We start from the raw sequence: 51,132 nt of genomic DNA, 5'->3' as shown, positions 1-51,132 counted from the left end.
GATTTGTACACCTTGGATAGCAAAAAGGCATGAATTTCAATAAATATACATTATATAATAATAAATTTAACAACAATGGTAAGTTATAAAGACCTAGGATTAGTAAACACTAAAGAGATGTTTGCAAAAGCTGTAAAAGGAGGATATGCTATCCCTGCTTTCAATGTAAACAACATGGAACAATTGCAGGCTATCGTTCAGGCTGCTGCTGAAACAAAATCTCCGGTAATTGTTCAAGCATCAAAAGGTGCTCGTCAATATGCTAACCCTATTTTATTACGTTATATGCTACAGGGTGCTGTAGAATATGCTAAAAGTCTAGGTTGGGAAAAACCACAAATCGTGCTTCACTTAGACCACGGTGATACTTTCGATACATGTAAAGACTGTATCGATTCAGGATTCTCTTCTGTAATGATCGACGGTTCTCACCTTCCATACGAAGAAAACATTGCTCTAACCAAGAAAGTTGTAGAATACGCACATCAGTTTGGTGTAACAGTTGAAGGCGAACTTGGAGTATTAGCAGGTGTAGAAGACGAAGTTGTTGCAGAACACCATACTTATACAAGACCTGAAGAAGTAGTAGACTTTGCTACAAGAACAGGTTGCGACTCTTTGGCTATCTCTATCGGTACTTCTCACGGAGCAAACAAATTTACTCCTGAACAATGTACAAGAGATGAGAACGGTCATTTAGTTCCACCTCCATTGCGTTTCGATATACTTGAAGCTATCGAAAAAGAACTTCCTGGATTCCCTATCGTTCTTCACGGAGCGTCTTCAGTTCCTCAAGAAGAAGTAGCAACTATCAACAAATATGGTGGTGCACTTAAAGATGCAATCGGTATCCCAGAAGAACAACTTCGTAGAGCTGCAAAATCAGCTGTTTGCAAAATCAATATCGACTCTGACAGCCGTCTAGCTTTGACTGCTGCTGTTCGTGAAGTATTTGCTACTAAACCTGCTGAGTTTGACCCACGTAAATATCTTGGACCAGCTCGCGACAATATGAAAAAACTATACAAACACAAAATTGAAGCTGTGTTAGGTAGTGCAGGAAAAGCTGAATAAAAAGACTTTTATATAATATGAAAAGGGGGTTACTGATTGGTAGCTCCTTTTTTATTTTATGTTTTTTTAATCACAAACATCAAATAGTCTAAATAAATAGACGTATATTTATAGCCTATATAATTTTTTATATCATGCAACTAACGAAAGCCGAAGAACAAATAATGCAGATCCTTTGGACAATGGAAGAAGGTACTGTTCAGGATATATTAAAAAAGTTTGACGAAAACAAACCTGCACGTACTACCATCGCTACAATACTCAGCATTCTCGAAAATAAAAACTTTGTAGAACACCGTAGCGAAGGTCGCTCAAATATCTATAAAGCACTTGTAACAAAAGAAGATTATTCTAAAAAGCAATTGTTTGGCTTCGTTAAGAACTATTTCAACGGTTCTTTTTCCTCCATGGTTTCATTCTTTGCTAAAGAAACCAACCTCAGTATAGAAGAGATGGATAACCTCCTGAAAGAAACACGTGAAACTCTCGAAGAAAAAGATACTAACACTGAATAACGATGGAAGCTTTTCTTTTATATATTGTCAAATCGGGTATATGCCTAAGCATATTCCTCATCGTATATATTATCTTCCTCCGCCCTACTACCTTCTATAGATTCAATAGAATATTCTTAGTATCGGGCCTTATAATGTCATTCATAATACCGGCTGTCCGTTATACTTACGATGTATTCGTTCCTGCAGTAATGACAGTTGAAAGAACAATATCAGAAACAACCTATACCGTTCAATCACAATCGCCGGATATATGGACAATCCTCTTTATCGTATATCTGATGGGTATCTTCACTATATCGGGTCGGAATGTTATGGCATACAGAAAGCTTCGCTTGCTTGTAAAAAATGGTACACATGTGAAAAAAGACAATATTAATATAATAGAAAGTAAACAGATCAAATCGCCATTCTCTATATTAAACTATGTATTGTTAAATACTCAGAGCCTTTCCAATACAGAAAAAGAGCTAATTCTACAGCATGAAATCATGCATATCAATCAGAGACATTGGTTAGACCTCCTGTGCAGCGAGTGTATATTGCTTATACAATGGTTCAATCCTTTATCTTGGTTCTATGTACATCTACTAAAGGAAAACCACGAGTTTCTGGCCGATAAAGCAGTCATAGAATCGGGTATTTCTCCGGCAATATATCAGGCAGTACTTATCAACCAACGATTTCAGGGGCAGGTATTTTCTTTTACCAGCTCATTCAACGATCACAAACCGATCAACCGGCTAAATATGCTACGTAAAGAAAAAAGCTCGCCTTGGAAACGAATCTCTGCCCTTACTATTGTTCCTGTATTCGGAGTATTTATATGGCTTTCGGCTGTGCCCAATTACATCGTACAACCGATAGAAAATGCAATGATACCGATAAAGAAAGAGGGAAACCCTGACAAGCCTGAGATCCTTGTATTAAGAGCTAAGGACAGTATAAAAGTAGAATTGAAAGAAAAAGTCACCTTTACCAATGCCGAAGAGCTAGAACCTCTATATATTATAGATGGGATAAAGTCGCAAGATGGTATAAAAGATCTTAGCCCTGATGAGATAGAAAGCATATCTGTATTAAAAGACAAAACAGCAACAGACCACTTTGGTAATGATGCCAGAGGAGGTGCTATATTAATAAGCACAAAGAAAAAGCACAACACTCATATATCCGACTCTCTTGTTGTAACAAACAATAATTTGGAAAACAAAAAGGGTACTATATTGATTTTGCCATCAACAAAGAAAAGCGAAAAATCAAATAATTTGCCGGATCAACTATTAATACTAATAGATGGAAAAGAATCTTCGAAAAAAGATATGGACTCACTCGATCCAAACAACATAGAATCAGTGGAAGTACTTAAAAATAAGGATGCTGCTTCGGCGTATGGGAATAAGGATGTTATAAAAATAACATTGAAGAAGTAGTAGCCGAATAACCAGTCTACTTTTCCATCCACTTGGGATTATGCTTTCTTATCTCACAAAATATCGGACAGTCTTCATCATGAGCTCCCGGTAAATAACCCGTACTCATCAGAAATTCATTTACAATTTCTCCTCCTGTAAATTTAAATGTCTTCTTGAAAAGCTTCACCCACTCTTCTTTTGTTTTGGGGTGATGCAAATCTAACCAACCTTTGAAAGAGCCGAACTCTTTTTGCAACAGTAGAATCACATTCGCATTGTGTATAGCCGCATCTATTTTCAGTCGGTTTCTTATTATACCTGCATCATTGAGCAATCGGGTTCGCTCTTCATCACCATAGCTTGCCACGGTACTGATATCAAAGTTATTATAAGCATTCCTGAAGCCGGATTGCTTATTTAATATTGTTTCCCAACTTAGCCCTGCTTGATTGATTTCAAGCACCAAACGCTCGAAAAGCTCATTGTCATCCTCAATAGGAAAACCATAATGGTTGTCATGATACGTCCTATGCTGATCTTTTTCTCGGTGAGCAAGCCCTTTTATATAATCACAATAGCTCATTTTATTTCTTTCTATATTTCAACAAAAGTTCAGAATTGCTTATTCAGGCTACAAAATAAGGATTTTCTTTGTTAATCTGTTGCGCTAGTATTAAATATCGAAATTTCGGTTCTCCAAATATATAAAAGTGACATATCTTTAAAAACACAAACACCTAACTATATATAAGTTATAGGAAAAAAAGTAACAAAAGTAACACTTTTCAGGATGTTTTCTCCTGTTACCTTTTAATGTATCATCATACGCTCTAATGTACGAATCATAATATGTCAAAGACCCTTTATAATAGACAATTTTAGCATTAAAAAATAAAGATGCTATATTTGCAATACAACTCAAGTAATTAGTAAAAATTAATGTTGTATTGTAAAAAAACTCTGTGTTACTCTTTTTACTCTGTGGTAAAAAAAATAGATGAGAGCGAATGCGACAAGAATTCCTTTTTTAGAATTTAATGCTTAAATAGAGATGGTAGAAATAAAACAAATAAAAGAAGTAACACCGGATACAGTATCAGCCTTCTCCCGACTGATGCCACAACTTGCTCCGCATTTAAAAGCTCCTCAGATGGAGGACTTAAGCCATATCGTTAATGATAAAAACAAATATATTTTTATCGCTTCCAATCCTCAGATAGTGGGAACAATCACCTTAGTAATCGTAAAGATACCATCGGGAACAAGAGCCTGGATAGAAGATGTTATTGTAGACCAAGATGCCAGAGGGCAATCTATTGGCGAAAAGATGCTATTGCACGTTATCGAATTTGCTAAAAAGCTGAATGTAGCAAGTATCAATCTCACTTCGAGCCCAAGCCGCATAGCAGCCAACAAGCTGTACCAGAAATTAGGATTCAATCTCCGTGAAACAAATGTTTACAGAATAGATGTAGATTAAAAGACAGTCGGTAATTACATATTTAAAATTTCACAATTAAAAGTAAAATAAACTTGTCTTTTAGTAAAGCATTCTTTACATTTGAGTATTGATAATTCTATAATTTAATATTATTATGAAAACAAGATTTTTATTTCCGCACAAATGTAAGATAATTGGTCTATGTATTCTGCTGATGGGTATTTTAGTTGGATTTGTCTTTAATAATTATCTGGATAATTACTTAATAGTTGATTTAAGTTGGCTATTGGGAAGGTCTGGTTTCAATAAAGGCGAAGTAAATATAACTTTTACTCTTACTTGTTCATTATTAATCATCGGGGGAGTAATACTTGCATTTTCTAAGGAGAAAGTAGAAGATGAATATATAGCAAACCTTAGGCTAAGTTCACTCCTCTGGGCTGTTTTCATTAACTATTTGTTATTGTTTATTGCTGTTTTTACTGTTTATGGTCTGAACTTTTTGAATGTATTGATTTATAACATGTTTACAACTCTTATAATTTTCATAATACGATTTAATTTTTTGTTATATAAATCTTCAAAAAAGAAGAGTCGTGAAGAATAATATAAAAATAGAACGGGCAATTAATAATTTGACTCAGGAAGAGCTGGCTAAGATAATTTCTGTTAGTCGTCAAACAATTAATGCTATTGAGGCTAATAAATATGTTCCGTCAACAGTACTAGCTCTGAAGATTGCAAAGGTATTTGGGAAACCAATAGAAGAAATCTTCTTTTTAGAGGAAACAGACTAAGTAACTATTTAAATTTTATTCATTCAGATTTTTGGAGTAGCTTTCGATATGTTTTTCCTTTCACGAAGTGATAATAGCGGGCTATGTGATCTAAACTAAGGAAAGAGCATATAAAAGACAACCATAATAAAGTGTTTAGCTAAAACTTAAACAGGTTATTATATCTTTATATATATATGTTTCTTATACAAAACATTACCTACCAGCCATGCGACAAAAACAAAAATTAGTGCAAAAAGCAAGGATCCAAAATAATCGCCAAATACTGGTTGCAACAGATCGTTATATAAATAAGATTTCGGATTAGTCGTTGCCTCATTGCTGCTGAAATGTATTCCGTCTGCAAGAGTCGCCATAATGCCCGCTAGGACATATATAAACAAAGGATTCACCCCAAATGATTCGAAAAAGACCGACCACTTCTTATACCCCTTCACATCGATGATCCATATAAGCAGCGATAAGAAGGTAGCACCTAATCCACATGTAGTCAGAACAAATGTCGGAGACCAGATCTTCTTATTTATAGGACAGCCGTAACTCAACAGAAAGCCAGAAAAGGTAAGTATTGCACCTATAATAAACAAATGAAGCATCCTTTGTTGGTTATCTTTTGTTTCCATCAGTATTTTCCCACAATAAAAACCAATCAATACATGGCACACAGCAGGGATTGTGCTTAAAATACCTTCAGGATCGAGACCGAACTCTGTATAAATATGATTTAGACCCAAAATACTTTGATCTGTCACTGCTAGGATATTGTATCCTTCCGTAGCAAAGCCATTTCCGAAAAGTAAAAGCAAGAAATAACCAATCAGCCCGACTACAATTATATACGGTATATACTTATGTTTTATAAAGATAGCGATCAGAGATGTTATTCCATACGTAAGCGCCAAGCGTTGCATCACACCGAGAATACGCAGATGTTCAAAATTGGTGACGGATCTGCCCAGCCGTTCCCAAAATCCCAGATTATCGGCAGCTAAGCCATGGTATGTACCAAATGAAACACCCAACCAGGATAGACCTAAACCGATAAGAAATATAACGAATGTACGTTTCAGTATTTTTCTTAGCGTGGGCACAGAAAATTCAAAATTGAATTTGCGTAACGAGATAAAGGTAGAAATCCCCATAATGAACATAAAGAACGGAAAGATAAGGTCTGTGGGAGTAAGCCCATTCCACTCGGCATGTCTTAACGGTGCATATATATGCCCCCATGATCCGGGGTTGTTTACAAGTATCATTCCGGCGATGGTAATACCTCTCAAAACATCGAGAGATAAAAGGCGACTGCTAGCTTTTGCTTCCATTATATAGTTATTTCTAATAGTTTAGATCTAAAACAGCACAAATATAATAAACTAACAGAGCATACGCGCAAAAGTCAATTTATTTTATGAAGAGTTCCAAACTTTTCTTTTTTGTATTTTTTTCCCTTTGGACATAGAGGAAAATCTTTTATCGAGATCCGCGATTAACATTCAGTATGACAAATAAATTAAAAGTATACCGAAAGAAAGCAATTTTATATACCTTTGAATAATCATCCTGATTTGGTTTACTTAAAATCATTCAATAATTTATTAACCTAAGCCCAATTCCAAATGAAATTTATTGACAAAGCACTATTAATTATACTCTTCATTTTCATTATATGCTCACACAGTAAGGCACAATCTGTTGCGCCTATAGAACTGAAGGTCATGAGTTTTAACATCTGGCACGGAGGAGGCTCTTCCATTGGTGCAACAGGCAAAGTTTTTGTTGAAAGTCAAGCCGATATAATTGGTATTCAGGAATCAACACACAAAGGGAAAAATACAGCGGTTCATTTGGCTGATAGCCTGGGGTGGCATTCGTACGTTTTCGAAGGGCGAACCATCATTACAAAATATCCGATTGTAGATACCTCGGCAAACAATCACGGAGTAAAAATAAAGATCAATAAAGACCATTTTGTTTGGATGTTCAATGTTCATCTGATGTATTGCCCTTACGAGCCTTACCAACTGAATGGCATAGAGTATTGTGGCGGCCCTATACTCCACTCTGCAGAAGAAGCTATAGCCTCCGCTATCAAATCGAGAGGAAATACTGTAGACTCAAATATTGCCGATATAATAGAAGTTCGGAAAGAGGGTTACCCGATATTTCTCACAGGCGATTTCAACGAGCCCTCTTATCTCGACTGGACAACAAAAGCGGCTGATGCAGGACTATGCAAAACAGCAGTAGAGTGGCCTTCTACAAAGGCATTTTCAGAAAAGGGCGACATGAAAGATTCGTATCGAACATTCTATCCCGATGAAGTGAGAAAGCCGGGACACACCTGGACTACACTGCCTGAAACTACTGCATATAAAGAAGTTCTCGACCGTATCGATTTTGTCCTTTTCTCGGGTGAAAAAATAGAGTTGAAAAATTCTCAGATTGTAGGAGAAGAAAGCCCTCTGAGTGATATCCGATTTAAAAATTATCCTTCAGATCATAGAGCAGTTTTAAGCACTTTTGTACTTAAGTAAGTTGGGCGGGTTGCTTGTTGGCAGTCCGATATCTTACAGGTGATATGCCCATCATCTTTTTAAAAAGGCGAGAATAGTAATATTATGATCAAAAACCTTTAAACAACTATTATATGACTTCTCGTAGAAATTTTATTAAAAAATCAGCCATAGCCGCTGCAGGTTTATACATTTTCCCATCAAATGTTATCAGCGGATTGGGACATAAAGCCCCTAGTGACAAACTAAATATAGTGGGTGTAGGCGTAGGTGGAAAAGGACATCCTAACCTTGTAGGAATGAATACTGAAAATATAATAGGTCTTTGCGATGTAGACTGGGCTTATTCTAAAAACTGCTTCAATGACTTTCCGAAAGCAAAGCGTTACAAAGACTGGCGGAAGATGTTTGATGAAATAGGTAAAGAGATTGATGGTGTAATGATATCTACCCCCGACCATACACATGCCATCATAGCAGCAACGGCATTAACGATGAACAAACACGTTTACTGCCAGAAGCCATTAACTCACTCAATATACGAAAGCCGTCTGCTAACTCGCTTGGCTGCCAAATATAAGGTAGCTACTCAAATGGGAAATCAGGGAAATTCAGGCGATGGAGTACGTCAGATCTGCGAATGGATATGGAATGGAGAAATCGGCGAAGTCCGTGAAGTGCATGCCTGGACAGACAGACCGATATGGCCGCAAGGCTTACAGCGTCCGAAAGAAATAGTAAAAGTACCTTCAACTTTGGACTGGGACAACTTTATAGGGCCTGCTCCTTTCCGCCCTTACAACCCCGTGTATACTCCTTGGAATTGGCGTGGCTGGTGGGATTTCGGCACGGGAGCTTTTGGCGATATGGCTTGTCATGTGCTCGACCCTATCTACCAAGCGCTAAAACTCGGTTATCCGACCAAGATACAAGGCAGCTCTTCCCTTATCAATACCGAATCTCCGCCTCAGAGCGAACAGGTAGAATTTACATTCCCATCACGAGACAATATGCCTAAAGTAGCAATGCCCGAAGTAAAGGTGTATTGGTATGATGGCGGGCTTTTCCCTCATCGTCCCGATCTGCTCCCCGATGGAACCGATCTTATGAGAGATGGGCTTGGCGGCTGTTTATTCGTAGGCTCGAAAGATACGCTGCTAACTGATTGTGGTGGTTTTAATCCTCGCTTGCTATCGGGACGTACACCGAATGTTCCTCAAACCCTTCGACGTGTTCCGGGTGCTACAGGATATTCTGACGGATATCATGAGCAGGATTGGATCAGGGCTTGTAAAGAATCTGCAGACAGTAGGGTTGAAACATCGAGCAACTTCGGATATGCCGGGCCATTCAACGAAATGGTCTTACTTGGTGTTCTTGCCATACGCTTACAAAGCCTGAATAAAATTTTGAAATGGGATGGAGAGAAAATGAAGTTTACAAATATAGGTGCAAACGAAGAATTAAAAATTGTATCAAAAGATAGCTTCCGTGTAGAAGACGGGCATCCACACTTTGAAAGAGAATATATAACATCAAATGCGCAAGCCACCGCTGCTGAATACATAAAGCATACATATAGAGATGGATGGGCTTTGCCTGCGATGCCTTAAACTTAGATATCAAGAGTATACCAAGGATGATTTAATTCGATAATATTCATATCTTTGGTATACTTTTATATTCTTTCGTACAGGAATATTATACGTACGAATCGAGAAACGCCCAAATTATAACTACTTATTTTTAATACGGAACAACATGAAAAATTTAAAGCTTTTATTATTACTCTTCTCATTATGTTTTATCGGATGTAAAGAAAGGGCAAAACAACCCGAATGGAAAATGGGTATTCAGACATATACATTCCACAAATTCACGCTGATGGAGACACTTGACAAAACAAAAGATCTGGGTATCCACTATGCCGAAGCATTCTTCTCTCAGGCTTTAGGAAAGAATTTTCCTGATACGGCCTATCTGAACTTTGATTTGTCGGAAGAAGCAAAAGCACAGCTGAAAAAGGAATTTAAAGACCGGGATATTACCTTATATGCCTTCGGAGTAGCATCGTATGATACGAATGAAGAATGGGAACGGTTCTTCAGTTTCTCGAAAGACATGGGAGTACATACCGTGACATGTGAACCAAAATTGGAACAACTTGACTTTGTTGAACAACTTGCACTCAAATACAATATCGAAGTAGCCATACATAACCACCCCGAGCCTTCTGTCTATGCAAATCCGGATGTACTTGTAAAAGCCCTCGAAGGACGAAATAAGATAATGGGCGTATGCGCCGATATCGGACACTGGAAAAGGACAGGAAATGATCCTATAGAGGCTCTTAAGAAGCTTGATGGCCGAATAAAGGTTGTACACATGAAAGACCTGAACGAAGCAATGGAGGATACAACATGGGGAACAGGAGTATTGCAAGTAAAAGAAGTAATCAATGAACTGAAAAGACAAAACTTCAACGGGCTTATTTCTACGGAATACGAAAGTTTTGGGGATTCTCAAATAGATGATATCAAGAAAAGTCTTGAATACTTTATACTGAACTCAAAATAGTAGTGACAACGCAAAAGAAACAGTAAGGGTAAAAATAAGAAAAGAGCTGCATATCAAAATATGCAGCTCTTTTCTTATTTTTGTAGTTGTCTCACAAGGATTCGAACCTTGAACGACTGAACCAAAATCAGTTGTGTTACCATTACACCATGAGACAATACCATTTGCTTCAAAAGCAGTGCAAAAGTAGAAGTTTTTTATTAATAAACAAAGCTTTTCGATATGTTTTTGTTGAATTTCTTATAAAAGAAGACTAGTCTCACTGGATTATTGACACAACAACATCCCTAATCATTTCATAGCCAACAAAAAAGAGGCTGCAATGAAATTACAGCCTCTTGCTAAAATATTTTGAATATTTTATCTTCCTTGTTCCAGTCTTAATGTAACTGTAGGTTGGTCGCAAACTTCTGATGGTCCGAAGAACTGGATTGGTCCCGGATATACAAACTCTGTTCCAACAGCCCACTCTTCACGATGTGCAGCAAAATATTGGAATGGTGCTCCATCAAGTTTCACTAAAGCTTTCTGGATTACAGGTTTCATTTCGCCATGACGACGCTCCATGTTCATCATCATTGTTACAGGCACACCTCCGGCAATCCATTCGCTAGCAGGCGCTGTTGTGTTGCGCACAGAAGACATATAACCGGTCTTACCTGCAGCGATAAGAGCAGCAGCAGTGTATCCTAACGAATAACAATAATCTGAATCGTAGTTTGACGGAGTTGCACAACGTCCTTCGTAACCGAAGAAGTGCTCCTGAGCAGCAAACTTACCTTTATATTTACCGGCAGCTTTCATTTCAGCCAGCTTATTACCTACCATTTCAGCTAGTAGCTTTTCTGTTTCGATAAGAGAAACCTGTACGTTTCCGTGAGGGTCACGATCTAAAGTCAACTGACGAGCTACACCCGAAGGCAAGCTTGCGAATATTTTCGCATTTTCGGCAGACAGGTTCTTTTGGATATATGCAAGCTGGTCATCTTTAGGTACAGCATTGAATTCACGTTGGTGATGTGCCAAGAAGTCATTCAATTCTGAAATAAGACCTTTCATTGCAGGAATAAATTCGATAAGGCCTTCAGGAATCAATACTGTTCCGAAGTTATTACCATTTTCTGCACGTTTAGCTACAACATTTGCTATATCTGTAACGATATCATCCAAAGACAATTTTTGAGCTTCTACCTCTTCTGAGATAATACATACGTTTGGTTGTACCTGAAGAGCACATTCCAATGCGATATGAGAAGCAGAACGTCCCATTAGTTTGATAAAGTGCCAGTATTTGCGAGCAGAGTTACAGTCGCGTTGTATATTACCGATAACTTCAGCATATACTTTACATGCTGTGTCGAAACCGAATGAAGTTTCTATCATTTCGTTTTTCAAGTCACCGTCAATAGTTTTCGGACAACCGATTACCTGAACACCTGCATTGATTTCTTTATAGTATTCAGCAAGCACACAAGCATTTGTATTCGAGTCGTCACCACCGATAATAACAAGAGCCTTTATATCTAGTTTTTTCAATATTTCAAGACCTTTGTCAAATTGCTCTTTGCTTTCGAGCTTTGTACGACCAGAACCGATAATATCAAAACCTCCTGTATTACGATATTCATCGATAATGTCGGCTGTAAGTTCTTTATAATCGTGATCAACTAAACCGCCCGGGCCCATTAGGAATCCGAAAAGACGACTGCTGACATTCATATTTTTTATACCATCAAAAAGACCGGCGATAACGTTATGACCACCAGGAGCTTGTCCTCCAGAAAGTATAACTCCTACATTGATAGCAGGTAAGCTTACCTTTTCTGAAGTTTCTACAAACTTGATAGTCGGCATCCCATATGTATTAGGGAATAACTTTTTCACCTCTTCCTGATCTGCTACGGATTGAGTAGCTGCTCCTTCCTCAACTTTTACAGAGCCATACAATGCTTTTGGCATTTTAGGGTTATAAGCAGCTCTTGCAATTTGTAACGCACTTTTTTTCATTTGTTTTTATTGATTATATATAGTTTAATATTCTCATTTTTAAGGCACGCAAATTTCGTCATTTTTTTTGATATATGAAAGAGATTAATTCTCATCAAGGAGGATTTTTACTAACCTCTTCTTATATTTTTACTTATTTTAAATTTTTGATATTTTTTGATGACTTTTTATTACTCTTTTCTACCTTAAAAGTTATTTCATTCGCATGCATATTATTTAGAGGTACCACGACTTTCATTTTGAAAGCACAAACAAAGAAAAAAACAGACAACACGAATAGATAATATCACATTTAACCATATTTAACTATATATTTGTAACTTTTTGTCACTAAATACGTCTTATATATAAAGAAACAAAAGTATCTTTGTATAACTAAATAAATAAAGCCATGAACCTAAAAAAATTATTATTATTCGCAGTTCTACTTTTATCATTGAGCATATATGCTAATGATCCGGAAACAGTGATGTTCAGCAATATAGAAACAACTGAAACAGGTTGCGTAAAGGAATTCTTGTTATGTGACAAAAACACCAACGCCCCTTTAACCAAGACGGTTTATAACTATGATGCTACCGGACGTATGCAAGAAAAAGCGACTTACGAATGGGATGGAGCAAAAGGATGGATCGGTGTTCAAAAATATGAATATAGCTACGATAAAAACAATCAGCCAACAGCTCCTACCCTATACAAATGGGACAATAAATCTAGCAACTGGTCAAAAAAATAAAACTCTCCAATAGTCGGAAAAGTGGAAGCCTTGCATAAAATGATGCGAGGCTTTTTTTATTACTTTTCATTTGCTACCTTAACGTAAAAAGATAAAAGTATAAACTTAAAAAAATGACCATAAACGATGTTTTCTCATCTGATGCATCATCATATTTCTGAATAAAAAATGACCTTTTAAAAACTTTTTTGCCTGTTCTATGTTTAAATACTAAAATATAACAGGAGAATGTGACGGTAAGAAAATGAGGAAAACCATTGAAGATTGTACAATCCTAAATTATTAGTACAAAGCCCACAAGACTCAATCGAAGTCTTGGTACAGTAAAAAAGGAGTCGAATAGAGTATTAAAAAAGAGAGAGATCATAAATATGGTCTCTTTTCGTTCATATTAATAATGAATAAATACAACAATACTCTGAATGATATGCTTTTAGAATCAACCATTTAAACAAAATTACCAAATCTCATAACAAAACAATATGGCTCTTGACTTTATTCTTATTACAATCGGAACAGTCCTTGTCATCATCGGGATTATCGGGTGTATTTTACCCGCTTTACCGGGAGTTCCGCTAAATTACATCGCAATTGTTTTGCTACAATTTACCTCCAAAACCAATTTCTCCACAGAATTTCTTGTTGCTTGGGGTATAATTATCATAATCGTTCAACTATTAGATTATTACATTCCTATTTGGGGCACGAAGAAACTGGGCGGAGGGACGTATGGTGTATGGGGAAGTGCTATAGGAATGGTGCTAGGTCTTTTCATCTTTCCTCCCTGGGGTTTTATTATCCTCCCTTTTGTCTGCGCAGTAATAGGAGAAATATTGGATAATAAAGAGTTTAGTGTCGCACTGAAGGCGGGCTTTGGCGCCTTTATTGGCTTCTTAGCCGGAATCATAATGAAACTAGTTGTTGCAATTATCCTGTCTTTCTTTTTCTTTAGAGAAGTTGTCAGGTACTTTATCAACAACTAGATATACAATTCAGGTTATAGCTATACTGTCCTACAACTGACACGTTTATCATCCATAATTATTCACGAACCAAATAAACAGAGCCAATAATATAAGACCCGCTGTAATAGCCAAAGCTATTTTAGCAACACTATATGGTCTATCGCCTGTTACACGTCCCGTACGTGCATTCACAAAGAAATGATATAGCTTGTTATTATATGCATAAGACGACATATACACAGGTAACAATATCAACTTGAACTTCACATCGCTAAAGGACATCCTTTTAGAATGTACACGTTGCCTATCACCTCCGATATCTTGACAAATAGCATAGTCAATATCCGACTCCATCTTACTTTTGGCAGCAGCATATCCGGTTTGCATATTTATATTATACTTCTCTGTAATAAAGCCACTAAGAAAGCGATTATCAGCCTCTACCATGTTCATCATATCCCAATTGCTGATCTCAGTCATCACTTGTGTTGTGATAATCTTGGATGCAGGAATCATAACATCGTCGAAGAACAAAGATATATGTCCGCTAACATCACTCCAACGTGTGCGTGTCTCGGTACGACGATTTTTACCGACTCCTACCGTGGTGGTATAATCATCTCCTCGTTCGCCAGTATAATCCGTCTCGGTCTGAGCATCGTAAGTCCAACAAGGAATATAAACACCCTGTTGCCTACGATCGTACAAAGCCCTCGACTTTAATTTATTTGGAGCAAACCATCGTCTGGATATCCAAACAGACATATAGCTCCCGATCTCATTATCAGAAATCTTGAATGGCAACAAGTACGATGGCTGAACAAGGCGTTCCTCGTAGGCATCGGACTCAATAAGCGGTGTTGCACAATAAGGACACTCCACAGACTTCATGCTTTCGTCGAAGGTAGATTCTGCACCGCAAGTACGGCAACTGATTACTTTTGTCGCTTTAGTGCTTAGAGTCTCAGCCTGCTCTGCATACGTATCAAAATCAAGTTCCTGTACGTCATCAACCTTTTTACTATTGATGGGAGTATCCATCCCACAATAATCGCAGTGAAGAAAATCTGTTCCCGGTTTGTATTTAAGAGCAGCACCACATTGCGGACATTGATATGTGTCGCTACCATTCAATGTAATTTGAACGTTATCTGCCATATCCTAATCTTGTTTTGGCAGAGGAGGAGGTGTCATTGTCCAAAGGTCTTGCAAGTCCGGCTGATTTCCTGCCGGAACCCAATCTGCCAATCCGCTTTTCCAAACCAAAGTATCACGGGTCAGTGTATTGCTCTTTGACAGCTCTACTAATGCAGCCTTATCAAAAGGACCTGCTTGCTGTCCGTTCACAGCTACGTAGTAAGATGCTGCACCCGGAAGTGGTGGTGGCACAGCTTGTCCCGAAGCGCTCTGGTTAGCTTGATGTGTCTGATTAGCCATCGACTGTACCATCTGATTGGCCATTGCCATACCTGCACCAAGCCCGACTCCCATACCGGCCGTACCCGAAGGGTTTTCGGCAGCCGCTTCCATAGCCTTTGCAGCCTTCATTTTGGTCAGTTTATCTAAATCTATTTTATCAAGGCGGCTAAGTTCGAATATCTCTTTCTTCACCTCATCAGGCATAGAAATATTCTCTATCAGAAATTTGGTTACATCCATACCGTATGCACCAAAATCATCCTTCATATATCCGAATATAACATCCGAAAGTTCATTCAGATTAGCGGCATACGATTCTATCGGCAAATTTGACTCTGCTGCTGCATCCGAAAAGCGGGTAACAATAATACTCTTTAGTTGTTCTTTGATATTATCGGTAGTAAAGGTCTGATTGGTTCCAACGATCTCCCTAATAAACACAGGGGCATCGGTGATCTTGAATGAGTACATCCCAAATGCCCTTATTTCAACCATTCCAAAACGGTTATCATTTAATATTATGGCATTTTTGGTTCCCCATTTCTGGTCTATAAAATTCTTTGTACTCACAAAATAGACTTCTGCCTTGAACGGACTATTAAATCCATACTTCCATCCTTTCAGCGTGGTGAGTATCGGCAGGTTTTGAGTGTTAAGCGTATAAGTGCCGGGAGTAAAAGTATCAGCGATTTCGCCCTCATTTACAAATACGGCTATCTGTCCTTCGCGAACAATCAGTTTCGCATTGTTTTTTATTTCGTTGTTGTACCTCTCAAAACGATATACAATAGTATCTTGCGTATTATCTAAAAATTCGATAATATCTATTAATTCATTTCTTAGCTTATCAAAAAGTCCCATACCTGATATTTTTTGAGTTAATATTCTTTCTTCAAAAATATATTATTTTTATCATTAAAAAGCAGTTTTACAGCTTTTTATTTTTTTTCTTCAAGTTCGTATTACGATCTCATATTCAGCAACCAAAGTAATTTTCTCAACACAAAAAGTAACAAAAGTAACAGGTATCAGCATATTATTTATTGTCACTTTTTCCCTCAGATGAAGTTACTCTTAAAGGTGACTGCTTCTATATTAGACAATTTTTATATATAAAAATCACAAAGGAAAGATTGCTTTAGGGATATAAGCGATAAAAAGAGATTACTGTCGTGTTTCTTGTCATCCTTAACTCGAAGAATCGACGGAGTCAACACATAGTGAAGCATCTCTTGATGATAAGTCGAGACCCTTCGTTACAGCCAGAAACAACGATCGGTAGAGCCAATGACATGCAACCGTAAAGGTTTTATATTACACTCAGTATATTTTCTCACATCAAATCGCAGCTAGGTTTTTTAATAATGGGAGTGTAACCTTTTTTATATATGCTGTGTCCTATCATTATAAAGAATAAAAATATAACTAAAAAACACAGAAGATATGATTAATAAAAATACTATAATAAATTACTTTAAAAACATTGAAGGATTAAGCTATATACTATTTCTTAATCGAAGAGTTTTCATTCTGCTATCACTTTTAACCTCATTAAATCACATAAAAGCTCAATCGCAGGAAGTTACCACTGAGAACATCAGATTTGAGAGCGAGGGAATAACTCTAGCCGGCACGATCTACACACCTCAACATTCAGATGCTGCGGTAGTTTTAGTACATGGTTCGGGGCAGGAGCATAGAATGAATGAATTTGCATCCCTTTTAGCACAAAATGGAATTTCAGTATTAACCTACGATAAGCGAGGAGTAGGTGAATCGGGTGGAACTTATATGGGTCCGGAGGTGGGCACGAATAATGTTGACTCCTGCAATCTTACACTATTAGCTAAAGATGCAAATGCTGCCATAAATACACTTCTTGAGCGAAACAAGAACATACCAATTGGTTTAGTTGGCTTTAGTCAGGCAGGATGGATCATTCCTATTGCTGCAAGCAATAATTCATCTGTCGATTTGATGGTGCTGTTTAGTGGCCCTATAATTTCAACACTTGAGCAACTACGATTTCAGTTTTTCACAAATGGTAACCCTGATTTTTGGAATTTCCATACCGAAGCTGAGGCTCGTGAAAGTTTGCATCACAATAGTCGCTTTGATGAGCAGTATAAAATAGAATCTTACAAGTTTATCGACACAGACTCTTACGAAACTCTAAGCAGACTTTCAACTCCGGGGCTTTGGCTTTTCGGGGAGAAGGATATACAAATCCCTGCAAGATTATCAATAGAACGTCTAAATACACTCAAGGTTGAAGGCAAACCTTACGAGTACTGCCTATTTTCAAAATTGGGACATAATCTTACATTCTCGGACTCCAGCGAGTCTGTTCGCATCGCTATCCACTGGATTAAAAACAGAAAGTATTATATAAAAAATAAATGACAGACACTGTATAAAAACAAAAAAAGGTTGTCCATATCAGACAACCTTTCTTCTCTATGTATTTTCAATAAATTCTACTTTTCCAATTCGTTCAGGTTCTCATCAAGAGCCTCTATTTTCTTAACAAGCAATTCCATTTCTTCTTTCAGCTTTTCAATCTTATTATTTACATCCTTCAACAGTCCGCTTGCCCCTTTAGACGAAATAGACAGGAAGTTCATGTTGTTTTCATAAGTCTGAAGATCTGATTTTACTTTATTGTACTGATGCATCAAATGATCACGCTCTCTGTACAAAGCTCTCTTAGGGTTATCCTGTTTTGATATGTCTTTTATATTCGATTTGAAAGATTCGAAACGACGTTCTGTCTTATCCACTTTCAGACGATCATAATGAGCATCAACAGCCTGATGGAATTCTTTATAAATTTTATCCTTTTCTTTGAATGGAACAAAACCGATTTTATGCCATTCGTCAGCTAACTCACGCACCTTAGCGATAAGCTCGGATGGATCCAAAGACTGATCAACATTTTTGATCTTCTCTATTATTTCTTTTTTAGCAGCCAGATTATCCAATTCTTCGCTCTTCTGAGAAGACTCATTCTTCTTCTTTTGTTCGAAGAAATAATCGCAAGCCGTTACAAATTCTTTCCATATAGCATCCGAATATTTGCGAGGCACAGGCCCTATAGTCTTCCACTCTTTCTGTATAGCAATCAACTTATCTGTTGTGGATTTCCAGTCTGTACTGTCTTTTAGGGCTTTTGCTTGTTCTGTCAATGCACGTTTCTTGTCCAGATTTTCGTCCATTTCGCCTCTCACACCCTTAAAGAATTCACTCTTCTTTTCGAAAAATGCATCGCACAACGAACGGAACTCTTCAAATATCTGATTATTTACTTTTTTAGGAACAAAACCGATTGTCTTCCATTTAGCTTGAAGCTCTATCACTTCCTTGCTCTTTTCATCCCATTCTTTGAAAGAAGTCAAAGTAGAATAATCTATGTTTTTCAAGGCATCACAAATTGCAGTCTTTTCAACCAGATTTTCTTCTTCTCTACCTTTCAGTGACTCGAAATGAGTCTGATATTTTTTATTTATAGCTGTAGAAGCATTCTTAAATCGAGTCCAGATTTCTTCTCTTAGTTCTCTGGCAACAGGACCTATCTCGCGCCATTGCTGATGGAAATTCTGCAACTGATGAAAGGCTGAAACCGAATCAGTATCATCTATCAGTTTTTCTACCGACTCGCAAATCGCATTCTTAAGTTCAAGATTCTTCTTGAAGTCATAATCACGAAATTCATTGTTGATCTTTATCAGATCATAAAACTTCTCTGTATATATTTGGTAAGATTTCCACAAATCTTTCTCTTTCGACTGAGGAACCAAGGTTATATCATTCCATCCCTGCTGCAAGTCTTTAAACTCTTTATAAAGCTTATTGAAGTCATCAGAACTTTCAGTCAAGTTCTTAATTGACTCTATTATCTGAAGTTTTTTATTATAATTTTCTTCTTTAAGATTTTCTTCGGCTGCTGCCTGGCTTGCACGCTTTTCTTTCAATTCACTCAAGAAAGTTTTCAGCACATCTTCACTCGGATCAGGTGCAGGAACAAATGCTTCGGCATCGTTTCCGGCTTCAATAAATTCGGCCTTTTGCTCTTCTATAGCAGCAGAACGCAACTTATAAAAAGCTTGCTTAAGCGACTCTACTTCAGCTCTTGAAGGAATTTCAGTTTGTGCGGTCAAGTTTTTTAATTTTTCAATTATTTCATCTTTGGTCAAAGATACTTGCTTTGCCACCGAAGTCTCTGTAGATGTTTCCGATTGCTCTTTCGCTTCCTCTTCAACAGATTGGTTTGTAACTTCCTCTGGTAGATTATTTTCTGGCAATTCAGGATTTAGGTTCTCGTTCATATAGTTAGTTTTTAGGATGAAAGGCATAGCCTCTAGTAATTCATAAGGCAAATTAATGATTTTTTTTTGTTATTTCAACTATCAGAGCACACCTTTTTTAGTTTTTGATGCCAAAAGGTCATTTTTCACCTTTTTTCTTTCAAACGCTGCTTTCTTCTTTCTTCCGCTTCGCGCTCTTTTTGTTTGCGTTCCTGTTCTTTAACCTTCTCTTTTTCCTTCCGTTCTTTTTCGCGCTGGCGCAGGCGTTCTTTTTGTTCACGTTCCTTTTGCTTACGGTCTGCCTCTTTCTGTTTACGGGCATCTTCACGAGCCTTCACTGCAGCTTTGGCTGCATCTTCTTTTTGCTTCTCTTCCAGTCGTTTTTGTTCCTCAGCTTGCTTATTCGCAGACTTAATGGAATCTTCGAGTGCTTTTTCTACATTCGCTATCGAGTCTGTTCGGGCTTTCTCTACGTTGTTGATAGAATCTAAGCGGATTTTTTCTATTGCTTTTTGTTGTTTTTCTTGTTCTTTACGCAACATCTCTTCTTCCTTAAGTGCTTGTTTTTCCTCTTTTGTCAGTTTTTCCCGATTCTTGTATCGGTCAAACAAACTCTTAATACCATCAACAGGATTGCTGACAACATTAGATATATCATCTATAACGTTATTTATTTCTTCGGCTTTTTGTAATTGATCTTTCGACAACAAGTCATCCCCTGTTATCTGTTTATCATTTACTTTCGTTTCAGGTTGTTTTTGTGCAGGCTTTTCAGGCACGACAGGTCTTTGGGGTATAATAACTGGTTCTTTTGCTAGTTCTTCAAGCTCTTTAGCTTTACTCTCCTCTTTAGCCTCAACAGCTTCTGCTATTTCTACAGGCTGGGTAGATTCCATATATTCCTCACCTCTCCATGAAGCTATCAACTGAGGGAATTGTTCTGAATAATGCTCTCTAAAGTATGCCATGTATTGCTCTAAGCCAAGCCGAGGAAGCACATTGATATAATTATCTGTTGATATCGGCACTACAAGAATTGCCGTATCGAGATGCTGTATGAGCCCTTCTTTACTATATGCTTTTGAGAGATATGACCTTATAGCAGCAAAAGAATTAAACCCTTTCATCTGCAATACCTCATACGGCGGATCTGTATCGAAGCTCAGGTCGAATGTCTGAATAACATAATTGGTAAAGTTATAGTCGGCCACCTGATAGAGTAATTCGTTTCGGTCTATCGTCTTTGGTTTAAACATGAGCATCAACACATAAGGGACATCCAATGTATCGGAATATTGTAATATCTTCCCTTTAGAAGCCAATAAAGAATCTGCACCCTGATAAGCCTTGCTCCAGTCGAATCCGGTGACAGGAGAGCCATCCGACAGTAATATTTTTCCACTTTTCAGGCGTTCGAGAATATCACTCGCTAAAGGAGTAATATCAGACTTCGGATACTTCTTCACTAAACCCGTTAAGCTCGCTTCCAAGTTGCCTGCATCACGTACCTGAGCATAAGTCAATGCATTCAGTAAAGTAAAATTAGGCATCAGGTCAGTGAACGGATATTTGGTATTCATTGCCGCATAGTTGCGCCTTACAGTTTCCACATCTGCCTGTTGGTATGCTTTATAAGCTTCGTTGTAGAGCGAATCCTGCAAGCTAGCCATATGACGGAAATTCCATTCATAGTCGGGTTGAGAAACAGGACCTGCGTACTTACCCGATGCAAACTCATTCATCAGTCTAGATCGGTATGTAGCCATCATATTATTATCTCCCAAACGCATATAAATAAGGAACAGTTGATAGTAAATTTCTTCCAGATTAGGAGTATTGGGGAAGCGGTGTATATTTGTATTAAAGGCATCGATAGCCAAATCCATATCTCCCAGCTTATCTTTATATATCAGCCCCATCTTATATAAGGCATCCTCGATAAGAACATTCGATTCTTTTATTGCCTCAGGAGTAAGAGGTAATTGTTGCAGATAATACTCAACAGAATATTCATCATCAACGGCATTCTTTGGTTTGTTGAGTTCTTCATTCTGAGCTTGAAGCTCCTTTATCCGATGTGTTTCTGTATTCAGAGAATCGGTTTCTTGCGCTGTATCTACCTCATCAAAGATTCCTGTAGATCGCTTATTACGTCTGCGCCAATCATCTTCCAGCTTACGATTTCCCCATTGTTGTTGAAATGCTATCTTACCCTGATTTACTGCTTGTTCGTTATAGAAATAGAATGTAGCTGCACCTTGCTGTGTAATAACAGGGGGGGCTACTGGCGTCTTGTTAGATTGGTCAAACAGTTGTTCATTTATATCATCCCACGACGATATACGCTCCTGCCGTTCTTCGATCCGCCTTTGGGTATCCTCTTCTTTTTGTCTTTTTGCTTCTTCTTTTTTAAGATCTTCTATTTTTTCATTGATAATGCGAAAACGTTCCTCTTCGGGAAGTTGAGCTATATATTGCAAACTATCTTGTTCTTCTACTACTTTAACATGTACAACCAGCTCATCTAGCACACTCGACCTTAAAGCTACCTTCGGATAATCGTGATGAGATTTATTCAATTGAGGCAAAGCTTCTGAGTAACAAGGTTGAGCCAAGACAAATTTGCGCTTAAGAAAATATAGGTCTCCGAGTTTTATCTGGGCCATTGCCTTATCGTATCCGTTACGAACACTCTCTTTTACTCCTTTTTTATAGTTTTCAAGAGCCTTCAAGGTATCTGTTTTCTCAAGATATATATCTCCCAAAGTAGTATATATCTGATCGAGATATTCTTTGTTTCGCGTCTTCTTAGACATACCCGACAATATGGATAATGCCTTTGTCTTTGCCGGAGAGTCATCCAGCTCTATTTGTCTGAGTTGTGCATTGAATGTATACTTATAAGGTGTACTCATACCCTTAACAGACGCGAACGCCTTATCTGCTTTGGCTTTGTCTCCCTGCTGAGCATAAAGCTGCCCCAAAAGATATTTCATGCGGGTCTTTTGATGCTTGTTCTTTTCGCTCTTTATGGCTATCTCCAATTGAGATATGGCAGCATCATACTCATTATTATAAACCAGATAATTGGCTTTCACCAATGCATAAAAACCTTTATGCTTTTCGGGGGCTCCTCCCGCTATCTCTATTTTATGTAAGATATCTCCGGCTTCATACATCCATCCCATTTCGGTATATGCACGGGCTATCCACAACTGACATTCAGCTACAATCTCGGGATTGGTACTGTATATCTTAGTTATATACAGGAAGGTACTGACAGCTTGCAAATAGTCTCCATCCTGAAATTCAGCTTTCGCCAGCAACAGCCATACCTGATCCATAAATGGAGTATATTCTTTTTGACGAATCCACGCCTGATATTCGGCATCGTTGCGCCTATCGGGATCACGCTTAGGTTTTGCAGTTATCGAATGCAGCTTGATTGCTTTGGTTGTTTTGTCTATCGTGGTTGTAAAATTTCCGGATGACGTAGTAAGGGAGTCTGTACTTTTAGGGAAAATATAGACCAATTGCGAAAGATTGTCTTCCCTCCCCTTCTCTTTTGCTTCGAGGGCTTCTTTGTACGCAATATCAGCATTGTAGTGTATATTATAGCGTGTATTCACCGAATGGTAAAAACGTGTCAAGGCGGTGTTCTTCTTGTTAGAACATGACGATGTGATAAGGAGGATAAACAATACACCAAATCCTATGTATAGTGTACGTACTAGATTATTTTGTGACACGTATAAACCAACAGCTGATTAATCATATATAAAACACAAAAATAAGCATTTTATTGTTTTATATCCTATCATCACTTTTGAGCAAGTCTTCAATCGTCAAAATCTAGATTTAATCTTTTTCATTATACCCAAAAGTATATATACTATCCATATACGAATACAGAGATAGTGAAGCCCAAAAGAATGGTTACCAAGAGCTAAAAAATAGGCTTTCAACTATACAAACTTAACGTATACAGATATAAACCAGTACGAGCACAAGGAAAAGTACAGCAGATACAATTAACATCGCTTTTCTCATATTCATTTATGGTATTAGGATTTCTACGAAGATATAAGATTTTAGATAAATAGAAACAAAAAGAGCCAAAATTTAACTTTCGGCTCTTTCTATATTAGAATAAAGGATATCTCCTTATTTTATCTTTTCTATTATTTCGTTCAAAGCCTTTGTCAAACCTTCGGTATTTTTACCACCGGCTGTAGCAAAGTGAGGTTGACCTCCACCTCCACCTTGGATCTGCTTAGCGGCATCACGTACCAGTTGGGATGCATTTAACCCATGATCCTTTACTAGGTCGTCACTTAGCATAACAGTAAGTAAAGGTTTTCCTTCGTATTCGGTAGCTCCTACAAAAGCTGTATTTTCAACAAATTGTCCTTTTATCTGGAAAGCTATATCTTTCACAACTTCAGCCGGAAAAGGACCATTTAATACATAGAAGTCAATGCCATTTATAACCTGCTTTTTCTTTATCAGAGCATCTTTAATCTGAACGGTCTTTTCCTTTACATATTCTTCAACGGTCTTCTTCATTTCGGCATTTTCCTCAAAGAATTTACGAAGAGCCTGAGTCAGGTTTGGTGTATTGTTAAACAGGGATTTCACCTCTGTCAATATATCTTGTTGAGCATAAAAGTAGTCTTCGCAAGCCTCAGCCGTAATTGCTTCTATACGGCGAATACCGGCAGCGATCGAGCTCTCGTTGATAATACGGAACGAACCGATACGTCCTGTAGAAGAGATATGAGTTCCCCCACAAAGTTCTACTGAATCGCCAAAGCGGATTACACGAACATCTTCCCCATACTTTTCGCCAAAGAGAGCCATCGCACCCATTTCTTTCGCTTCGGCAATAGGTACATGACGCATTTCCTCACGAATGATGTTCTCTCTGATCTTACCTGTCACATAACGTTCTACTTCACGAATCTCCTTGTCTGTCAACTTTTGGAAATGAGAGAAGTCGAAGCGAAGAACAGACGGAGAAACATACGACCCCTTTTGTTCTACGTGACTACCCAGTATTTCACGCAGGCCTTCGTGCAACAAGTGCGTTGCAGTATGGTTGCACTCTGTTGCAGTACGGTTCTTCAGATTGATACGGGCTATAAATGTAGCTGTCAGATCTTGAGGAAGCTTATTCGACAAATGTACTGCCAGATTGTTTTCACGCTTTGTATCCGATATTTCGATTGTTTCGTCATCGGTTGCCAGCCAGCCACTATCACCTACCTGCCCTCCCATTTCTGCATAGAATGGAGTGCGGCTCAATACAATCTGATAGAACTCGCTATTCTTTTGTTTTACCTTGCGGTAACGTAATATTTCGGTTTCACATTCAGTGAAATCATAACCTACAAAATCAGTATCTCCATCTTTCAATGTCACCCAGTCTTCTGTTTCTACTGCTGCGGCATTGCGGGCACGGTCTTTTTGTTTTTGCATCTCTGCCTTGAAGCCGGCTTCATCTACAGACATACCATTCTCTTTCAGAATCAGCTCTGTAAGGTCGAGAGGAAATCCGTATGTATCATACAAGGTAAAGGCTTCAATACCGCTTAGTACTGTCAATCCTTTTGCTTTTGTATCAGCTATTTGCTTGTCGAGCAGCTTTATACCTGTCTCTAATGTACGCAAGAAAGACTCTTCTTCTTCCTTCATTACTTTTTCAATCAGCGTCTGCTGTTGGATAAGCTCAGGATAAGCATCTCCCATTGTTTCGATCAATGCAGGAAGCAGCTTATACATAAACGACTTGTGCTGATCAAGGAACGTATATCCATAACGAACGGCACGACGAAGGATACGACGAATCACATACCCCGCTTTGGCATTCGATGGCAACTGCCCGTCTGTTATAGAAAATGCGATAGTACGCACATGATCGGCTATCACACGCATCGCAATGTCTTTCTTCGTATCGTCACCGTATGTAGTGTTAGCCAACTCGCCAAGAGCCTTTATTATAGTCTGGAATACATCCGTATCATAGTTCGATATCTTACCTTGAACAGCCATACACAAACGTTCGAATCCCATCCCTGTGTCAATCACTTTGGCAGGAAGCGGATCAAGCGACTTGTCGGCTTTACGGTTGTATTGCATAAACACGAGGTTCCAGATTTCCACAACCTGAGGGTCACTCTGATTCACCAAAGTAAGCCCATCTACTTTCGCACGTTCTTCATCCGAACGCAAATCTATATGTATTTCAGAGCAGGGACCACAAGGACCTGTGTCACCCATTTCCCAAAAGTTATCTTTCTTGTTGCCATTGATAATCCGGTCTACCGGTAAATACTTTTCCCAATAGGCTGCTGCTTCATCGTCACGAGACAAGCCTTCGGAAGGGCTGCCTTCGAAAACAGTAACATAGAGACGGTTTTTATCTAATGCCAAAACTTCTGTCAGATATTCCCACGCCCATTCGATCGCCTCTTTTTTGAAATAGTCTCCAAAAGACCAGTTTCCAAGCATTTCGAACATCGTGTGATGGTAAGTATCGTGTCCTACCTCTTCCAAATCGTTATGCTTCCCACTCACTCGAAGGCATTTTTGAGAATCGGCTACACGTGCATACTTGATTGGCGCATTACCCAGAATAACATCTTTAAACTGGTTCATACCCGCATTAGTAAACATCAGTGTAGGGTCACCCTTGATCACCATCGGTGCCGATGGTACAATTTTGTGCTCTTTAGATGCAAAGAAGGATTTAAACGATTCACGAATTTCTTTAGAAGTCATCATATTTTTAAAATTAGTAAATTAGCGAATTAGCAGACATCGGATACACTCCTAACTGTTTGCTAATTTTCACATTTTCATGTTGCCACATTAATTTCTGTTTCTTTATTATAATCAATTTGCAAAAATAGCGCAAAAACTTTACTTTTGTCGAACTCGCGAAAATAAAAATGACAGGAACCATAAAATGAAGCGAAAAGTATATTATAGATACAATCCGCAAACACTCACATATGACAGAATTTATCCTAGCCGCAAAGATAGGATAATTGTGGTTTTCCGTCACCTGATATCGGGTATTGTAGTTGGTATAGTCGGTCTGATAGCAGTTACCTATTTCTTCGATACGCCTTGGGATAAAGCTCAGAAGAAAGAAGATGAACTGATCCGTGCACAGTACGAAGTCTTGTCTAAGCGGATGGACGAAGTTATAAACGTGATCGGAGATATACAACAACGAGACGACAATCTCTACAGGGCAATATTCCATGCAGACCCTATCCCCTCCTCCATCCGAAGTTCGGGAGTCGGAGGTATCGGAAGGTACGATTACCTGATGGAGTTGAAAAGCCCCGATCTGATTATACAAACTACAAAGAAGATGGACTTCATCGAAAAGCAAATCTATATACAGTCTAACTCGTTTGATGAAGTGCTCAGCCTTGCCAAAAGCCAAAAAGATCGTCTGAAACATATACCAAGCATACAACCTGTACCCGACAGATACCTGAAACAAGTAGCCTCGGGATACGGCACGCGCATCGACCCTATTTATGGTACAGCCCGCTTCCACGCAGGAATGGACTTTGCCGCAAACATAGGAACACCCGTGTATGCTACCGGCGATGGTACAATAATAGAGGTAGGTTGGAAGCAGGGATATGGTAAATGTATTATGATCAGTCATGGCTATGGCTATGAAACGTTATATGCTCACCTCAACGAATACAAAGTACGCCCGGGACAAAAGGTTACCCGTGGCGAGCTGATCGGAGAAGTGGGCAACACCGGAAAATCGACAGGCCCGCACTTACACTACGAGGTACATGTAAAAGGTCAGCCCGACAATCCGGCCAAATACTACTTTATGGATCTCTCTCCTGCTGAGTATGATAAGATGTTACAAATTGCCGCTAACCACGGACAGGTAATGGACTGATGCTGCTATGAAAATCGATTTCGAAAATAGTAACCGCCTGTACTACTCCCTGCGAGAAGTTGCTTCGCACTTTAAAGTGAACGAATCGCTGCTCCGTTTTTGGGAAGGTGAGTTTGACATCATCAGACCAAGGAAAACAGAAGGAGGTACACGCCAGTACACAAAATCCGATATCGAAAACATTGCCATCGTTTATCATTTAGTAAGAGAAAAAGGTCTTACCCTCGAAGGTGCACGCCAGACCCTAAGACAGAAAAAAGACGAAGAAGCCCGCAAAATTCAGGTTATTCAAAAACTGGAACAAATAAAAAAAGAGTTGATAGATATGGAACGGGAGTTTGACGACTCTATCGATTGAAGTAATCTATATTTTCACCTCACTTTATCTTATTCCTCAAACTATTTCTATAAAAAGTAACAAAAGTAACACATATCCCCTTTTTTCAGTTGTCACCCTCTGTAACGGTATCCGGGAGGCAAGGGTCCTGTGTTCTGGTTGGGAATGGTAACGTGTTTTGGTTTTTTCTTTGGCTGAGGCTCTACCTCCGTATCAGCTTCCTTTATTGCTAAGGGTTTATCTGACGGCTTCATTGGCTGATTGTCTACAACCGCTTCCTCTTTTTTCTTTTGTTCTACCGATTGACTATTTCTAAGATTTTCACGCAAGAGATTTAAACTCTCTGCTGTGGTAGGATCGCGCACCACGATTGTTAAAGCAGGTTCATGCTTATACTCTGCCTCTTTCTCTTCTTTGGCTTCATTTTGCAGCAATACTAGTTTTATAGCATGGGTATCCGGAGCATATTCCTTTTGCCTGACAGTGCGGGATTTCAATACTAACTTTTCAGGATTACTCTTATCGGGAACATACACTGTCCGGGTTTCGGTGAGGGTATAGCCTTCCAGCTTCTTCTTCAACGAATTGCGTGCCAACATCAAGAGTTTGTCGTCTCGAGATTCCATCGCTCTTTCAACAGCCTCGTTAAATTCCGGTTTTGTTTTACGCCATTCATAGAATGTTTTTCGATTTATATTCAATGCATTACATATTTCCGAAATACTATATGTATCTTCTTCGATAAAAGAAATTATCCTTTCTACCAATCGCTCTGTGTACTTTGCCATATCTATTATAAATTAAGTGCTAAGAATAAATTTATTGTCGCCTTTTTTATCATCCTATGTTTTTAAAGGGTCGGTATACTTCGTTGCCTCACAATAATAAAAGACTATAAGACAATAATTATTCTTGATTACTATAATAGATAAAATTGGACAAAAATGATAAAGGGGAATTTTGAAAGGAAAACAGGGTTCTTGCTATTCTATATTGAAATCGTTCATACGAGATTGTTCGTTTTATTCAGGATAATAGGCTGTATTTCTGAAGTATGAACAGTGGCTTGTCCCTACCCATTTATATCCGGACAACGACAAGGGATTGCTTCTACATACGCATATAAGAAAAAGCACCTCCAAGTCTGATTTATAGACTTAGAGGTGCTTTATATTTATTCTTCAGGCAATTCTTATATGCCCAAATCTTTACATACTTGTTCTATTTTCTTTTCAGTAGCAGCATTCACTGCATCGTATTCTTCACGTGATTTCAATTTATCCTGAACTTCAATGTAGAACTTTATCTTCGGTTCTGTTCCCGAAGGACGGATTGACACCTTCGTTTTATCCTGTGTAAAGTATTGAAGTACGTTCGAAGTGGTAGGCATCTCGAGAGTATATTCTTCATTGATGCTAAAATCTTGTGCCTTCAATGTCACAAAGTCTTTGATCAATATCACTTTCGAGCTGGCTATTTCTTTGATCGGATTTTCTCTGAAATTCTTCATCATCGCTTCTATTTCTTCAGCACCGCTTCTACCTTCTTTCGTTACCGAAATACCTTTCTCTTTAGAGAAACCATATTCTACATAGATGTCCTGAAGCATTTCGTACAATGTTTTTCCGTTGTCTTTTGCCCATGCGGCGATTTCGCCAAACAAGATAGCAGCAGAAACAGAGTCCTTATCACGTACAAAGTCTTCGGCTAAGAATCCATAACTTTCTTCACCCCCACCTATATAATTACGCTTGCCTTCCAGTTCACGCATTACTGCAGCGATCCATTTAAAGCCGGTGTAACACTCAAACATCTCCACGCCATTCTTCTCAGATACAACCTGAGTCAAAGCACTGGTAACGATTGTACGCACTGTATAGTCTTTCTTTGAGAGCAATCCCAATTCCTTACGGCGTGTGATTATATAGTAGATAAGGATAAGCATTGTTTGGTTACCATTCAGCAAGATAAATTCTCCTTTATCGTTGCGAATACCTGCACCAAAACGGTCAGCATCAGGGTCGGTAGCAAATACCAACTCGGCATTTGTTTCTTCTGCCTTTTTCACGGCCAATGCCATAGCGGCAGGATCTTCAGGGTTTGGAGATATCACTGTAGGAAAATCGCCACTCAACACATCCTGTTCGGGTACGTTGATAATATTGGTAAACCCGCATTCTTTTAATGCTTTCGGGATAATTGTAAATCCTGTGCCATGCAGAGGCGTATAAACAATACCGATATTTGCATGACGCTTGATCGAATCGGGAGAAAGAAGCAATGTTTTCAAGTCCTGTATATAGGCATTGTCCATATCCTTGCCGAGTATTTCGATCAGCTTTTTATCACCGCCTTTAAATTTGATCTGATCCACTTTCACTCTGTTCACCTCAGCGATAATGCTCTTATCATGCGGAGGAATAACCTGCGCACCATCTTCCCAATATACCTTATAACCGTTATATACTTTCGGGTTGTGAGAAGCTGTAATCATTATACCACTCTGACAGCCTAGCTTGCGGATAGCATACGAAATTTCGGGAGTAGGCCGTAAGTCTTCGAACAGATATGCCTTGATTCCGTTTGCAGCAAAAATATCTGCCGAAATTTCGGCATACAAACGGCTATTGTTACGACAATCGTGGCCGATCACTACTTTTATTTCTTTTAATGAAGAAAACTCCTTCAATAGATAATTAGCCAGCCCTTGTGTTGCACCTCCGATTGTGTATATATTCACGCGGTTGGTACCCACACCCATAATTCCGCGAAGTCCTCCTGTTCCAAATTCAAGATCTTTGTAAAAAGATTCTATAAGCTCCGTTTTATCTTCTTGATCCAACAATGCCTGAACTTCTTTTCGTGTATCGGCATCGTATTTTTCCGACAACCATGTTTTTGCTTTAGCTGTTACCTGTGCCAGCAATTCACTGTTTTCCATGCTTTCTTCTTTATTTTAGTTTTATATTGATCTAAACAAAAATGCGAATAACAAAAATAACAATTTTTTGCTTTGAGGGGGTAAGAAGATATAAGAAATATAGTCTTTCTCCACACTCCGACCAATCATATCCTTTAACCTATTGATTATTCACACAAAACTAAATAGGTGAATACTAAAAACATAATAAAGTATAATAAAAGCTAATCACTCCGCATGGCATCCATTTAAGAAAAGTTCTTTTTGGCGGTTCTCGAAGAAAGTATTACTTTTGCAGCGGTTTTAACGCCCCCTACTCATTTGGGCTAGTATTCACTAAAAATTAAGAATCATGGACGAAGACCCGTATCCGAGTTACAGAAACAAAACTAAATTATTAACCTCTCTGTAAAGGGTCTTATTGTGATTTCCTTACAGAGATAAAGTAAGGAGATTACATCATGAGTGAAATAATAATCCGCCTCCAACAGCTTATTGAAGACAAAAGCTGGAAAATCGTAAAACAAGAACTTAACAACCTCGATTCTGTTCAGATAGCAGAAATCATTGCCGACATACCAAAGTCTGATCAGATCATTTTATTCCGCCTCTTGCCACAAGAATTGGCAAAGGAGACTTTCAAACGCCTTTCTCACGACGAAAAAGAAGATATAATCGAAGGACTGGCTGTTAACATCAATGTCGTAACATCTCTTCTTAATGATCTTGATCCGGACGACCGTACAGCCTTCTTTGAAGAACTGCCGGGCGAGGTAAGCCAGCGTCTGATGCAGATACTATCGGACGAAGAAAGAGAAATCACCACCAAGCTACTGGGCTTCCCAAAAGATAGTATCGGACGTCTGATGACACCCGAGTATGTTGCTGTAAGACCATACTACACAGTAGAACAGGCTATAAACCATATCCGTAAATTCGGAAGAGACTCCGAAACACTGAATGTAATATACATCGTAGATGATAATTGGAAGCTTATCGCCGATATCCGCATCAAGGAAATAATTTTGGCTTCTGCTAACCAGACCATCGGCGAGCTTAGCGACAATCGGCTTATCTCGCTTAACGCATACGACGACCAGGAGGTTGCCGTAAAAATATTCTCCGACCATGACCGTGTAGCTTTACCCGTAACCGACACCAACGGCACACTGCTGGGCATTGTTACCATCGACGACGTGATGGATGTGGCTGAAGAAGAAAGCACAGAAGACTTCCAAAAGTTTGGGGGTACAGAAGGACTAGACTTGTCATATACCAAAACCTCTCTGACTGAAATGGTCAGAAAACGTGCCGGATGGCTAGTTGTCCTCTTTTTAGGAGAGATGCTCACAGCATCAGCAATGGGGCACTTCGACGAAGAGATAGAGAAAGCCGTAGTGTTGGCCTTGTTTGTTCCACTAATCATTTCAAGCGGAGGTAACTCGGGTTCGCAAGCTGCCAGTCTTATTATCCGTGCATTGGCACTAGGCGAATTAAAGCTCAAGAACTGGTGGTATGTGATGAGAAAAGAGATTTTATCAGGTCTGCTTTTGGGTTCTATCCTCGGTGTAATAGGTTTTACCCGAATATTTATATGGCAAGAACTGGGCTTATACGACTATGGTGAATATTGGGTATGGGTTGCTTTGAGTGTGTCCGTTTCGCTCATATTCATTGTTTTGTGGGGAACGTTCTCCGGTTCGATGATCCCCCTCATGCTAAAGAAAATAGGATTAGACCCCGCTACTGCATCAGCTCCGTTTGTAGCAACGCTGGTGGATGTTACCGGACTTATCATCTATTTCTCTATTGCAGCTATGTTCTTAAGCGGAAAACTACTCTAACAAACTAATTATATTATAAAGTAAAAAGCGGCTGGCTTAAGTTTATCTCTTGTCATACTGAGCAAGATGAATAATTTAAGCCAGCCGATCTTTTTTTATATTATATTATTCAAAAACACCTTCAATCTATCCGACTCCGTATTTGATCTGATCGAATAAGAAAGGGAATATTTTTGCGTCTACGCCATGATTTAATAGACTTTCTCTGTCTGCATCAAACAACATTGCAAACAGCTCGAAGTCATTATCTTTGTATACAGCTTGTTTATAATGTTCGATAGCTTCTTTCATATTACCGGCGCAGAGGTCTACATGTCCGGCATTCAGAAAATCGTGTATCGTAGGTTTTCTTTCTAAAATTTGATTGTAATATTTTTGAGCTAACTCGTATTTCCTCAACAGGAATGCAGTCCACGCAATAGGACGCTGCGCTTTTGTGCCCTTAGAGTCTAATAGCTCTACCTTAAAATACGTATTCAAGGCCTGCTCATAATCGTTCATCTCCAGATAGCAATGTCCTATATTCAGCTCCGTGTTTATATTATCAGGATTCAGTTTTGCTGCCTTCTGATAGTAGTACAATGACATATCCGGCTTCTTCAATGTTCGGTATATCTGTGCTATACGTCTTATGATCCACGAATTATCGGGTCTCAGCACATCTGCCTGCAAGTAAGCAGCCAAAGCACCGTCCTGGTTGTTGAGCATTTGCTTGCAATACCCTATTTTTTGCCAGATATCATCATTCTGACTATCAATATCAATCAAACGATTGAAAACATCCAATGCCTCACTGAAATTATTTTTGTCGAAACAATACTGAGCAATCTTCCTCATACTTTCCTCATCGGATATCAATGGAGCAATAGACTTCTTGTCATAGAAATTCAAATTCAGCTTGAATACGTCAAAGAAGTTGTTGCGATATGGATGCAATTTAAAGAAACGATACAGATCTTGAATATATTGATTTGAGGTAACTTCGTCATCGATAGTAGGATTCATTGCCTGTGCCTCTTTTTGCAGCTGCTTTATCTCTTCCGATTCGGCACCCATACGCCCCATCATCATATCCCGTTGTGCAGGAGATATCTGTAACAGGCTCAAACAGAAAGAATACTTATCCGAGTTGCACATATGCCCCGAATCGAGAACGGCAGTCTTCAGCAGATTACTTCCGCTATCTTCGGGAAACAGGCTCATAAGCTCAGAGTACGAAGGATCGAAAGGCATAAACCAATTGCTCATTTCGGAAAAGAAAGAAAAGTGCTTTAATCCCGAAAATGTAGAATGAAACACATCAGCACCTTCCATTTGCAAATTGGAATATTCCTGTAACTTTTTACCAAGTCCCGATTCTTCAAGCTCCTTTTGCCATTCAGGATTTTTTTCCGAAAAGTCTGTATCACCGCCCATCAGCTCTTCCATATTCAGTTTGCGACCGGCCAGATTATTAAACTTCATCATCTCTGGCAAAATCTCCTCTCTGATTTTCTTGCTAATCTGTTCCGTCTCGCGCGAACGAATCAACTGAATGACAACACGGCGAACAGCCCTGCGGAATTCCTGATTTTCGGACATAATATCCAATTGGTTTTGCAACTCAGGATACAATGACCAACGCACATCGTACATCTGCATGACAATCACAAGACCTACAATAGCCCTTACACGCAGTTGCATATTGTCGGAAAAAGAAGTATACATCAACACCTGTACTTTTCTATAGTCGAAACGATGGAACAAGCTTAAAGACAATGCAGACAACAACAAGCTCTTTTCTCTTACAGGCATCACCTCGTTTTCGAGAAAAGAGATATAATCATTATAGTCGCTTTCTTCGGCTCGGGGAGAGACATATACTTTGGAGAATAAATCGGAAGCTACACGTTCACGCCTTACCGCCAAATCGAGCTTTCGCTGGTTCTTTTCTTCTCCCGCCTCTAGCAAATCGACTATAGACATAGAATCGGAGATATCCTTCAACTGCATCAAATAATCAGGCAGCGTATTTGTCTTTAATCTGTTTATCCGATACTTCTCATAAAATATATTGGTCGACTCTGTATTTAACAGTTCATCGGCAACATCGTCTGTCAACTCATATAGAGATCTTAGGAGATTACGATACACATTATCCCGTTCGGTATCTTCAACACCTTCAAACAGGTAATGAAGCATATATTTGTAGTTTGTCTCCAGTTCGCTCAATGTTTCAGACACTTTCCAATCCTGAAGGTTTACGACCAACTTTGTCAGTGACTCAAACACATCTTTCAACTGTCTTTTTGACAGGTTTTGAAGTATTTCTTTTTTAAGAGCTATTATATCGCGACTGTTCATTCTTTAATACTATGTATGGGTTATGCTCAATTAGTCATTATCAGTGTAGAAGGAGCATCACGAAGCAAGTTAGGTTTTTTCACATCCAGTTCTTTCCAACTATTGAGACTAATCAAGATCAAATCTTGTTTCATCAATATATCACTATCTACGGGTATATTGTTGTTCCACAGCTGAAACAGGTATGGGTTCACAGCTTTTATCGCCTTTACAGACTTTACAAATTCTATCGAGTTCTCGGCCAATCCTACACGATCCCATAATGATATTCTCACGTATGAGTTCTCGGCCAGCCTTTCCATAAAGTCACCCATAAAAATATCATCCTCATCCAATATAGGAACAAAAATGTTACGGATAGTTATTAATCCTCTATCAATAAATATGCCAACCGGCATATTCGTCTTCGAAATAATAGAGCGGGTACGATCATCGAACGGAGCATTGAATGTTCCTTTTTTTCTGATCTTGTTCTGCACGATAGAAAAGATATAATCGGGAACATAACTCAGAGCATTGGAGAAACGCCCTAGAAACCTGTCGGAATATGTATATCCTTTATTCCCAATCAAAAGGAAATCGTATTCTCCTTTGTTTGCAATTTTTATAATACTGTTCTGAAAGTTGTTTGTAACCTCAAACATCGTGTTTACATCCTGTTGCAAAGAGTGAGCCTCCTCCTTAACGGGCTCAAAAACACGATCTTCTTCCTCATCTATATTGTATTGATGCATCGGACTACCTTCCGTCAAGTGCAACAATGTCAGATCAGACTGTGACTGTTTTCTTTTTATCAAACAGCTTGCCAAAAGCAACAGCTTGCGCCCTGTTTGAGGGCTTGAAAAAGGCACTAATACTTTAAATTTCTTTTGTGCCGATATTTCAGAATAATTTTCGTTTCGTTTAAATATCTTATCCAAAATATTTAAACTAGGCGATGTCATAAACGTGGTAACCAATGCCATAATCACCATCATGGCAAATAGTTCGGGCGTTAATATTCCTAAGTCGAGACCGATGTTTAAGACAACGAGCTCCATTAAACCTCTGGTATTCATCAATGCGCCTATCACCAAACTGTCTTTCCAGTTTTGTCCCACAAAGCGAGCAGCCAAGGCGCTACCCAAAAATTTACCGGTTACGGCAACCGCAATCACAATAAAACATACTAGCCACAAATGTCCGGTATTTAATAAACCGATTTCGGTTCTCAATCCGGTGAAAACAAAGAACAGAGGCAATAAGATTATTAGTGTTACATATTCTATCCTTTCGGTCAGAAGATTACGTAAACGGATATTCGATGGCATTATAACCCCTGTAAGGAAAGCCCCAAACAAAGCGTGAATACCGATAGCCTCGGTAGTATATGCCGATAAGAACAATATCAATATAAAGCCACCCATTATGGTTTTGGACATCCCTTTCGAATGGTGGTTATCTGCAATATTTTTTAAGATGGGGCGAACAACCTTAAACATAATAAGTACATATACCACAGCCATTAAGATCACATATAGCGAACTGGTGAAAGTTCCGGCTTTGGCTATCGCTATCACTGCGGCAAGCAAACACCAAGCTGTGATATCGTCTATGGCTGCACAGGTAATAACCATTGGCCCTACCGGCGACTTATTAATTCCCTTCTCATGTACAATACGTGCCAAAACGGGAAAGGCTGTTATACTCATCGCAATTCCCATAAATAGTGCAAACGAAACAAACCCGGAATGCGCATGCGTAAAGTCTTCATATATAAAATATGCCAGTAATGCTCCTAACGTAAATGGAAAGACAATGCTCGCATGACTTATGATTACGGCACTGTGAGCCCTGTTCTTCAACACATTCAGATTCAACTCCATACCCACAATAAACATAAAGAGTATCAGCCCTACCTGACTCAACAAGTTGATATTCACAAGCGAAGATACAGGAAACAGAAATTGGGAAATCTCAGGAAAATATAAGCCTAATAAAGATGGACCTAATACGATCCCTGCCGCTATTTCGCCAATCACAGAAGTTTGACCGATTTTTCGACATATCCAGCCAAAAATTTTCACCACCAGCATTATTACAATTATCTGCAACATCAGGATAGCGAAAGGAACACTTATATTATGCAATAAGCTTTTGCCAAATTCGCCCCATGCGGTTTCTCCTGTTGTTTGTTCAGAGATGGTACGTCCTACCTCCAGATTATTTTTACCAAGTTGAAGTATAATAAGTAATATGAGAGAGAATGACCCTATCGATATAATGTAAAAAAGTACATTCTTTAATTTTTTCATACCTGTTCTCCGTTAACAACCTTAATTAATTATAAGTACCATATAATAGTTTTGCCTAAGCGAAGACAAAATTATGGTTTATTTTCGATTCCTTTCCTACTTTACTTAAATAGCGTATATATAAGCATTATATATATTAATTTTTTTTAACTAGTATTTTATCTATACGAACGCCATCCATATCTACAATTTCGATTATAAAAACTTTCCATTTCAGAATCTCTCCGGTCTTCGGTATATGTCCCAGTTTATCCAGTATCAGACCACTTACTGTATTGTAGTCGTATTTGTTATACATATCTCCCATTCTGAAATAAACAAGAAAATCGTAGAATGAGCATTGCCCATCTATAAGACAACTTCCATCCTGACGCTGTACGATTGCCGGCTCTTCCTGCGGATCTAACAAAGTACCGACCAATGCTTCCAGAATATCTTTTAATGTAACAATTCCCCTCACCGCTCCAAATTCGTCGCAAACAAGAGCATAGGATATATGATTAGCCTTCATGTCAGCTAGGGCACTATACACTTCCATACTTTCAGAAAAGAACTGAACAGGACGTACAACAGTTTTCACATCAAAGTCGGGAGATTCGATCTTCCCAAACATATCCTTCAGATAAACAACTCCCAACACATGATCCAAATCTTTAGTTCCTACAGGATATTTATCAAAGGGGTATTTATGTATAAGCGTCACGATCTCATCATTTGTCATATCCGTATCTATCCATACAATATCTCCCCGATTGGTCATAATAGATTCCAAATCCCTATCGCCCAGATTAAAGACACGCTCTACGATTTCTTTTTCTACATCCTGTACTTCACCGTCTTCGGCTCCTTCAATTACCATCGACTTAATTTCTTCTTCTGTAACTTTAGACTCGGACAGAGAAATACCCAGCATGCGAAATATTAATGCCGAGCTTTTGGATAACAGCCATACAAAAGGAGATACAACGATAGACAAATAATGCATCGGGCGAGCTATAGCTTTAGCGACTTTCTCTGCCGAACTCATCCCAATACGTTTTGGCACCAATTCGCCAAGAACAATTGTGAAATAAGTAACTATTATAACAATACCAAACCGAGCTAGCGGATATGCATAGTTTGCAGAAAGCCCCAGATTGATAAATAATGCCGATACATCGCCGGCCAATACATCTCCCGAATAGAGCCCCGTGAGGATACCGATGAGTGTAATTCCCACCTGAACAGTAGATAAAAAACGATCGGGATTTTCGGACAGTTTTATTGCAGTCTGAGCAGATTTACTGCCTCGTTTTGCTTCCGTTTTGAGACTTGATTTACGTGCTGAGATAACAGCAATTTCGGACATTGAAAAAACACCATTCAATAATATCAAAAGAACTATGATTGCGATTTCCATATATTTTATTAATATTCGTCAAGCGAAGGTAAAGATATTACAAATGCAAAATACATTTATTTGATATTTATTAAGAAAGTTTGAAAATCCGTTCAATCTTAATTGCTTTGTTTGGGATCACTCCTAAAGGAATAAATACGTGAAACAGGATATAACCCACTTCTCAAATAAATGATTCGATAGACTATATTAACAACCGAATGAAATAAATTTTGTATTTTTGACGGACTTTTTCGAAAAAATAAAAACATTAATATATGAACATCTCGTACAACTGGTTAAAAGATTATCTTGACTTCGATTTATCCCCTCAGGAAACTGCCGATGCCCTGACATCTCTCGGTCTCGAAACCGGCGGTGTAGAAGAAGTAGAAACAGTAAAAGGAGGTCTCGAAGGCCTAGTGATAGGTGAAGTACTCACTTGTGTAGATCATCCCGACTCAGACCACCTGCACATCACAACGGTAAACGTTGGGCAAAGTGAGCCACTACAAATAGTGTGCGGAGCTGCAAATGTTGCCGCAGGACAAAAAGTGGTGGTTGCATTAGTAGGAACAAAACTATATTCGGGCGATGAGTCTTTTACGATAAAGAGATCTAAAATGAGAGGTGTGGAGTCGCTTGGCATGATATGCGCCGAAGACGAGATAGGAATAGGTACAAGCCATGCGGGAATCATCGTATTACCAGCCGATGCTAAGGTAGGTACTCCGGCAAAAGAATATTACAACATACAGAGCGAATATATTCTCGAAGTGGATATTACACCAAACCGTATAGACGGAGCTTCACACTTTGGAGTTGCCCGTGATTTGGCTGCATATCTGAAACAAAACAAACTAAAAGGGTCACTGAAAAGTCCATCAGTTGAAAGCTTTCAACTGGATGAACCAAACGGCGGTGTACCTGTAAAAGTAGAAAATACGGAAGCCTGCCCACGTTATGCAGGAGTAACAATAAAAGACGTAAAAGTTTCCGAAAGTCCCGAGTGGCTTAAGAACAGGCTTACTTCTGTAGGCTTGCGCCCAATCAATAATGTAGTAGATGTTACCAACTATGTATTGCAAGAACTGGGACATCCATTGCACGCATTCGATGTGGCTCATATCTCGGGAGGAACAGTAATTGTAAAAACCTTACCGGAAGGAACTAAGTTCGTTACACTAGATGAAGTAGAACGTACACTTAGCGAGAGAGACTTGATGATATGCAACGACAAAGAAGGCATGTGTATCGGTGGGGTATTTGGCGGATTAGATTCGGGGGTTACGGAAAAGACTAGCGATGTTTTCCTCGAATGTGCATACTTCAACCCTACATGGATACGCAAATCGGCACGTCGTCATGGATTAAATACCGACGCTTCGTTCCACTTCGAACGTGGCTGTGATCCGAACGACACGATTTATGTATTGAAACGTGCTGCGTTGTTGATACAAGAACTTGCAGGAGGTAAGATAGTAGGCCCGATACAAGATATATATCCTAACCCTGTAGCAAAACCTACAGTAGAGCTGTCGTACGATAAAGTTAATAGCCTGATAGGAAAGGTTATCGAAAAAGAAACTGTAAAATCTATCCTCGAAAGTTTAGAGATTACAATAGAGAAAGAAACGGAAGATACGCTTAGCCTGTCTATCCCTACCTATAGAGTAGATGTATTGCGTGATGTAGATGTGATCGAAGATATATTACGTGTCTACGGATATAACAACATCGAAATAGGCGACAGCCTAAAGTCGAACCTTTCGTACGAAACACCTACAGACAAAAGTTATGACTTACAAAATCTGATCTCCGAGCAATTGACAGGTAGCGGATTTAAAGAAATAATGAATAACTCGCTTACAAAAGAAGCTTATTATTCAGACTCTCAATTATACCCTGTGGCTAACAGCGTACGAGTTATCAATCCGCTCAGCAACGACCTTAATGTGATGCGTCAAACCTTGATTTACGGAGGTTTGGAGAGCATTGCATACAACCGTAATCATCAGAATCCTGACATCAAATTCTATGAGTTCGGGAACTGCTATTTCTATGATGCTTCTAAGAAGGTGGAGGGTGAAACTTTAAAAGAATACAACGAAGAGTTTCATCTTGGCTTGTGGCTTAGTGGAAACAACATAAGCAATAGTTGGGCAGCAGGCGATGAAAAGACATCCGTATATCAACTAAAAGCGTATGTTGAAAATATATTAGCCCGTTTGGGTATCGCAACCAACAGGTATGAATACGTACAGACATCGAACGAAATATTTACAGCAGCTTTAGATATACAAGCCAAGGGAAAAGGTAAATCTCTGGGCGTATTGGGTATAGTTAACAAGAAAGTGCTGAAATCGCAAGACATTAATGCAGAAGTGTTCTATGCCGAACTAAACTGGGATAGCCTGATGAAAGAGATCAAGAAGCATAGCATCACTTACACGGAAATATCAAAGTTCCCGGCTGTAAAACGTGACCTTGCTCTGTTATTGGATAAGAATATCCTTTTCGATCAGATAGAGAAGATAGCATACAAAGCCGAACGTAAGTTATTAAAGAACGTTTCTTTGTTTGACGTATACGAGGGCAAAAATTTACCCGAAGGCAAAAAGTCTTATGCAGTAAACTTCGTTATTCAGGACGATGAAAAGACTCTGAATGACAAACAGATTGATGGCATCATGCAAAAGATACAAAAATCGTTAGAAAGCGAATTAGGTGCACAGTTGAGATAAATCTCAAACTAAAATAGATGAAATAGGCTGCTTCGTAAAGCAGCCTATTTTTTTAATAATAATGTACAATATCTATTACCTCCGATCGTGACATTGCTCCGGGATTTATACCAAGCTCACCCTCGGGTACAGGAAGATGCAGTTTATTGAAATACTCCTTCCAACCCTCTGTTATTTCATCCGAACCGGGAGATTTGAATGTCATAACATTAAGAGGAAAAATCGCAGTCCCGTTATTTGCTCTTAATAATATCTCATAAATAAATTCGGAACAATAATATTTATCGTTATTCATCACAAAGCCATCGTCATATTCTTTCCCTACCAGCGTAAATCCTTCTTGTATTGCCCGGGATATACAATATTGATATTCTGCCTTTAACCTCCCCACAACAGATACTGGATAGCAACCTTTATTATTTTCGGGATAGAGATATTCATGCAAAGGAGTAACAGTAACTCTGGGATGAGTGGCTTCGATTATATAGATGCTGTCATTTTCATCTATATAGACCATACCCACATGGGTAAAATGATATTGATCGATACTCGATGTTACTTCCTTTATTGCTTTGCCCATATCTCCCGAGCAAGACTCCTGAAAAATAAGGTCTCCTGCTTGCAGCTTAAAGTTATCGGCTGAAATATGAAATGGAAGCAATAGGAATAAAATAAGAACAATTGTTTTCATATTATTGAGGTATGTAGAAGGATTGCCTGTTGCTATAAGAGATGTTTCACTCCTGTTTTCAGTATAACAAAACACTATGTCTATGACAACAGACAATCCCTATTAATTCTATCTAAAAGTATAACTAATACCACCCATCAACCAAAAACCCGGCTGAGGAATATTCCCTCTATCAAAATAATGAGTATTGTACAGATTATTCATACTCAAATTCAACTGTAGATCATTATACTTGTAATTAAGCTTTAGGTCGAGTGTAGAGAATGCCGGATAATGCTCATTACCAACCTTCACCAGATTTTCATACTTTTCATAAAATCCCATCCGTTTTTGAAAACGGAAATACCAACCTGCTGAAAATCCTTTATAAATTTGATGATGAAACTGTGCCGTAAACTTATCGCGCAAGTAATTCAAGCTATACAATGATATCATATTTTGCGCATCGCTGGTCTGATGCATACGTGCATAGTCAAGAGATATGGAAGATTGCTCGCCTAATACTGGGAACACATCTGCCAATCGAAATTTCACTCCCATTTCAACGCCTTTTGTATCTACTTTTGTAAGATTCCACGATGCCCATTTTGTATCATCCGCATTCACCTTTACCCAGTCTATCATATCTCGTCCCCAGAGAAGAAAGCCTGTGAGATATGCAGAGAAAAACGATTTATTGTATTTGAAGTTAAGATCGAGAGACTCTGACTTCTCTGGTTTCAATCCGCTGTTTCCGTTGTGGGTTTCTGTTGTATAATAAAGATCAGTAAAAGTAGGCATCCGTGTCGATTTGCTCCACGATGACGATATATTAAAGTCTTCTACAGGCCGATATGTAGCGCTCACCGAGGGGTAAAACCTATATTTACCACTCAACAATGTGTTATGATTCATCAAAACACCTGCAGACAACACAATTTTTTCGATACTTAAAGTATGCTCGAATGCCACACTAGCGTTGGTGCGGTCATCATACATTTTATATTTCCGGTGAGGCTCTACCATCGGTTTTCCTAATAGTGAACTCATTGTATCTTCTTTTCGCAAGTCTCCGCCCAAGCTGGTAATCCCCAATCGGGATTCATAGCTAAAGATAAGATTCGCTCCATAAGTGTCGTTCCGGTGATAGTTGCGCCCCTTGTCGGTATCCTTGATCAAGTCAAACTGATCGTGATGCCTGTCCCAATATACAATGGGAATTATTTTGAATTTAGAACCAAACTCTCCTTTCAGAGACCCCATATATGTGCTTGTACGCTCATACTGATTGGGATACTTCGCCGAATAGAAAGTATTAGCTCCATATTTTTTATCGTTATAACCTAATTGCAGGTCAATTTTAGACTCGTTAAGTCTGAAACGTGTTTGCCACAACACATTATACAGATCATAGTCGCTATTGGCTATATAACCCGAAGAAGAGTTATAGCCTACCGACAAACTATTTGTTGTTATGCCTGCTTTTGCCACACCACGTACTTCCATGCCACGCAACTTGTGCATGCCCGACTCTACACTGGCATAAGCTTTATAATCTGCACTTTTCTTTGTAATAATATTGATCCCCCCCGAAAATGCACTGGCTCCGTATATCAGGGCTGATGGGCCGTGAATGATTTCGATACGTTCGATGTCGGAAAGATTGATTGGAATGTCGAAACTGTAGTGTCCTGTGTGGGGGTTGGAGAGATTTACTCCGTTGAGAAGTACTGCGTTTTGATCGAATGTGCCACCTCTGATCGAGATATCGGCTTGTACACCATGTCCGCCTCGTTGAATCACATCTATGTTAGCGGCGTAAACTAACAAGTCTTGAATACTCCGGACGGGCGCCTGCTCTATTTGCTCTTTAGTGATTACTGTTACCAGCTTGGCTGTTTGGTTGATCGGCATCTCTACCCGCGATGCCGTCACCATCACTTCATCGAGCTCTTTCTCCATCACTTTTTGTTGTTGCTCGTTACTTGTAGTTTGTGCAGATGCGAGCGATACATGAAGACATGTAAGTGCACATCCTGTCACAACCCCAATGTTAACAAGCCTGTGCATACTGTTGAATGCACTGTAGGCTTTCCGCAAAAATCTTTTAAAGCGATAAGCCTGCTGTTTGTTTACTTGTTTTTGATTCATTTTGTTTAGTTAATTAATAATAAAATGTCGCTGCAAAAGTAAAGAAATTCTACACAACTTCACCTATGTATATCAGCTAGAATTATAGAAACAACAGTCTACAGCTTAAATAATTTAGAGCAAAGTAGTTTAAACATCAAACACTTAGAGAAAGGAATAGTCAAGAAGAAAATATTTTAAAAATCTATGAAATCAAACCATATTTTAAATAGAGTGCAAATTTGATAGACATCGTTCAAAAAGAATATAAGAAACTAATAATAAAACACATATAGAGAATGACTCTATTCACATTGTATCCAATAAATACTCAAACCTCCACTGCTCAGGAGAGGTTCTGTAATTGATAATTTTTATGCAGTTCAACATTCAAATAAAATATTTCTATTATATTTACTGTTTTGAACTAACATGAAATACGAAGGAAACAAAATAAATAATGAACAATACCATTATTTTCTACAGAATTAAGAGTTTATTATTCCAACCAAAAGTATCTTAATAAATACATAAAAATGAAGAAATCATACGAACAGTTCATTGCTCGTCAAGAGCTCTTGAAGAAACAATATGACGACACATATTACCAAAAACAACATCAGCGAGGCAAACTAACTGCACGCGAACGTATCCTTCTTCTATTCGACGAAGATACATTTGAAGAAACAGATGCTTACGCCCCTCCTGCAACATCCTCATTCGGAAAAACAGTAAAAGCTTTTGGAGACGGAGTGATTACAGGATTCGGAAAAGTTAACGGACGTTTGGTGTATGCATATTCACAAGACTTTAATGTACTTGGAGGCTCTCTTGGAGCAACCCATGCCGCAAAAATAGCCAAAATACAGGACATGGCTCTCAAAACAGGTTCGCCAATGGTGGGACTTATCGACTCGGGAGGCGCACGTATACAGGAAGGTATCAGCAGCTTGGATGGATATGCAAGTATATTCAAAAGAAATGTGCTTTCCTCTGGCGTTATACCTCAAATATCAGTAATAATGGGACCTGCTGCCGGAGGTGCAGTATACTCCCCTGCCCTCACCGATTTTATATTCATGACTGCCGACACAAGCTATATGTTTGTTACAGGCCCTAACGTGGTGAAAGAAGTACTCAACGAAACAGTATCCACCGAAGATTTGGGTGGAGCATCTGTACATGCTTCAAAATCGGGAGTAGCTGACTTTGTATATAGCGACGACGAAAATACAATATTGGGCGTCAAGAAATTACTATCCTACCTCCCATCAAATAATATGGAGAATCCGCCGCTCACCGAACCGGCAGAAACGGCAACACGGGATGATGAGCAACTCCGAAATATTGTACCCGAAGATCCGGACAAGCCTTACGATGTAAAAGAAGTAGTGAGATTGATCGTAGACAATGGTGACTTTTTGGAAATATCGGAAAACCATGCGGCGAATATATTTACAGCATTTGCCCGTATCGATGGCCGTGTTGTGGGAATAGTAGCCAATCAGCCCAAAGTAATGGCAGGGACACTCGATACACACTCTTCGGTAAAAGGAGCACGTTTCATCAATATTTGCGACGCATTCAATATACCAATAGTAACACTGGTGGATGTTCCAGGATTCCTTCCGGGAACCGATCAGGAACATGAGGGCATTATCCGTCACGGAGCAAAGCTTTTGTATGCTTATACATTTGCCAATGTACCCAAGATAACAATCATCCTTCGAAAAGCATATGGTGGGGCATATATCGTAATGAACAGCAAAGGAATCGGAGGCGACTTTAGTTTTGCATGGCCAACTGCCGAAATTGCAGTAATGGGACCTGACGGAGCTATTGCCATTCTCTTCCGCAAGGAATTGAACGAAGCGGAAGATCCGGCTCTACTGAAAAAAGAACTTACCGACAAATATCGAGAAGAGGTTACAAATCCGTATATAGCAGACGAAAAAGGATATATAGATGAAGTGATAGACCCTGCTGTAACCAAACAGAAGATTGCTTCGAGCCTTAAAGCTCTTGAACGCAAAATTGAGTTACGTCCTAAGCGTAAGCATGGTAATCTACCTTTGTAATACTTAAAATTGTATCTGATGAAAAATAAAAATAAGATAAAATCAATTCTTATTGCCAACCGTGGAGAAATCGCTATCCGAATAGCGCAGACCGCCAAGAAAATGGGCATAGAATCTGTAGGTATACGCACAGTAAAAGAACCTGATGCATATTATCTGACTCAGGTAGACCGCATCGTCAATTTTCCGGATAGGGAGATAAACGAAACGCCTGAATTTTTGGATATAGAATGCCTGGTGCTATTAGCTAAAAGAAACAAAATAGACGCTATCCATCCCGGATACGGATATCTATCCGAAAATGCAGAGTTTGCGACCCGCTGTACAGAGGAAGGAATTATTTTCATAGGACCTTCGCCACGTATCATACAGAATATGGGTGACAAGATCACTGCAAAGAATATCGCAGCTAAAGGCAATGTACCCATGCTAGGGGGTAGCAACGGCAGTGTCAGCACACTGGACGAGGCTATCGAAATTTCAAAATCGATTGGTTTCCCTGTAATCATAAAAGCTTCTGCCGGAGGTGGAGGACGAGGGATGCGCATTGTACGCAAACAATCAGACCTCAAACAAATGTATCTGTCCGCTTCATCCGAAGCACTCGCTGCATTTAGCAACCCATCTGTATTTATAGAAAAGTATTTGGAGAATCCGAAGCACATTGAAATACAAATAGTAGCCGACACCCACGGTAATATTATCCACCTGGGAGAAAGAGAATGTTCGGTACAACGCAAACATCAGAAGTTGCTCGAAGAAGCCCCTTCTCCGGCTCTGGACGATGAGCTGCGGAAAAAGATGACCGATGCTGCTGTTTCACTTGCAAGAGAAGCGAAATACATAAGTTTGGGAACAGTAGAGTTCTTACTTGATAAGGACAAAAACTTCTACTTTATGGAGATGAATACCCGTGTACAAGTAGAACACCCTGTAACCGAAATGATAACAGGATTAGACCTTATAGAACTGCAAATACGAATTGCCAACGGAGAAAAACTCCCGATTACGCAAGACGATGTAAAACTCAACGGATGGGCTATCGAATGTCGTATCAATGCAGAAGATGTGCAAGCTAATTTCTCACCTTGTACAGGTATCATCAAGGCAATGAGCTTGCCAAAAGGAAGCAACACCAGAATAGATAAAGGCGTAGTGGTGGGCTCTGAAGTTACTCCTTTCTTCGACTCTATGATTGCCAAATTAATTATTCACGGAAAGGATCGGGATACCGCCATTGCAAGAACAATCAAGGCTCTCAATAGATTCCATATAAAGGGTATAAAGACAACAATACCGTTCGACAAAGCTGTATTGCATAACAAAACATTTCAAAAAGGTGATTACAATACATCCTTCATCGAAAAACAATTAGACTCACTCGTATATCGTGAGAAAGATGAAGACCTCTTTGCAGCACTGTTCTCTGCCAATCAGTTTAAGAAACAAAACGAGGCACTTACAGAGAAGAAAGAAGAAACAGACCCTTGGGCTATGAGAAACAGGATTAATAATATGTAATACATCGATTATGAAAAATAAACAACATAAACCAATCATAGCTTTAGATAAGAATTCGAACAAAACATTTGATTTCCTTATCGATGAAAATGGAAAATATACACACAATTCTAAAGAGCTGGACTTCAAAATAGAAACTACGCCTGATGGTTTTACCGCAATGACAGTGAATGGGCTTACCTATCCTGTAGAAGTAATAGCCCAGCACCAGAATGAATATGAATTGCTGGTGAATGGTGTCAGTTATGTATTTTCGATTGAGTCTCCTTTTTCGTTGGAGCGTAAGAAGCTATTGGCCAACTTACTAAGCGAATCTACTACGATACGGCTAAAAGCTCCTATGCCGGGTAAAATACTCGATGTATTGGTGAAGGCCGGCGATACGGTAAAGGTAGGCGATACTCTTTTGATCTTGGAGGCCATGAAAATGCAAAATGCGATCTTGGCAAGCACCAAAGGTATCATAAAAAAAGTATTGGTAAAGAAAGGCGATACGACAAGCAAAAGTGATTTATTGATAGAATTGGAGAAAGAAGTATAATAAAAAAATAGGTTCTCGCTTCTAGTATCAGCAACAATAAATTTCATTTCGACTACTTAATATCTTTTACGATATGTAGTATATAATATAACCTGCTTCGGCGGGTTATTTCCTTTTTATGGGTTAAATTTGTACTCAAACAATCTATAAATGTCCAAAATATGAAAAAAACACTTTTAGGGATTATCCTCCTTTGTTTATGCTCTTTTATTTTTGCCCAAACTCTTAATGTAGCCACGTACAATATCAGAAATGATAATCAAGGTGATGCCAACAAAGGCAACGGATGGGCAACCCGATGTCCTGTTATTGCCAACCTTATAGCCTATAACGATTTCGACATCTGGGGTTCACAAGAAGTAAAACACAATCAGCTGATAGACTTGCTCGATGCATTGCCACAATACAGCTATGTAGGTGTAGGTAGAGACGACGGGGAAACCGAAGGTGAGTATGCTCCCATCTTTTTCAAAAAAGATAAATACAAAGTATTAAAGTCGGGACATTTCTGGATGGCAGAAAAAACGGATGAGCCAAACAAAGGCTGGGATGCTGCACTTCCCCGTATTTGTACATGGGTACAACTGAAAGAAACAAAAGGCAAACTTAAGTTCTGGTTTTTCAACCTGCATATGGATCATGTAGGAGTAATAGCCCGTGAAGAAAGTGCTAAGCTGGTACTGACTAAGATAAAAGAAATGTGCGGCAATGATCCTGTAATCTTAACCGGCGACTTCAATGTAGATCAAACACACAAAAGCTATACATTACTAAGCACATCGGGAATCCTTACCGACTCATACGACCGTGCAGCAGTGAGATATGCACTGAACGGAACATTCAATGCTTTCAAGCCCGATCTGCTAACAAGTAGCCGTATCGATCATATCTTTGTAAGCCCAAGCATGTCTGTAGAACGCTATGGTGTATTAACCGATACCTATCGTACTCCAAGAGATGGTGAAAACAACATCAAAACGGGTGATTTCCCGAAGGAATATTCCTTCAATGGATGCGATATACGTTTGCCTTCAGACCATTTTCCGGTGTCTGTAAAACTCATATACAAGAAAAAGTAGGAATAAACCGCTATATTTCAATTTTTAATGTTAATCTCTAGTTGTTCAGTTAATAATTTTGTACTTTTGCAGCGCCAAAGAGAAGGTGTTAAAAATCAACTTTATACAATTTATTTAATCATACTTTTAGAAAAGACATGGCTTTAAAATTTATGACTGCTGATGAGGCAGCCGCACTTATCAAACACAATGACAATGTAGGATTTAGCGGATTTACTGCCGCAGGATGTCCTAAGGTAGTACCAGTAGCGTTAGCTAAAAGAGCTGAAGCAGAACATGCAAAAGGGAATCCATTCAAGATAGGAATGTTTACCGGAGCATCTACAGGCGATTCTATCGACGGGTCACTGGCTCGTGCTCATGCAGTTAAATTCCGTACACCGTACCAGTCTAGTAAAGATATGCGAAATGCTATCAACAGCGGGGAGGTTAAATATTTTGATATGCACCTTTCTCAGCTTGCTCAGGAAATACGTTATGGCTTTTTTGGACAAGTGGATTTTGCTATTATCGAAGCGTGTGACATTACCGAAGACGGTGAAATAGTACCAACATGCGGTGTAGGAATCACACCTACTGTAGCTCGCCTTGCTAAAACTGTAATTGTAGAGCTTAACAGATGGCATCCGAAAGAAATGCGTGGTATACACGATATTGCAGAGTTGCCAAACCCTCCACACCGTAGAGAGATCGGGGTATATTCTGTAAAAGACCGTATGGGTACCGACTGCGTAAAAGTAGATCCTAGCAAAATAATCGTTGTAGAAACAAATACGCCGAACGAAGGTGGTGGCTTTAGCCCTGTAGACGAAATAACAGCAAAAATCGGAGAAAACGTTGCTAACTTTTTCGTTAAAGAAATGGCTGAAGGCCGTATGCCTAAAACATTCCTTCCTGTTCAGTCGGGTGTAGGTAATATTGCAAATGCAGTATTGGCAGCAATGGGTCAAAGCAAAGAAATACCTGATTTTGAGGTTTACACAGAGGTTATTCAAGATGCAGTAATCAGCTTGATGGAAAGCGGACGTGTAAAATTTGCAAGCGGATGTTCGTTAACAGTAAGTAACCCTGTTATCGAAAAGATCTACAAGAATCTGGAATTCTTCAAAGAAAGACTTGTACTTCGTCCTTCTGAGTTTTCTAACAACCCGGGTATTGTGCGTCGCTTAGGTATTATCGCTATTAATACAGCTCTGGAAGCTGATATATATGGTAATATCAACTCTACTCACGTTACAGGCTCTAAAATGATGAATGGTATCGGTGGTTCGGGAGACTTTACCCGTAGTGCTTATGTATCTGTATTTGTAACTCCGTCAGTAGCTAAAGATGGCAAAATCAGTGCATTTGTTCCTATGGTATCACATCAGGATCATAGCGAGCACTCTGTTAAAATCATTATCAGTGAATATGGTATTGCAGACCTTCGCGGTAAATGCCCTAAAGAAAGAGCAGAAGCGATTATCGAAAACTGTGTTCATCCGTCATATAAGTCAACAGGAGTTTGTCCTTGTTCGCTGCGTGCTAGATATTCTCTTAACAATGGACGAT

At 38.9% G+C, this 51,132-nt stretch carries 35 protein-coding genes and 1 tRNA gene; 20 read left to right on the top strand and 16 right to left on the bottom strand.

From position 1 onward, the window contains the following. The first annotated feature begins 75 nt into the window (after positions 1-75). The 3 genes from LDB17_RS06810 to LDB17_RS06800 all read left to right on the top strand — a co-directional run bounded on the left by LDB17_RS06810 (position 76) and on the right by LDB17_RS06800 (position 3,022). Positions 76-1,074: a class II fructose-bisphosphate aldolase gene (locus tag LDB17_RS06810; RefSeq protein WP_252636733.1), complete on the top strand. Its 999-nt coding sequence runs from the start codon at positions 76-78 to the stop codon at positions 1,072-1,074. 134 nt (positions 1,075-1,208) lie between these two features. After that, positions 1,209-1,589 carry a BlaI/MecI/CopY family transcriptional regulator gene (locus LDB17_RS06805; RefSeq protein WP_252636734.1) on the top strand — a complete coding sequence of 127 codons (381 nt, stop codon included), beginning with the start codon at positions 1,209-1,211 and terminating at the stop codon, positions 1,587-1,589. A gap of 134 nt (positions 1,590-1,723) precedes the next feature. Further along, on the top strand, positions 1,724-3,022 hold the full coding sequence (locus LDB17_RS06800; RefSeq protein WP_252636735.1) for a M56 family metallopeptidase: 1,299 nt from the start codon (positions 1,724-1,726) through the stop codon (positions 3,020-3,022). A gap of 16 nt (positions 3,023-3,038) precedes the next feature. On the opposite strand, the gene LDB17_RS06795 is transcribed toward LDB17_RS06800, so the two are convergent. Then, positions 3,039-3,587, bottom strand: a complete 549-nt coding sequence (locus LDB17_RS06795) for a DNA-3-methyladenine glycosylase I (protein ID WP_252636736.1) — start codon at positions 3,585-3,587, stop codon at positions 3,039-3,041. 468 nt (positions 3,588-4,055) lie between these two features. On the opposite strand from LDB17_RS06795, the gene LDB17_RS06790 reads away from it, so the two are divergent. Further along, complete coding sequence (locus tag LDB17_RS06790; RefSeq protein ID WP_252636737.1) at positions 4,056-4,484, top strand: GNAT family N-acetyltransferase; 429 nt, start codon at positions 4,056-4,058, stop codon at positions 4,482-4,484. Between the two features lie 557 nt (positions 4,485-5,041). Next, positions 5,042-5,242, top strand: a complete 201-nt coding sequence (locus LDB17_RS06785; RefSeq protein WP_252636738.1) for a helix-turn-helix transcriptional regulator — start codon at positions 5,042-5,044, stop codon at positions 5,240-5,242. A 158-nt stretch (positions 5,243-5,400) separates the two neighbouring features. On the opposite strand, the gene LDB17_RS06780 is transcribed toward LDB17_RS06785, so the two are convergent. Further along, positions 5,401-6,564, bottom strand: a complete 1,164-nt coding sequence (locus tag LDB17_RS06780) for an acyltransferase family protein (RefSeq protein WP_393924952.1) — start codon at positions 6,562-6,564, stop codon at positions 5,401-5,403. Between the two features lie 393 nt (positions 6,565-6,957). Between LDB17_RS06780 and LDB17_RS06775 the strand changes: the two genes are divergently transcribed. From LDB17_RS06775 to LDB17_RS06765, 3 genes are all read left to right on the top strand, one after another. Beyond that, a complete protein-coding gene (locus tag LDB17_RS06775; RefSeq protein WP_252636740.1) occupies positions 6,958-7,776 on the top strand; it encodes an endonuclease/exonuclease/phosphatase family protein in 819 nt (272 codons plus the stop codon). Between the two features lie 113 nt (positions 7,777-7,889). Continuing rightward, positions 7,890-9,368, top strand: coding sequence for a Gfo/Idh/MocA family protein (locus LDB17_RS06770; protein ID WP_252636741.1), 1,479 nt, complete (start codon positions 7,890-7,892; stop codon positions 9,366-9,368). A gap of 148 nt (positions 9,369-9,516) precedes the next feature. Then, positions 9,517-10,332: a sugar phosphate isomerase/epimerase gene (locus LDB17_RS06765; RefSeq protein WP_252636742.1), complete on the top strand. Its 816-nt coding sequence runs from the start codon at positions 9,517-9,519 to the stop codon at positions 10,330-10,332. Positions 10,333-10,418: 86 nt separating this feature from the next. On the opposite strand, the gene LDB17_RS06760 is transcribed toward LDB17_RS06765, so the two are convergent. Together LDB17_RS06760 and LDB17_RS06755 are read right to left on the bottom strand one after the other, a co-directional pair. Then, a tRNA-Gln gene (locus LDB17_RS06760) sits at positions 10,419-10,489 on the bottom strand. Positions 10,490-10,692: 203 nt separating this feature from the next. Next, complete coding sequence (locus LDB17_RS06755; RefSeq protein WP_252636743.1) at positions 10,693-12,339, bottom strand: diphosphate--fructose-6-phosphate 1-phosphotransferase; 1,647 nt, start codon at positions 12,337-12,339, stop codon at positions 10,693-10,695. A 391-nt stretch (positions 12,340-12,730) separates the two neighbouring features. On the opposite strand from LDB17_RS06755, the gene LDB17_RS06750 reads away from it, so the two are divergent. Further along, positions 12,731-13,075, top strand: a complete 345-nt coding sequence (locus tag LDB17_RS06750; protein ID WP_252636744.1) for a DUF3836 domain-containing protein — start codon at positions 12,731-12,733, stop codon at positions 13,073-13,075. A gap of 482 nt (positions 13,076-13,557) precedes the next feature. Further along, positions 13,558-14,058, top strand: a complete 501-nt coding sequence (locus LDB17_RS06745; RefSeq protein WP_252636746.1) for a DUF456 domain-containing protein — start codon at positions 13,558-13,560, stop codon at positions 14,056-14,058. Between the two features lie 48 nt (positions 14,059-14,106). Here LDB17_RS06745 and LDB17_RS06740 read toward each other — a convergent pair whose 3' ends face one another. Together LDB17_RS06740 and LDB17_RS06735 are read right to left on the bottom strand one after the other, a co-directional pair. Continuing rightward, positions 14,107-15,198 carry a hypothetical protein gene (locus LDB17_RS06740; RefSeq protein WP_252636748.1) on the bottom strand — a complete coding sequence of 364 codons (1,092 nt, stop codon included), beginning with the start codon at positions 15,196-15,198 and terminating at the stop codon, positions 14,107-14,109. Between the two features lie 3 nt (positions 15,199-15,201). Next, on the bottom strand, positions 15,202-16,320 hold the full coding sequence (locus LDB17_RS06735; protein ID WP_252636749.1) for an SPFH domain-containing protein: 1,119 nt from the start codon (positions 16,318-16,320) through the stop codon (positions 15,202-15,204). A 582-nt stretch (positions 16,321-16,902) separates the two neighbouring features. Here LDB17_RS06735 and LDB17_RS06730 point away from each other — a divergent pair. Further along, on the top strand, positions 16,903-17,862 hold the full coding sequence (locus LDB17_RS06730; protein WP_252636751.1) for a S9 family peptidase: 960 nt from the start codon (positions 16,903-16,905) through the stop codon (positions 17,860-17,862). Between the two features lie 74 nt (positions 17,863-17,936). Here LDB17_RS06730 and LDB17_RS06725 read toward each other — a convergent pair whose 3' ends face one another. The 3 genes from LDB17_RS06725 to alaS form a co-directional block, all read right to left on the bottom strand. Next, entirely contained in the window at positions 17,937-19,784 is a 1,848-nt protein-coding gene (locus LDB17_RS06725; RefSeq protein WP_252636753.1) for a DUF349 domain-containing protein, read from the bottom strand. 125 nt (positions 19,785-19,909) lie between these two features. Continuing rightward, entirely contained in the window at positions 19,910-23,512 is a 3,603-nt protein-coding gene (locus LDB17_RS06720) for a tetratricopeptide repeat protein (RefSeq protein WP_252636754.1), read from the bottom strand. Between the two features lie 415 nt (positions 23,513-23,927). Continuing rightward, a complete protein-coding gene (gene alaS, locus LDB17_RS06715; protein ID WP_252636756.1) occupies positions 23,928-26,546 on the bottom strand; it encodes an alanine--tRNA ligase in 2,619 nt (872 codons plus the stop codon). 184 nt (positions 26,547-26,730) lie between these two features. On the opposite strand from alaS, the gene LDB17_RS06710 reads away from it, so the two are divergent. Together LDB17_RS06710 and LDB17_RS06705 are read left to right on the top strand one after the other, a co-directional pair. Continuing rightward, the gene (locus LDB17_RS06710) at positions 26,731-27,702 is read left to right on the top strand and encodes a M23 family metallopeptidase (RefSeq protein ID WP_252636758.1); all 972 of its coding nucleotides are present in this window, start codon (positions 26,731-26,733) and stop codon (positions 27,700-27,702) included. 7 nt (positions 27,703-27,709) lie between these two features. Further along, positions 27,710-28,060, top strand: a complete 351-nt coding sequence (locus tag LDB17_RS06705; protein ID WP_252636760.1) for a MerR family transcriptional regulator — start codon at positions 27,710-27,712, stop codon at positions 28,058-28,060. A 92-nt stretch (positions 28,061-28,152) separates the two neighbouring features. On the opposite strand, the gene LDB17_RS06700 is transcribed toward LDB17_RS06705, so the two are convergent. Next, positions 28,153-28,827, bottom strand: coding sequence for a bacteriophage terminase small subunit (locus tag LDB17_RS06700; protein WP_252636762.1), 675 nt, complete (start codon positions 28,825-28,827; stop codon positions 28,153-28,155). A gap of 404 nt (positions 28,828-29,231) precedes the next feature. Next, positions 29,232-30,980 carry a phospho-sugar mutase gene (locus LDB17_RS06695; protein WP_252636763.1) on the bottom strand — a complete coding sequence of 583 codons (1,749 nt, stop codon included), beginning with the start codon at positions 30,978-30,980 and terminating at the stop codon, positions 29,232-29,234. A gap of 440 nt (positions 30,981-31,420) precedes the next feature. On the opposite strand from LDB17_RS06695, the gene mgtE reads away from it, so the two are divergent. Beyond that, the gene (gene mgtE, locus LDB17_RS06690) at positions 31,421-32,803 is read left to right on the top strand and encodes a magnesium transporter (RefSeq protein ID WP_252636764.1); all 1,383 of its coding nucleotides are present in this window, start codon (positions 31,421-31,423) and stop codon (positions 32,801-32,803) included. A 126-nt stretch (positions 32,804-32,929) separates the two neighbouring features. Here mgtE and LDB17_RS06685 read toward each other — a convergent pair whose 3' ends face one another. From LDB17_RS06685 to LDB17_RS06675, 3 genes are all read right to left on the bottom strand, one after another. Next, on the bottom strand, positions 32,930-35,146 hold the full coding sequence (locus LDB17_RS06685; RefSeq protein WP_252636766.1) for a tetratricopeptide repeat protein: 2,217 nt from the start codon (positions 35,144-35,146) through the stop codon (positions 32,930-32,932). Positions 35,147-35,172: 26 nt separating this feature from the next. Continuing rightward, on the bottom strand, positions 35,173-37,440 hold the full coding sequence (locus LDB17_RS06680) for a cation:proton antiporter (protein WP_252636768.1): 2,268 nt from the start codon (positions 37,438-37,440) through the stop codon (positions 35,173-35,175). Positions 37,441-37,576: 136 nt separating this feature from the next. Then, a complete protein-coding gene (locus LDB17_RS06675) occupies positions 37,577-38,839 on the bottom strand; it encodes a hemolysin family protein (RefSeq protein WP_252636769.1) in 1,263 nt (420 codons plus the stop codon). 257 nt (positions 38,840-39,096) lie between these two features. Between LDB17_RS06675 and pheT the strand changes: the two genes are divergently transcribed. Next, positions 39,097-41,562: a phenylalanine--tRNA ligase subunit beta gene (gene pheT, locus LDB17_RS06670; protein ID WP_252636771.1), complete on the top strand. Its 2,466-nt coding sequence runs from the start codon at positions 39,097-39,099 to the stop codon at positions 41,560-41,562. 52 nt (positions 41,563-41,614) lie between these two features. On the opposite strand, the gene LDB17_RS06665 is transcribed toward pheT, so the two are convergent. Together LDB17_RS06665 and LDB17_RS06660 are read right to left on the bottom strand one after the other, a co-directional pair. Then, positions 41,615-42,253, bottom strand: coding sequence for a YiiX/YebB-like N1pC/P60 family cysteine hydrolase (locus LDB17_RS06665; RefSeq protein WP_252636773.1), 639 nt, complete (start codon positions 42,251-42,253; stop codon positions 41,615-41,617). A 108-nt stretch (positions 42,254-42,361) separates the two neighbouring features. After that, positions 42,362-44,383: a TonB-dependent siderophore receptor gene (locus LDB17_RS06660; RefSeq protein WP_252636775.1), complete on the bottom strand. Its 2,022-nt coding sequence runs from the start codon at positions 44,381-44,383 to the stop codon at positions 42,362-42,364. Positions 44,384-44,898: 515 nt separating this feature from the next. On the opposite strand from LDB17_RS06660, the gene LDB17_RS06655 reads away from it, so the two are divergent. The 5 genes from LDB17_RS06655 to LDB17_RS06635 form a co-directional block, all read left to right on the top strand. Beyond that, on the top strand, positions 44,899-46,440 hold the full coding sequence (locus LDB17_RS06655; protein WP_135105028.1) for an acyl-CoA carboxylase subunit beta: 1,542 nt from the start codon (positions 44,899-44,901) through the stop codon (positions 46,438-46,440). 18 nt (positions 46,441-46,458) lie between these two features. After that, the gene (locus tag LDB17_RS06650; protein ID WP_252636777.1) at positions 46,459-47,961 is read left to right on the top strand and encodes an acetyl/propionyl/methylcrotonyl-CoA carboxylase subunit alpha; all 1,503 of its coding nucleotides are present in this window, start codon (positions 46,459-46,461) and stop codon (positions 47,959-47,961) included. A 10-nt stretch (positions 47,962-47,971) separates the two neighbouring features. Further along, the gene (locus LDB17_RS06645) at positions 47,972-48,502 is read left to right on the top strand and encodes a biotin/lipoyl-containing protein (RefSeq protein ID WP_252636778.1); all 531 of its coding nucleotides are present in this window, start codon (positions 47,972-47,974) and stop codon (positions 48,500-48,502) included. A gap of 161 nt (positions 48,503-48,663) precedes the next feature. After that, a complete protein-coding gene (locus tag LDB17_RS06640) occupies positions 48,664-49,581 on the top strand; it encodes an endonuclease/exonuclease/phosphatase family protein (protein ID WP_252636779.1) in 918 nt (305 codons plus the stop codon). Between the two features lie 137 nt (positions 49,582-49,718). After that, positions 49,719-51,132 (top strand): succinate CoA transferase (locus LDB17_RS06635; protein WP_393924950.1); only part of this gene is annotated, 1,414 nt, incomplete at its 3' end.

Source organism: Dysgonomonas sp. Shenzhen-Wh21 (genome assembly GCF_043392705.1).
Taxonomy (GTDB): Bacteria; Bacteroidota; Bacteroidia; order Bacteroidales; family Dysgonomonadaceae; genus Dysgonomonas.
This window is presented reverse-complemented; position numbering and strand designations above follow the sequence as displayed.

Excerpts from the sequence above, each read along its gene's own strand:
- LDB17_RS06810 (WP_252636733.1), top strand. The coding sequence starts at position 76 with ATGGTAAGTTATAAAGACCTAGGATTAGTAAACACTAAAGAGATGTTT.
- LDB17_RS06805 (WP_252636734.1), top strand. The coding sequence starts at position 1,209 with ATGCAACTAACGAAAGCCGAAGAACAAATAATGCAGATCCTTTGGACA.
- LDB17_RS06800 (WP_252636735.1), top strand. The coding sequence starts at position 1,724 with ATGTCATTCATAATACCGGCTGTCCGTTATACTTACGATGTATTCGTT.
- LDB17_RS06795 (WP_252636736.1), bottom strand. The coding sequence starts at position 3,587 with ATGAGCTATTGTGATTATATAAAAGGGCTTGCTCACCGAGAAAAAGAT.
- LDB17_RS06790 (WP_252636737.1), top strand. The coding sequence starts at position 4,056 with ATGGTAGAAATAAAACAAATAAAAGAAGTAACACCGGATACAGTATCA.
- LDB17_RS06780 (WP_393924952.1), bottom strand. The coding sequence starts at position 6,564 with ATGGAAGCAAAAGCTAGCAGTCGCCTTTTATCTCTCGATGTTTTGAGA.
- LDB17_RS06775 (WP_252636740.1), top strand. The coding sequence starts at position 6,958 with ATGAGTTTTAACATCTGGCACGGAGGAGGCTCTTCCATTGGTGCAACA.
- LDB17_RS06770 (WP_252636741.1), top strand. The coding sequence starts at position 7,890 with ATGACTTCTCGTAGAAATTTTATTAAAAAATCAGCCATAGCCGCTGCA.
- LDB17_RS06765 (WP_252636742.1), top strand. The coding sequence starts at position 9,517 with ATGAAAAATTTAAAGCTTTTATTATTACTCTTCTCATTATGTTTTATC.
- LDB17_RS06755 (WP_252636743.1), bottom strand. The coding sequence starts at position 12,339 with ATGAAAAAAAGTGCGTTACAAATTGCAAGAGCTGCTTATAACCCTAAA.
- LDB17_RS06750 (WP_252636744.1), top strand. The coding sequence starts at position 12,731 with ATGAACCTAAAAAAATTATTATTATTCGCAGTTCTACTTTTATCATTG.
- LDB17_RS06745 (WP_252636746.1), top strand. The coding sequence starts at position 13,558 with ATGGCTCTTGACTTTATTCTTATTACAATCGGAACAGTCCTTGTCATC.
- LDB17_RS06740 (WP_252636748.1), bottom strand. The coding sequence starts at position 15,198 with ATGGCAGATAACGTTCAAATTACATTGAATGGTAGCGACACATATCAA.
- LDB17_RS06735 (WP_252636749.1), bottom strand. The coding sequence starts at position 16,320 with ATGGGACTTTTTGATAAGCTAAGAAATGAATTAATAGATATTATCGAA.
- LDB17_RS06730 (WP_252636751.1), top strand. The coding sequence starts at position 16,903 with ATGATTAATAAAAATACTATAATAAATTACTTTAAAAACATTGAAGGA.
- LDB17_RS06725 (WP_252636753.1), bottom strand. The coding sequence starts at position 19,784 with ATGAACGAGAACCTAAATCCTGAATTGCCAGAAAATAATCTACCAGAG.
- alaS (WP_252636756.1), bottom strand. The coding sequence starts at position 26,546 with ATGATGACTTCTAAAGAAATTCGTGAATCGTTTAAATCCTTCTTTGCA.
- LDB17_RS06710 (WP_252636758.1), top strand. The coding sequence starts at position 26,731 with ATGAAGCGAAAAGTATATTATAGATACAATCCGCAAACACTCACATAT.
- LDB17_RS06705 (WP_252636760.1), top strand. The coding sequence starts at position 27,710 with ATGAAAATCGATTTCGAAAATAGTAACCGCCTGTACTACTCCCTGCGA.
- LDB17_RS06700 (WP_252636762.1), bottom strand. The coding sequence starts at position 28,827 with ATGGCAAAGTACACAGAGCGATTGGTAGAAAGGATAATTTCTTTTATC.
- LDB17_RS06695 (WP_252636763.1), bottom strand. The coding sequence starts at position 30,980 with ATGGAAAACAGTGAATTGCTGGCACAGGTAACAGCTAAAGCAAAAACA.
- mgtE (WP_252636764.1), top strand. The coding sequence starts at position 31,421 with ATGAGTGAAATAATAATCCGCCTCCAACAGCTTATTGAAGACAAAAGC.
- LDB17_RS06685 (WP_252636766.1), bottom strand. The coding sequence starts at position 35,146 with ATGAACAGTCGCGATATAATAGCTCTTAAAAAAGAAATACTTCAAAAC.
- LDB17_RS06680 (WP_252636768.1), bottom strand. The coding sequence starts at position 37,440 with ATGAAAAAATTAAAGAATGTACTTTTTTACATTATATCGATAGGGTCA.
- LDB17_RS06675 (WP_252636769.1), bottom strand. The coding sequence starts at position 38,839 with ATGGAAATCGCAATCATAGTTCTTTTGATATTATTGAATGGTGTTTTT.
- pheT (WP_252636771.1), top strand. The coding sequence starts at position 39,097 with ATGAACATCTCGTACAACTGGTTAAAAGATTATCTTGACTTCGATTTA.
- LDB17_RS06665 (WP_252636773.1), bottom strand. The coding sequence starts at position 42,253 with ATGAAAACAATTGTTCTTATTTTATTCCTATTGCTTCCATTTCATATT.
- LDB17_RS06660 (WP_252636775.1), bottom strand. The coding sequence starts at position 44,383 with ATGAATCAAAAACAAGTAAACAAACAGCAGGCTTATCGCTTTAAAAGA.
- LDB17_RS06655 (WP_135105028.1), top strand. The coding sequence starts at position 44,899 with ATGAAGAAATCATACGAACAGTTCATTGCTCGTCAAGAGCTCTTGAAG.
- LDB17_RS06650 (WP_252636777.1), top strand. The coding sequence starts at position 46,459 with ATGAAAAATAAAAATAAGATAAAATCAATTCTTATTGCCAACCGTGGA.
- LDB17_RS06645 (WP_252636778.1), top strand. The coding sequence starts at position 47,972 with ATGAAAAATAAACAACATAAACCAATCATAGCTTTAGATAAGAATTCG.
- LDB17_RS06640 (WP_252636779.1), top strand. The coding sequence starts at position 48,664 with ATGAAAAAAACACTTTTAGGGATTATCCTCCTTTGTTTATGCTCTTTT.